The organism is Gluconobacter cadivus, from assembly GCF_015244745.1.
GTDB lineage: Bacteria > Pseudomonadota > Alphaproteobacteria > Acetobacterales > Acetobacteraceae > Gluconobacter > Gluconobacter cadivus.
Genome location: NZ_JABCQI010000012.1, coordinates 1 through 57671, shown reverse-complemented (window position 1 = coordinate 57671; position 57671 = coordinate 1). Strand labels below are relative to the sequence as shown.

Annotated in this window: 50 protein-coding genes and 5 pseudogenes (1 of these 55 running past the window's edge); 41 read left to right on the top strand and 14 right to left on the bottom strand. The window is 54.3% G+C overall.

The annotated features are described in order from the left end of the window. Positions 1-485 carry the 3' portion of a LysR substrate-binding domain-containing protein gene (locus HKD28_RS14650; protein ID WP_194263406.1) on the top strand. The gene continues 394 nt to the left of window position 1, outside the view, so 485 of the gene's 879 nt are visible here — the last part of the coding sequence; its start codon lies off the left edge, out of view; it ends in the stop codon at positions 483-485. Between the two features lie 22 nt (positions 486-507). Here HKD28_RS14650 and HKD28_RS14645 read toward each other — a convergent pair whose 3' ends face one another. Together HKD28_RS14645 and HKD28_RS14640 are read right to left on the bottom strand one after the other, a co-directional pair. After that, positions 508-1836 (bottom strand): CapA family protein, encoded by a 1329-nt coding sequence (locus HKD28_RS14645; protein ID WP_099287359.1) that lies wholly within the window; start codon positions 1834-1836, stop codon positions 508-510. A 181-nt stretch (positions 1837-2017) separates the two neighbouring features. After that, complete coding sequence (locus HKD28_RS14640; RefSeq protein ID WP_194268961.1) at positions 2018-2893, bottom strand: LysR family transcriptional regulator; 876 nt, start codon at positions 2891-2893, stop codon at positions 2018-2020. 153 nt (positions 2894-3046) lie between these two features. Between HKD28_RS14640 and HKD28_RS14635 the strand changes: the two genes are divergently transcribed. The 3 genes and pseudogenes from HKD28_RS14635 to HKD28_RS15835 form a co-directional block, all read left to right on the top strand. Beyond that, entirely contained in the window at positions 3047-3475 is a 429-nt protein-coding gene (locus HKD28_RS14635) for a VOC family protein (RefSeq protein WP_194268960.1), read from the top strand. Between the two features lie 42 nt (positions 3476-3517). Then, positions 3518-4786, top strand: a complete 1269-nt coding sequence (locus HKD28_RS14630; protein WP_235993532.1) for a Zn-dependent hydrolase — start codon at positions 3518-3520, stop codon at positions 4784-4786. Positions 4787-4823: 37 nt separating this feature from the next. Continuing rightward, positions 4824-5217, top strand: a pseudogene (locus tag HKD28_RS15835) (IS5/IS1182 family transposase); the annotation flags it as partial. On the opposite strand, the pseudogene HKD28_RS15830 reads toward HKD28_RS15835, so the two are convergent. Next, a pseudogene (locus HKD28_RS15830) lies at positions 5211-5742 on the bottom strand (IS5 family transposase); the annotation flags it as partial. The pseudogenes HKD28_RS15835 and HKD28_RS15830 overlap by 7 nt on opposite strands. Positions 5743-6377: 635 nt before the next feature. On the opposite strand from HKD28_RS15830, the gene HKD28_RS14615 reads away from it, so the two are divergent. Together HKD28_RS14615 and HKD28_RS14610 are read left to right on the top strand one after the other, a co-directional pair. Continuing rightward, positions 6378-6644 carry a glycosyltransferase gene (locus HKD28_RS14615; protein WP_194268957.1) on the top strand — a complete coding sequence of 89 codons (267 nt, stop codon included), beginning with the start codon at positions 6378-6380 and terminating at the stop codon, positions 6642-6644. Beyond that, positions 6626-7384 (top strand): glycosyltransferase family protein, encoded by a 759-nt coding sequence (locus HKD28_RS14610; RefSeq protein WP_194268956.1) that lies wholly within the window; start codon positions 6626-6628, stop codon positions 7382-7384. Before HKD28_RS14615 ends, HKD28_RS14610 begins: the two co-directional genes overlap by 19 nt. Before the next feature lie 541 nt (positions 7385-7925). On the opposite strand, the pseudogene HKD28_RS14605 reads toward HKD28_RS14610, so the two are convergent. Further along, positions 7926-8069 (bottom strand): annotated as a pseudogene (locus tag HKD28_RS14605) (IS5/IS1182 family transposase); the annotation flags it as partial. 333 nt (positions 8070-8402) lie between these two features. Here HKD28_RS14605 and HKD28_RS15965 point away from each other — a divergent pair. After that, positions 8403-8582, top strand: a pseudogene (locus HKD28_RS15965) (LysR family transcriptional regulator); the annotation flags it as partial. Between the two features lie 63 nt (positions 8583-8645). After that, positions 8646-9293: a LysR substrate-binding domain-containing protein gene (locus HKD28_RS14600; RefSeq protein ID WP_235993541.1), complete on the top strand. Its 648-nt coding sequence runs from the start codon at positions 8646-8648 to the stop codon at positions 9291-9293. 42 nt (positions 9294-9335) lie between these two features. Here the strand turns inward: HKD28_RS14600 and HKD28_RS14595 are convergent, their stop codons facing one another. Beyond that, complete coding sequence (locus HKD28_RS14595; protein ID WP_194268954.1) at positions 9336-10211, bottom strand: arginase family protein; 876 nt, start codon at positions 10209-10211, stop codon at positions 9336-9338. Between the two features lie 448 nt (positions 10212-10659). On the opposite strand from HKD28_RS14595, the gene HKD28_RS14590 reads away from it, so the two are divergent. The 3 genes from HKD28_RS14590 (at position 10660) to HKD28_RS14580 (ending at position 12902) form a co-directional block, all read left to right on the top strand. Continuing rightward, complete coding sequence (locus HKD28_RS14590) at positions 10660-11568, top strand: MFS transporter (RefSeq protein WP_194268953.1); 909 nt, start codon at positions 10660-10662, stop codon at positions 11566-11568. Positions 11569-11674: 106 nt separating this feature from the next. Continuing rightward, entirely contained in the window at positions 11675-11830 is a 156-nt protein-coding gene (locus HKD28_RS14585) for a hypothetical protein (protein ID WP_194268952.1), read from the top strand. A 373-nt stretch (positions 11831-12203) separates the two neighbouring features. Continuing rightward, positions 12204-12902, top strand: coding sequence for a quinone oxidoreductase family protein (locus HKD28_RS14580; protein WP_207729019.1), 699 nt, complete (start codon positions 12204-12206; stop codon positions 12900-12902). A 147-nt stretch (positions 12903-13049) separates the two neighbouring features. Here HKD28_RS14580 and hutC read toward each other — a convergent pair whose 3' ends face one another. Together hutC and hutI are read right to left on the bottom strand one after the other, a co-directional pair. Beyond that, entirely contained in the window at positions 13050-13790 is a 741-nt protein-coding gene (gene hutC, locus HKD28_RS14575; RefSeq protein ID WP_194263200.1) for a histidine utilization repressor, read from the bottom strand. Positions 13791-13888: 98 nt separating this feature from the next. Beyond that, the gene (gene hutI / locus HKD28_RS14570) at positions 13889-15127 is read right to left on the bottom strand and encodes an imidazolonepropionase (RefSeq protein ID WP_194268951.1); all 1239 of its coding nucleotides are present in this window, start codon (positions 15125-15127) and stop codon (positions 13889-13891) included. Positions 15128-15255: 128 nt separating this feature from the next. On the opposite strand from hutI, the gene HKD28_RS14565 reads away from it, so the two are divergent. From HKD28_RS14565 to HKD28_RS14545, 5 genes are all read left to right on the top strand, one after another. Next, positions 15256-16617, top strand: a complete 1362-nt coding sequence (locus tag HKD28_RS14565) for a formimidoylglutamate deiminase (protein WP_194268950.1) — start codon at positions 15256-15258, stop codon at positions 16615-16617. Between the two features lie 21 nt (positions 16618-16638). Beyond that, entirely contained in the window at positions 16639-17454 is an 816-nt protein-coding gene (gene hutG / locus HKD28_RS14560; RefSeq protein WP_194268949.1) for an N-formylglutamate deformylase, read from the top strand. Between the two features lie 86 nt (positions 17455-17540). Further along, complete coding sequence (hutU, locus tag HKD28_RS14555; RefSeq protein ID WP_194263204.1) at positions 17541-19226, top strand: urocanate hydratase; 1686 nt, start codon at positions 17541-17543, stop codon at positions 19224-19226. A gap of 7 nt (positions 19227-19233) precedes the next feature. Further along, a complete protein-coding gene (gene hutH, locus HKD28_RS14550; protein WP_194268948.1) occupies positions 19234-20781 on the top strand; it encodes a histidine ammonia-lyase in 1548 nt (515 codons plus the stop codon). Positions 20782-20803: 22 nt separating this feature from the next. Further along, positions 20804-21949 (top strand): alpha-hydroxy acid oxidase, encoded by a 1146-nt coding sequence (locus HKD28_RS14545; RefSeq protein WP_194268947.1) that lies wholly within the window; start codon positions 20804-20806, stop codon positions 21947-21949. Here HKD28_RS14545 and HKD28_RS14540 read toward each other — a convergent pair. The 3 genes from HKD28_RS14540 to HKD28_RS14530 are packed head-to-tail and all read right to left on the bottom strand — an operon-like array spanning position 21942 to position 25046. Next, positions 21942-22475 carry a HutD/Ves family protein gene (locus HKD28_RS14540; RefSeq protein ID WP_194268946.1) on the bottom strand — a complete coding sequence of 178 codons (534 nt, stop codon included), beginning with the start codon at positions 22473-22475 and terminating at the stop codon, positions 21942-21944. The genes HKD28_RS14545 and HKD28_RS14540 overlap by 8 nt on opposite strands. Then, positions 22472-23878: an FAD-binding oxidoreductase gene (locus HKD28_RS14535; protein ID WP_194268945.1), complete on the bottom strand. Its 1407-nt coding sequence runs from the start codon at positions 23876-23878 to the stop codon at positions 22472-22474. Before HKD28_RS14535 ends, HKD28_RS14540 begins: the two co-directional genes overlap by 4 nt. Before the next feature lie 13 nt (positions 23879-23891). Beyond that, positions 23892-25046, bottom strand: coding sequence for a histidinol-phosphate transaminase (locus HKD28_RS14530; protein ID WP_194268944.1), 1155 nt, complete (start codon positions 25044-25046; stop codon positions 23892-23894). 409 nt (positions 25047-25455) lie between these two features. Between HKD28_RS14530 and HKD28_RS14525 the strand changes: the two genes are divergently transcribed. The 6 genes from HKD28_RS14525 (at position 25456) to HKD28_RS14500 (ending at position 33902) form a co-directional block, all read left to right on the top strand. Next, positions 25456-27981, top strand: coding sequence for a TonB-dependent receptor domain-containing protein (locus tag HKD28_RS14525; RefSeq protein ID WP_194268943.1), 2526 nt, complete (start codon positions 25456-25458; stop codon positions 27979-27981). Then, complete coding sequence (locus HKD28_RS14520; RefSeq protein ID WP_194268942.1) at positions 27981-29384, top strand: purine-cytosine permease family protein; 1404 nt, start codon at positions 27981-27983, stop codon at positions 29382-29384. The genes HKD28_RS14525 and HKD28_RS14520 overlap by 1 nt, the downstream gene beginning before the upstream one ends. Then, positions 29326-29892 (top strand): RidA family protein, encoded by a 567-nt coding sequence (locus HKD28_RS14515; protein ID WP_207729018.1) that lies wholly within the window; start codon positions 29326-29328, stop codon positions 29890-29892. The genes HKD28_RS14520 and HKD28_RS14515 overlap by 59 nt, the downstream gene beginning before the upstream one ends. Before the next feature lie 77 nt (positions 29893-29969). Continuing rightward, positions 29970-31424, top strand: a complete 1455-nt coding sequence (locus HKD28_RS14510; RefSeq protein WP_194268941.1) for a M20/M25/M40 family metallo-hydrolase — start codon at positions 29970-29972, stop codon at positions 31422-31424. Between the two features lie 31 nt (positions 31425-31455). Further along, on the top strand, positions 31456-32946 hold the full coding sequence (locus HKD28_RS14505; protein ID WP_194268940.1) for an amidohydrolase family protein: 1491 nt from the start codon (positions 31456-31458) through the stop codon (positions 32944-32946). Further along, positions 32943-33902 carry a CobW family GTP-binding protein gene (locus HKD28_RS14500; protein ID WP_194268939.1) on the top strand — a complete coding sequence of 320 codons (960 nt, stop codon included), beginning with the start codon at positions 32943-32945 and terminating at the stop codon, positions 33900-33902. Before HKD28_RS14505 ends, HKD28_RS14500 begins: the two co-directional genes overlap by 4 nt. Positions 33903-33983: 81 nt before the next feature. On the opposite strand, the gene HKD28_RS14495 is transcribed toward HKD28_RS14500, so the two are convergent. Together HKD28_RS14495 and HKD28_RS14490 are read right to left on the bottom strand one after the other, a co-directional pair. Then, entirely contained in the window at positions 33984-34670 is a 687-nt protein-coding gene (locus HKD28_RS14495; protein ID WP_194268938.1) for a D-lyxose/D-mannose family sugar isomerase, read from the bottom strand. Between the two features lie 36 nt (positions 34671-34706). Continuing rightward, a complete protein-coding gene (locus tag HKD28_RS14490) occupies positions 34707-36035 on the bottom strand; it encodes an MFS transporter (protein WP_207729017.1) in 1329 nt (442 codons plus the stop codon). Positions 36036-36150: 115 nt separating this feature from the next. On the opposite strand from HKD28_RS14490, the gene HKD28_RS14485 reads away from it, so the two are divergent. The 16 genes from HKD28_RS14485 (at position 36151) to HKD28_RS14415 (ending at position 51374) form a co-directional block, all read left to right on the top strand. Beyond that, positions 36151-37077, top strand: a complete 927-nt coding sequence (locus tag HKD28_RS14485) for a LysR family transcriptional regulator (protein WP_194268937.1) — start codon at positions 36151-36153, stop codon at positions 37075-37077. Between the two features lie 94 nt (positions 37078-37171). Further along, entirely contained in the window at positions 37172-37975 is an 804-nt protein-coding gene (locus HKD28_RS14480) for an IclR family transcriptional regulator (RefSeq protein WP_194268936.1), read from the top strand. Further along, positions 37972-38949, top strand: a complete 978-nt coding sequence (locus HKD28_RS14475; protein ID WP_194268935.1) for a 2-dehydro-3-deoxygalactonokinase — start codon at positions 37972-37974, stop codon at positions 38947-38949. The genes HKD28_RS14480 and HKD28_RS14475 overlap by 4 nt, the downstream gene beginning before the upstream one ends. Next, positions 38946-39578: a 2-dehydro-3-deoxy-6-phosphogalactonate aldolase gene (locus HKD28_RS14470; RefSeq protein WP_207729016.1), complete on the top strand. Its 633-nt coding sequence runs from the start codon at positions 38946-38948 to the stop codon at positions 39576-39578. The genes HKD28_RS14475 and HKD28_RS14470 overlap by 4 nt, the downstream gene beginning before the upstream one ends. Positions 39579-39613: 35 nt before the next feature. Then, on the top strand, positions 39614-40762 hold the full coding sequence (gene dgoD, locus HKD28_RS14465) for a galactonate dehydratase (protein WP_194268934.1): 1149 nt from the start codon (positions 39614-39616) through the stop codon (positions 40760-40762). Positions 40763-40787: 25 nt separating this feature from the next. After that, positions 40788-41144, top strand: a complete 357-nt coding sequence (locus HKD28_RS15960; protein ID WP_328750730.1) for an SDR family NAD(P)-dependent oxidoreductase — start codon at positions 40788-40790, stop codon at positions 41142-41144. Continuing rightward, on the top strand, positions 41036-41560 hold the full coding sequence (locus HKD28_RS14460) for an SDR family NAD(P)-dependent oxidoreductase (RefSeq protein ID WP_328750728.1): 525 nt from the start codon (positions 41036-41038) through the stop codon (positions 41558-41560). Before HKD28_RS15960 ends, HKD28_RS14460 begins: the two co-directional genes overlap by 109 nt. A gap of 87 nt (positions 41561-41647) precedes the next feature. Next, on the top strand, positions 41648-42925 hold the full coding sequence (locus HKD28_RS14455; RefSeq protein ID WP_328750726.1) for an MFS transporter: 1278 nt from the start codon (positions 41648-41650) through the stop codon (positions 42923-42925). Further along, complete coding sequence (locus HKD28_RS14450) at positions 42922-43896, top strand: SMP-30/gluconolactonase/LRE family protein (RefSeq protein WP_194268932.1); 975 nt, start codon at positions 42922-42924, stop codon at positions 43894-43896. Before HKD28_RS14455 ends, HKD28_RS14450 begins: the two co-directional genes overlap by 4 nt. A 317-nt stretch (positions 43897-44213) precedes the next feature. Then, positions 44214-45251, top strand: a complete 1038-nt coding sequence (locus HKD28_RS14445) for an NAD(P)-dependent alcohol dehydrogenase (RefSeq protein WP_194268931.1) — start codon at positions 44214-44216, stop codon at positions 45249-45251. A gap of 149 nt (positions 45252-45400) precedes the next feature. Next, entirely contained in the window at positions 45401-46279 is an 879-nt protein-coding gene (locus tag HKD28_RS14440) for a helix-turn-helix domain-containing protein (RefSeq protein WP_235993530.1), read from the top strand. A gap of 20 nt (positions 46280-46299) precedes the next feature. Next, on the top strand, positions 46300-47070 hold the full coding sequence (locus HKD28_RS14435; RefSeq protein ID WP_194268929.1) for an SDR family NAD(P)-dependent oxidoreductase: 771 nt from the start codon (positions 46300-46302) through the stop codon (positions 47068-47070). Between the two features lie 99 nt (positions 47071-47169). Beyond that, positions 47170-48090 carry a substrate-binding domain-containing protein gene (locus HKD28_RS14430; RefSeq protein ID WP_194268928.1) on the top strand — a complete coding sequence of 307 codons (921 nt, stop codon included), beginning with the start codon at positions 47170-47172 and terminating at the stop codon, positions 48088-48090. Between the two features lie 35 nt (positions 48091-48125). After that, on the top strand, positions 48126-49673 hold the full coding sequence (locus HKD28_RS14425) for a sugar ABC transporter ATP-binding protein (RefSeq protein ID WP_194268927.1): 1548 nt from the start codon (positions 48126-48128) through the stop codon (positions 49671-49673). Further along, positions 49657-50622 carry an ABC transporter permease gene (locus HKD28_RS14420; RefSeq protein ID WP_194268926.1) on the top strand — a complete coding sequence of 322 codons (966 nt, stop codon included), beginning with the start codon at positions 49657-49659 and terminating at the stop codon, positions 50620-50622. The genes HKD28_RS14425 and HKD28_RS14420 overlap by 17 nt, the downstream gene beginning before the upstream one ends. A gap of 23 nt (positions 50623-50645) precedes the next feature. After that, positions 50646-51374, top strand: coding sequence for an SDR family oxidoreductase (locus HKD28_RS14415; protein ID WP_194268925.1), 729 nt, complete (start codon positions 50646-50648; stop codon positions 51372-51374). 146 nt (positions 51375-51520) lie between these two features. Here HKD28_RS14415 and HKD28_RS14410 read toward each other — a convergent pair whose 3' ends face one another. Together HKD28_RS14410 and HKD28_RS14405 are read right to left on the bottom strand one after the other, a co-directional pair. Next, on the bottom strand, positions 51521-52357 hold the full coding sequence (locus tag HKD28_RS14410) for a MetQ/NlpA family ABC transporter substrate-binding protein (protein ID WP_194268924.1): 837 nt from the start codon (positions 52355-52357) through the stop codon (positions 51521-51523). Beyond that, the gene (locus tag HKD28_RS14405) at positions 52350-53393 is read right to left on the bottom strand and encodes an isopenicillin N synthase family dioxygenase (RefSeq protein WP_194268923.1); all 1044 of its coding nucleotides are present in this window, start codon (positions 53391-53393) and stop codon (positions 52350-52352) included. The genes HKD28_RS14410 and HKD28_RS14405 overlap by 8 nt, the downstream gene beginning before the upstream one ends. Positions 53394-53758: 365 nt before the next feature. On the opposite strand from HKD28_RS14405, the gene HKD28_RS14400 reads away from it, so the two are divergent. The 3 genes and pseudogenes from HKD28_RS14400 (at position 53759) to HKD28_RS14390 (ending at position 57505) form a co-directional block, all read left to right on the top strand. Then, the gene (locus tag HKD28_RS14400; protein WP_328750718.1) at positions 53759-56050 is read left to right on the top strand and encodes a TonB-dependent receptor plug domain-containing protein; all 2292 of its coding nucleotides are present in this window, start codon (positions 53759-53761) and stop codon (positions 56048-56050) included. Positions 56051-56094: 44 nt separating this feature from the next. Next, positions 56095-56742, top strand: a pseudogene (locus HKD28_RS14395) (methionine ABC transporter ATP-binding protein); the annotation flags it as partial. Positions 56743-56845: 103 nt separating this feature from the next. Then, positions 56846-57505 carry a methionine ABC transporter permease gene (locus tag HKD28_RS14390; protein ID WP_194268921.1) on the top strand — a complete coding sequence of 220 codons (660 nt, stop codon included), beginning with the start codon at positions 56846-56848 and terminating at the stop codon, positions 57503-57505. Positions 57506-57671: the final 166 nt, after the last annotated feature.

The window sequence follows — 57671 nt, the reverse complement described above, 5'->3', positions numbered from 1 at the left end:
GTCTGGATGCGGGAGAGCTGGATGCTGCGCTGATCGTCCGGCCACCTTTTGGGTTGATGCCATACATGCAGTGGCATCCTGTCGTGCAACAGGACTATGTCATGGTCGTCCCTGCTCATGTCGAAGGCGCAGACTGGCGACAGATCCTCGAAGGCCAGCCTTTTATTCGCTATGACAGCCGTTCTTTTGGGGGGCGTACGCTGGATCGATTTCTCAGGACGCAGGGGCTTTCTCCCCATGAGGTCATCGAGACTGAAGATCTTCATACAATTCTGCAGATGGTCGCCAATAATATGGGGTGTTCGATTGTTCCCTATATCTTTGCGGTTAGTGTTGTGCCGAATATCCGTATATTGCCTCTGGGAGACCAGAAGATCGTGCGGGATGTCGGTGTGATGACCTTACGCGGCCGAATGACGGAGGGCTGCAAGGCTCTGATCCGGTATCTGGAAGAGGCATCCCGCAGCAATATGCCTCCTCAGTAGTTTCGGATGTTATGAAGAGCCTTCAGGCTGTTGCACGCCATAGAAGGATCGGCGCATTATCGGTTCCTGCTTGTTGGAAGTCGGTTCCGAAAGACCTAGACAAAGTGGCAAATGTTTCCAGAATATTTCGCCCTTCCTCGCCGTGGGCCAGGGAGGGCACTCCGCGTCTGTGGGCAGCCAGGCCCAGGCCGAGTGTGATCGGATGGATTTCGAGACTTTCGAGCTTTCCGTTCTGATAAGTGCAGATCGGCATGATGGTTTCCCAGAAACGTTTTTCGGCGGGGAAACCTTTCGCATCGTTGTTGCTGCGAGCTTTATAAAGCTGATGAGGTGTTAGCTCCGGACTTACGCGGTTCGCCATATAGGATTCGATCGGGAGGCGCTCCACGAGTTCATTCTGGCCTATAAAATTACCCAGACTGTAAAAGATCGGTTTGCCGTTATGAATTTCGAGGCCCCGCAACAGATGTGGTCCGTGACAAGCAACGATATCCGCACCGGCGTCGATTGCCTGACGGGCTGCGGTTACGAGAAAATCGGCCGGAATTTCTACGTCCAGTTCTCCGTTGGCGTTATATCCGCTTTCATGCGCGTGAATGCTCAGAATGACCGTATCGGAAACCATCCGTGCTTCTGTGATCCAGCGATGCAGGGCCTGTGTGTCCGTCGGGTTCGGGGTGGTGCTGACTTTCGTTTCCTGACCGACCTGAAAATTCAGGTTTTCGAAGGCGAGAACCCCCTCGGGGGCGGGAAAGGCGAAACCAAGCTGGATTTTGTCGTCCTTGACCCTCTGTAATCCGAGCTTCCGGTAGATCTCCCTCAGGGATGTCATGTCATCGGCAGAGACGTGGTGCATCGTGTTGTAGCGTAGCGGATTGATGCCGGGGCGTCCCTGCATCGCGCTCGTCTGCATGGCTGCTTCCTGCCCTCTGGCAAAGGTGGAGGTGCAGGACAGCATGGAGACCGTACCTGCAGGATGCGTAAAATAGGCGGGGCGTCTGGCATCTTCCAGATGAAGGCCGATCCCGGCATGATGCAGATTTCGGCGGTTGAGCTCGTCCAACGTCTTGCGCAGGCCGGAGATGCTGTAATCCAGCGAGTGGTTAGTTGCCGCTGCAAAAAGGTCGAAACCGGCCTCTTTCAGGTCATCCAGAACCCGGGATGAGGCGCCAAAATGCGTGCCGCCCATATCAAGGGCTGGATCACCCACGAAATCGTTCGGTACCAGTTCGAGATTGGTGAACGAAACATCGCAGGCGCGGATCATGTCGAAAAGGGGCGACAGTCCGGGGTCAGTGCGGCTGTTGAGTTGCCGAAAGAGAATACTGTCACCCGTCAGGCAAATCTTCATCAGGCGGTCCGGAACATCAGTTGAAAAATTGATGCTTTGGAAAAAGCATTTCTGTTCCGGTATGGTTATCGAAGATGCATGAGGTGTCCAGTTTCAGGACGCTCTTTACGGTGATGGTTTTCCTATCTTCACGATATGGGAAAACCGGGCTTCTCACGGAGCCGGGCAGCTCTGGCGGCTCTTACGACGTGGTCAGAGGTTTCTGAAGGATTTCGAGGAGGCGGTTGAACAGGCTGAGACGCGGTGAGTTCCGCTGGACCAGAAAGCCCAGATTTCGGCAGGGAGCCGGGGCCGGGAGCGGGATTTTTTTTAGATGGACGCCTGCGGGCCAGGGACGGGCCCAGTCAGGGACCAGCGACACGCCCGTTCCCTGACTGACAATAATGGCAATGGCGTCCAATGAGTCGAGTTCAAGACGTTCATGGGGCCATATCCCTGATTTTCGGAGATATTCGTCAGCAAGGCGGCCACCCCACTGCATCCGGTCATAGCGGATCAGGGGATGATTCCGGAGAATTTCGTGGGGGTCTGTTTCCTGAAGAGCTTCCGGGGCCAGGACGACCAGAGGCTCGGACCGCAGGGTCTGCCAGACTAGTGTTTTTGGAATTTCAAAAGGGGGCTCCACGATGAAGGCAGCGTCGATATTTCCTTCCAGAACCGCGTTATGCAGCCCGGATGAAGAGCCTGGAGTAATATGCAGCTCGATTTCGGGGAAACATTCGAAAAAACGTTTCAGATAAGGGGGGAGGAGGCCATTCGCCGCACTTGATATCGCGCCGATCCTCAGGGTCCCGACAGGCTTGTCACTCGCAGCAATGGCGCAGAGATCCCGGACGCTCGTGACGATCGCCCGGCTCTGTTCGATGATGGCTAGCCCTTGTTCCGTAGGACGGACGTTCCGCCCATCACGCTGGACAATCGGACAGCCTATTTCGTCTTCGAGCGCGCGGATCCGTTGGGCAACGCTGGCAGGGGTAAGACGGAGCTGACGTGCTGCACCCGCAAGCGAACCCTGTTCGATAACGATCAGGAAACTTTCGAGGAAGCGTGTGTCCATGAGTAGGTCTCCGAAGGGTCTGTCAGGGTAGCGTAACGTAGCGAAAGAGATCAGACATCGGATTTACCTTCTTCTGAAGTCATATATTCGCACGATTGTTACCCCGACGAATATGATATCAGCGGATTTTTCCAGAAAAGTCATGGTGCAGTCATGGTTAATCCGTTTCATCTCGCATTCCCGGTCGACGACCTTGCAGCCGCCCGGATCTTTTACGGAACTGTTCTCGGGTGTGCAGAGGGACGGAGTACGGAAACCTGGATCGATTTCGATCTTTATGGACATCAAATCGTTACGCACCTGGTTCCTGATGCCTGTCACGGTGGTAGTGAAGGTGGAGGGGGAGCCGTGGACGGTCATAACGTGCCTATCCCGCATTTCGGCGTTGTTCTTGACATGGAGGACTGGAAGGTTCTGGCGGAGCGTGTTCGCGGTCATGGCATTTCTTTTGGAATGGAGCCACAGATCCGTTTTGCGGGACTGCCGGGCGAGCAGGCGACGATGTTTTTCTGCGATCCCGCAGGGAATGCGTTGGAATTCAAAGCTTTCGCCAATATGCAGCAACTTTTCGCCAAGCAGTAAGGGTTGTTTATGTTCTGTTCTGGTCAACCCGAGACAAACAGCATGACCGCGCCTGTGATGGATGTCGATCTCGGACATCATCTTTTCAGTCGTTTGTATGAGATCGGTTTTGACGGCCGTGGCATGACGCGGCCGTCTTATGGAAGGGAAGAAAATCTCGCCCATGCCCTGTTCATGGAGGTGGCAGGGCAATACGGATTAGAGGTGAGTCGTGATTGGGCTTCCAATCTTTACCTGACGCTTCCTGGCCGTGACCGGACCCTTCCAGTCGTCATGACGGGATCGCATCTCGATACTGTTCCATGTGGCGGAAATTTCGATGGAGCGGCGGGTGCAGTGGCTGGTCTTCTTGTGCTTTGTGCCTGGGTCAAAGCGGGTTTTCGGCCGGAACGGGACACGACACTGATCGTGACACGTGCAGAAGAAAGCGTCTGGTTTCCTTTGTCTTATCTGGGAAGCCGAACGGCTTTCGGACTGCTTGAACCTTCCGCGCTCGAAACTCCGCGAAGCGACGATGGTCTGAGCCTGCGGCATCATATGCAGGACTGTGGCGCCAGTCCCGAACTGTGCGGAAAAGCATCGGTTCTGGATGTCACGAAAATCGACTGTTTCGTCGAACTGCATATCGAACAGGGGCCTGTTCTACTGGAAGCGGATGTTCCGGTGGGGATCGTGACCGGAATTTGCGGGAGCACGCGGTATCGCTCGGCTGTTATTCATGGTCAATATGCTCATTCCGGGGCGACGCCGCGTCGTTTCCGTTCAGACGCCGTGATGGCTGGGGCCAGCATGATGACTGCTCTGCACGAGGCCTGGAAACAGGCGGAAGCTGACGGAGAAGAGATGACTCTGACGTTTGGCGTCTGCCGGACCGACGAGGCGCAAGCGAATTTTGCGGCGGTTCCCGGGAAGCTGGATCTCGTGATTGATATCCGTTCCCGGGATGAAGCGCTTCTTGAGCGGGTCAACGGGTTGGTTATCCAACAGGCGCGTCGTGTTGAACAGGACTATCATGTCCGTGTGGAGCTTGGGCCGAGGACCTGTAGTACACCTGCCGTCATGAATGCAGATTTGCAGGCGGACGCAAAAATCATTGCAACCTCGCTGAACATTCCCTTCGTTTCGATGTCAAGCGGTGCCGGGCATGATGCGGCGATATTTGCCTTGCAAAACGTCCCGACGGGAATGCTCTTTGTGCGCAATAGCAACGGAAGTCATAATCCAGACGAAAGCATGGAGATGGATGACTTCATGGAGGGGGTCCGTCTGCTGGAATGCCTTCTGCGCAGGCGGGCAGTATCTGTGTCCTGAATCCTTTGAGGGCCTGCATTCAGGATTGTATGGAGGTGCCAAAACGATTTGGCTGTTTCGCGAGTGTCTGATCCAGGCGGGTGCTATTGAAAGGCTGTGTGATCGTTTTGATAATACGCTGCGCGACGCGGGTTATCTGCGAATGTCCGGCCATATCTTGGATGTAGTACTGGTAACCGCTCCCAGGCCGCGCAATATGAACGCTGAAAAAGCAGATTTCCGGGTAAAACGTGTTCCCGAAGACTGGCAGGCCAAGCGCAAAGCTGTCTCATAAAGATCGCCATGCAAGCTGGACGCTGAAGTTTACCAAAGCGAAGCGGCAGGATGACGGGACTATCCCTACAACAGATCTCGTCATCCCGTTCTTTGGATACAAATTCCACGTCTCCATTGACCGGAAGTCCCGGTTCATCCGGAAATGGAAGACGACGGGTGTGATCTGCCGTTCTTCAAGCTTTTCAATGAGCGGATCAGCATCATACGCCTTGTCGGCGATAAAGGCTTTGGGATCGATTTCATCGAGGAGAGGTTCTGCTTCAGTGGTGTCGGCTCTCGCCTTTGTGTCAGCGAAAGAGCCATGGCCTTGCCCGCAGCATCGACAATGGCATGGATTTTCGTGGTTAGTCCGCCACGGGATCGTCCGATGATCTGATCGTCGCCCCTTTTTTATGGGCGCCCGCACTATGCTGGTGAGCCTGCACAATCGGGCTGTCAATCATCATGTATTCATTGGCTCGATCATCGGCGAGCAGATGGTGGAAAATCCTTTCAATCACGCTGCTTCCGCACCAGCGACGCAGTCGTTTGTGAACATTCTTCCAGTCCCCGAACTGCAATGGCAGGTCACGCCACGGAATGGCGGCGCGGTAACGATATAAAACTGCTTCCACAAACAGCCGGTTATCCGTAGATGTCCCGCCGACATGACCTTCCCGACCCGGGAGAAGATCCTTTATCTGCTCTCACTGATCATCGCTCAGACCATATCGGCACATCCACACATCTCCAAAAAACGGAGAAAAATATCAAAGATCAGATGAAAACAGGCCTTATGGCATCGTAAGCTAAATGACGATACGCCTTAAGAAACTGACGTAAACCTTGCACACGCCGTAGATGCAGAAATGCTCCGAGGAAACCGCAGAATTTCCGGCTTCAACGTAGCATTATGCTATTTCTGGACTGATCTTCGTCTTTGATCGCGCGTCGTCTGCGCAACTGCTCATAGTAGGCTGATAGGTTGATCTGCAGTCTTAGAAAAAACGCTGGCCCGCTTATCGCTCTCGACCTTCGCCTTCTTGACCCATTCGTTCAGCGTATGCCTCGAACAGCCAATCTTGCCAGCAATCGATACCATACTGTCCAATACGACGGATTCTCGCCTTCATGCTCCAGAAGCAGTCGAACTGTGGCGGGACGAACCTCAGGGGAAAATTTTTTCACAGAATGGCTCATCAAACTTTTTTCTTCGCTGAATAGATCTCCGCCAATTCCGGAGCGGCTCAGAGTGCTAATATTTCTGCATACTTCGTCTGGCTATAATTCTTTAGTATGTTATAGAAAAGATTAAGATTTTATAGAGGTTATGTAAATGCAGAATTATAAAACCATATCCATAGCTATGGCCACATATAACGGAGAAAAATATATACAAAAACAACTAGAGTCTTTGGAAAATCAAAAATACAAACCTATCGAAATTATTATATGCGATGATTATTCAAGTGATAGAACAATAGAAATCTGTGATAATTTCTCAAAAAAATCTAGTTTTATGGTGAAAATTATAAAAAATGATAAAAAATTAGGATTTATCGAAATTTTTTTAAGGCAGCCTCTTTGTGTAGCGGCGATTTAATTGCGTTTTGCGATCAGGATGATATCTGGGAGAATGACAAGCTAGAGCGTGCTCAAAAATCTTTTTTCGACTCTAAAATTGCGATCTTCGGACATGCTAGTAAATTAATTACAGAAAAAGGTAATATAATTGGCCACCACGGTCTTCCCCTTCAAAGTGGGACTTATAGCATTGCAGATCTTGATCCATGGGATTTGGTTTACGGCTTCAGTATAGTTATAAAAAGGAGCGTCTGGAATTCCGTGGATTCCAACGATCGTCCTACCGATCCGTTTTGTCGAACAGAAAAGCTCTCACACGATAGATGGGCATATTTTCTTGGGACAGCAGCCGGATCAATGGCGTATGATTCCCAACCATTAGCTCGTTATAGGCAACATGGGAACAATGTATTTGGGAGTAAAAAAAGTAGAAAGAACCGTATTTTAGAGAAATTTCATTTGATTTCCATAGATAGAGGGGAATACATTAATTTATTGCTGCAGGCTTGTTGTAGTATGTCAAAAATATCTGAGTCATTTTTAAATGAAGAATTGGATATTTATAAGAGACCATCTTTTATTTACTTAATTTTATCTAAAAAATACAAAAATAGACTCTCTATTTTTTCAAATAATAAACTTCATTCAGTTTTAAAATTTTTAAGATGCTTGCTTGATGGAAGTTATCAAGAAAAAAATATAAAAAATAAATATAAAGAAATTTTGTGTGATTTTATTTATATTTTTATTAAAAAATAGATATACCATTTCAAATTATTTTCTAACTTTTGTATTTCATGAAATCATGATTTCATGTTCGGAGAATAGAATTTTCGTTTATCAATATCTGGGGATTGTCGGTTCTGGATTTGGTCTGCTGTGGTAGAGACGAACTGTCTTCTCGTACCGGGTTGTGGTAAGCCTCCAGTGTTGCATCCTTGTCCAAAGGTTTTCGACGAAATACTGGTGTCTATAAGTTCATTCGGGGCGGGCGAGTTCTAGATCATTCTTCCGTGTCTGGTTGACAGGACGGGTTTCCGGCTCCGGAGATCTTTGCGGAATTTGCGTCAGTATCGTTGAGCAGAACATGGGTGCAAATCAGTTCATGCACCTGACTGGGCGAAAGCATGCAAGATAACGCCCTGTTACGAGCATCTGCTTCCACGCAGACCTTGTTGCCAAGTCCTTCCCTAGAAGTGGCCAAAAACTTCACAAGCTTTTCGGTGTTTTGTGTGCCTTCCTTTTTTGAAGACCCCTGCAGCCGTGTTCCCGGCTATATTGTGATGGGCACGGATCGTCGTGCTATCGGAAGGCTGTTCAGCAGAGCAGAGACCCAGTGTAATCACTGACCTGTCCGGCTGTCATGAAGAGGCTCAGCGGTCCTCCATTCTGATCGGTGACTGGCATGCAGCTTGGTATTCATATCGCCTTTGGTGTGACCGATCCGCGCTACTAGCAGCCTTGACAAAAAGCGTCGGAATAATCCACCGACCAAGCTTCATTTCAACAAAATTTTTACTTGGAAATAAGCGTCCGAGGTGAAGGCGGCAGCCGTTTCGCTGCTCCTGCATCATTGAACGGATAGGTGTATTGGGATGAAACGGAATCTCTCTTTCTGTACAAGGAATATAGAAAAGAGGGCTTCTAAGAAGCTAAAAGGATCCTGATTGATGAGTGAAAGCCAATCATCCAGAGTAAGATAAACTATGATCCCAAAGGCATTTCGCACTAAGATTATCGCTAATAACACGCGATAAAACAGGGTTCTGGTCAGCAAGTGTCACGAGAAAATTTTAGCGAACTGCTTTCTTTTCTGGCAGTTGCGCAAGAACGAAGCTTTACAAAGGCAGCGGCTCGCAGAGGCGTCACGCCCTCCGCAATCAGCCACACCATGCGTCTTCTGGAGGAACGACTGGGCGTTACCCTTCTGACGAGAACAACACGTCGTGTCGTTCCCACGCCTGCGGGAGATTATCTTCTGCAGAATATTCAGCCGCTTTTCGACGAAATCGAGAACCGGATGAGCAGCCTAGATGAATTTCGCAAATGTCCCAGAGGCAATCTGCGGATCACCGTGACAGATGAATCTCTGGGTTTCTTTCTTCGACCCCGAATCGCAGATTTTCTAAAGAGCTACCCCGAAATCTCCTTGGAGGTTTCAACGGATCTGCGCCTGATTGATATTGTGGATGAAGGCTTTGACGCAGGTGTGCGCCTTGGAGAACTGGTGACTCAGGGGATGATTTCAGTGCCTGTGTCCCCTGACATCCCATTTGCTGTTGTTGGGTCCTCGACCTATTTCAAAAGCCACGCCGTCCCAAAAACCCCGGCGAGCCTGCACGAACACAACTGTATCGGGGTCCGTCTACCAACCCATGGAAAGATTTATCCGTGGCGTTTCAGACAGAAGGGTAAAGACCTGAAGTTTCAGCCTGTCGGCCAGTTTGTATGCAATAATGTGTTCGGCGCACGGGATGCCTGCCTGGACGGTATTGGTCTCGCCTACATTCCCAAAATCGTCGTCGAAGAACACATCCAGAATGGCAAACTGATATCAGTTCTGGAGCCATTCTGTCCGACGCATCTCGGGTTTCATCTCTTCTACCCCCGACACCATCGCCATTCGATGCCTCTGTCGCTATTCGTCGAGGAAATGAAAGTAAAATGAGAAAGCCTGCGTATAAGGATACAGGCTCTCTCGGACGAAGGTTTAACCTCCGATAAGAGGAAGCTGTTTGAGCATTTCCTGCAAGTTTACCGCATCCCAAGGCATATGTTCGGCAATCGTCATACCGACCACTTCTTTTTCGGTTGTCACTTCCTGAATTAATTTCAGAACATCGGGAATATTGAGCTTGCCTTCGGCAACGTCTCCGAAATCATGCTTGCCACGACCCGGTTTTGCAAAAAGCAGAGACCGGAAGTTGTGCGGATCCAGCACATCCAGATCCAGATGGATGGCAAGGACTTCAATCTGGCTGTCTTCTAGCCACTCCATGACGGGCTGTGCACCATCACGCACCTGCTGGGGTGAACATGTCCGCAATCCATGATCCGCAATGAATTGGGCTTCGAACGGAAGTGGGTCATGGATGCCTGCAATCATCACATTCTTTGCAGGAAGCGGCTTCGTCACTGCCTTGGTCAAATCAGGATCGCCATGACCTAACAGAGCCCCCAGAACGTGTGCATGAGCGTTCGTATACTGCTTTGGGGTCTGAACGTCTGGATGGGTATCAATCCAGAGCACACCCAGCCTGTCGTCATAGCGCTCCGATAGCCACGAAAAAGGTACGAGCGAGACAAGACAGTCCCCGCCCAGCACCGCCAGTGACTTCGGCTGATGGCGTTCAATGATTTTCCGGGCGTCCTGAATCTGTTTCATCAGAACACTGCGTCCCCGCATTTCATCCTCGACTGGTAAAGGGACGTCCGTCGGAGCATCAACCGGAACCTCCTCAACAGGGCCTGCAGAAGGAGGAGCCAGCCAAGCCAGAAGTTTTGATCCCAGATAATAGGGCGGATTATCGCCGCCCTGCCACTGAGGGAAAATAAGTCTTAACGTTTTGGAACGCTGATCCGCCATGGAAGACCTCCTGTCAGGTAAGTGCATGCGGTCTGCCTCGGTACCCATCAGATAACTCGCCATCTCGGTCAGATGTGAAGGCGCTTATCTTTCGTCTCTCGTAAAAGATACGAGATTTCCCGGACCGCTTCATACAACAGAGCATTTCATGAGCAGTGTATAATTGATAGATATTTATTGCTGAAATTTTCTCATAAACCTTTTGATGAAAAACTCTATAGTCGTGCGGAAAATTCGATTTTAAGACAGGAAAATCTCCAAGGAAGGTCAAGGCTGCATCCTCCTCGTGTGGATTGATCCCATCCCAATTCATATGGAAATTGGTCCCGCAGATGAATATAAGTACATCAGTAACAGAAAATAATAATTTTATTATTCTTTATCTTATTAGTGATGTATCTCGGAATTCATCTTTCCGATCTAAAATTTCAGAAAATATGCTTCCATTATGCAGAATTTGATTTCTCGGGAGATTTCTCCTACCCGCCAGAAGCTGGCTATTCTGTCTCTGGCGTTGGGTTCATTTGCATCAGTCACCACCGAATTTCTTCCTGTCGGTATCCTGCCTGATATTTCGAGAACATTTTCTGTAAGTCCGGGAACGGCGGGGCTTACCATGACAGTTCCTGGAATGATGGCAGCACTTTCTGCTCCTGGAGTTATGCTGTTTTCCGGACGCACAGATCGTCGCAGGATTATTTTATGGCTCTCCCTTATTCTGCTCGCAGGTTGCCTGATTGCCACCATGGCACCGACATTTGCCGTGATGCTGCTCAGTCGCGCACTGGTCGGGATCAGTCTGGGCGCATTCTGGGCCATGGGCCTCTCTGTTGCAGTAGAACTCGTTGCCAAAGACAAAGCGCATAAGGCAGCCGCGGCTGTTTTCGCAGGGGTTACGGCAGCCATGATCCTTGGGGTTCCCATGGGATCTCTGGTCGCCGAGTACTCATCCTGGCGCGGTGCATTCGTGGCTGCCGCAATCATCGCCATCGCCGCTTTACTCATGCAGTGGAGAATGCTTCCAGTTGTTCCAGCGGAAAGCCATGTGCGGCTTACGGACTTCAAAGCATTCGTCAGGCTGCCTGAAGCACGGAAAAGTATCGTTATGATTGCTGCCGTTTTTGCGGCCCATTTTGCAGCGTATACTTACTTGGCCCCTCTTATCCATGAAACAGGTATTCCTTCAGCGGCGGTGACGCTCCTGTTATTGGCTTATGGTGCTATCGGGTTTGCTTCCAACCTCGTGGCCAGCCGCTTTTTGGAAAAAAAATCTCAAGGCAACGCTTTTTGCCTCAAAAATATCGCTGGCAATACCCTTTCTGCTCCTGCCGCTGCTGCTGATCTTTCCAAAATTTGAAACGGTACTCATTCTTCTCTGGGCCGTCGCGTGGGGAGCACTGCCCCTGTGTCTCAATACCTGGCATCGCAGTATCGAGACTGACCATTCAGAAGCTGCGGCCGCCATGTTCACCTTTACCGCGCAGGTTGCCATTGCAGTCGGTTCAAGTCTTGGGGGCGCAATAGTCGATCATTTCGGATTGAGAGCCAATTTCTGGATGAGCGCTTTGATTGTCATTCTGAGCGCCTTCTATCTGGCGGCCCATAGAAAAGCAGAGTGATTTTGTAAGAGGAGGCGGTCCAAAGATTACGAAACCGATCAACAGAAATCCGCCGGTCACCATCGAACGTTTTCAGCATGAGGGAAGCATCATGAAGTCTCTGGTTTGCACGTCTTTTGGAACAGCCCCCTCAATGGCTATTGAGGAACGCCCTAAACCTTTGCCTCGGTCAGGTTATACTTTGATCAAAATGCATGCCGCGACGGTCAATCAACTTTCGGGGTAAATTCGTCGAGGTCTTTTCAATAAATCCAAGGCCCCTCTGGTTCTGAGCAATGACGGCGCAGGTACAGTAGAGGGTAGTGACCTCTTTCAACCTGGAACGCGTGTTGCAATTTACGGCGGTGGCCAATTAGGGATCACGGAAGACGGTTTGCAACAGGAATATGTATCCGTCAAAAACAATCATGTTTTCGAATTGCCTGACACGATCAGTTTGGACGAAGGCGCGGCGCTCCCTATCAATTATTTAACTGCATACCAGGCCTTAACACGCGTTGGACACATTGAACCGGGGCAGACGCTTCTGATTTCAGGAGCAGCCGGAGCAGCCGGAGCAGTCGGTCACGCCTTGATCCAGCTTTCGCGAGTTTTGGGGGCGAGGCCTGTTGCAGTCGTTTCCAGTCCCTTGAAGGCAGAAGCTGCCCGCAAGAGTGGGGCGGCGGCGGTTGTAGATCTCTCAACTGAGATCCTGTCAGATGTTGTATTTTCCATTACGGCGGGCCAGGGAGCCGACCTCGCATTCGATCCAGTTGGCGGCTCGCTGCTGAAGGAACTGATAAAATCATTGCGTGAGCGGGGTTCAGTTGTGTCCATTGGATTTGCTGGCAGCGCTGAAGCCTGTCTGGATCTGGCTGAAGTCGTCATTCATGAAAAACGCCTTCTCGGATACGATGCTTGGCTGGAAACGGACGATGCCGTGCCCAATGCCTTCAGCGCTATTCGGGCTTTCATTGAGAAGGGAGTTGTTCGACCGGTCATCGATAGCGCATGTAAACTGGAGGAACACGAGGAAGCTTACAAGCGTCTCGCATCCCGGCAAGCTATCGGAATTATTCTTCTCAAAGCATAAGGATAGAATTTTCTTACTTCTGAAGATTTTTATCTGTCTAAATTAAAGAAAAAAATAATTTTAAATGATTTATGATCTCCCAACACTTTCATAACTTGACACTTACTGACAGCCTGATTGATCAAGCATCCACTGCTAATCGGGAGTCTAAAAATCGTCTGAGGAAGATTTGCGTCGGCCGCCCAAGCTGTATCGGCTCCCTGGATAGGTGAAGATGCCTTTCATGACGACGCGGCCTTTGACCCATGTGCGCCGTACAAGCTGGAGGCAGGGGGCGTGGGGGGGGATGTCCAGCAGGGACTGCAATTCCTGAGTGGGGGCGACAGCGAAGACAATGTGCTCAATCTCGTCAGGGCCGGAAATATGATAAAGATGTCGGTGAGGGTGGGTAAGGGTGAAATCCTGCTGAAGGTATTCAGGTGCGAATGCAGGAGAGACGAAACGCTCTTCTACCTGCAGCGGGATATCATCTTCGAAATGGACGATCACCGAGTGAAACAGTTTGCTCCCTGGCCGCATATCGAAGGAAAATGCGAGGTCGATGTCAGCACGGATGGCTTCCAGTGTGATGACCTGGGCAGTGTGGACATGGCCTGAACTCAGAATGTCATCGGCAATATCGTGAAGTTCCAACAGATCGGCTTTTGGCGCAGGGCGTGAGACAAATGTTCCCACACCCTGCGCGCGGACCACGATTCCTTCGGTCATGAGTTCGCGAAGTGCCCGATGGACCGTCATGCGGGAGACGCCGAGGAGTTCGACCAGTTCGCTCTCGGAAGGAAGCTTTTGACCCTCTTTCCACTCTCCGTCCTGAATACGCTCGGTAATATAAATTTTGACCTGCTCGTAACGGGCAGGAGATCGTTCCCGGGAGACGTCTATCTTCATGTCGCGGGCTGTCCTTCAGCTAGAGAGCGGCAATCCCAAAAACATCCTGGCGAAACTGTAATTAAGACAAGAGGTTGTATGGATAAGGTTATGTAATTTTATATCACAGGGTCCAGTTTACCGTCAAAAATTCGATGAAGCGGTCTTCTGCCTCCGATCCAGTATGAAAGTTCGTGTGGCCCAGCGATATCCCATAGAAGCATATCCGCCGCCTTTCCTGTTGTGAGCGTGCCGGTGATGTTCTGAAGGCCGAGCGCCTGGCTGCCGATCCGGGTCACGGCGGACAACGCCTCTTCCGGGGTCATGCGGAAGAGGGTGCAGGCCATGTTCATGATACCGGTGAGACTGACGCTTGGAGAGGTTCCGGGATTGCAATCCGTAGCAAGTCCCATCGGAACATTGTGTTTTCGGAACAGGTCCACGGGGGGTATGCGCGTCTCCCGGATGAAGTAGAAAGCTCCGGGGAGCAGCATGGCGACCGTGCTGGCTTTGGCGAGTTCCATGACATCGTCTTCCACGACATATTCCAGATGGTCGGTCGAAAGAGCGCCGTAGCGGGCAGCCAGCCTTGTTCCCCCACTGTTCGAGAGCTGTTCGGAATGGAGACGGACGGGAATTCCCAGCTCATGTGCCGCCATGAAGAGGCGTTCGATCTGATCGGTGGTGAAAGCAATATTTTCACAAAAACCGTCAATGCTGTCGATCAGCTTTTCTTTCACGGCCTGAGGGAGAATGTCCGTGATGAGATGGGAGACATAATCGTCCTGACGGTCCCTGAATTCCGGTGGCAGGGCATGTGCGCCGAGGAAGGTTGCATGAACGCGTATAGGCAGGGCGTTCCCGATGGCACGGGCAACGCGGAGCTGTTTAAGTTCGTCTTCCAAGGTAAGGCCGTAGCCAGACTTCATTTCGACGGTCGTCGTGCCTTCGGTAATCATGCGGCGTACGCGGCGGGCCGTTACGTCGAAGAGTTCGTTTTCAGACACGCTGCGGGTTGCATTGACCGTCGAGAGAATACCGCCGCCCTTGCGCGCGATTTCTGCGTATGAGACGCCATTGAGACGTTCCGCAAATTCCAGACTGCGATCGCCAGCGTAAATGACATGGGTGTGGGCATCCACAAGGCCGGGCGTCATCCAGAGGCCATGTCCCGAACGGATATCATGTGCCAGAGCCTGTGGAGCTTCAGGAAGGTCGCGGGCGGCCCCGACCCAGCAGATCCGTCCGTTTTCAATACCGATGGCCGCGTTGTGGATGCAGCCATAACCGTCCTTTTCCGACATCAGTGCCGGATCGGCAGTTGCGACATGAATGTCTGTCCAGAGCGTATCCCACATTCGCTTTCTTCCTTGCGGCATCAAATCCGCTGTGGTGGTATATACAAGTCTTATAATTCCATTATCATCATGCAACCAATGGAAAAAGCAAAGACTTTCCGTGTGCTGAGGGAAGGAATGTTGAGGTTATGGAACTGTTTGCTGAGCAGGCGCTTCTGCCGGACGGCTGGCGTAGAAATGTAAGGATTTCTGTTTCTTCTGCCGGACGGTTTGACGCAATCGTCCCGGACGCCGATGTGCCTGACGGGGCTGTACGCAAAGCGATTGTTGTTTCGTCACAACTGAGCCTCCATTCTCATGCGTTTCAACGGGGCATGGCAGGGTTGGCGGAAAGCCGTCAGAATCCGGCAGATACGTTCTGGACCTGGCGTCGGCTGATGTATCAGCTTGCCCATCGCATTTCGCCCGAGCAGATGCAGGATATTGCAAGCTACCTGTATATGGAAATGCTGACGGCTGGATATACGCAGGTCGCGGAGTTTCACTATCTGCATCATGCGCAGGGTGGCGGATCCTATGGGCAGGTGGCGGAAATGTCTCTGCGGTTAGGGGGGGCGGCGCATGCGGTTGGGATTGGCCTGACGCTTTTGCCGACGCTTTATGAGCGCGGCGGCTTTGATGGTCGTCCTTTGCAGGAGGCGCAGGAGCGTTTCGCGACGACGCCTGAACTCATTGAGAAGATCATCAGCGAGACCCGGTCGGCTTGGTCGGAAACGCCGCTACTCTCTGTAGGGCTGGGACTGCATTCGCTGCGTGCGGTCAATCTGAAGACGGTTGCAGATCTTCTGTCTGCGCAGACAGGGCCGGTGCATATCCATGTGGCCGAGCAGCAGAAGGAAGTGGAGGAGTGCATTGCCTCCGTCGGCGCGCGGCCTGTGGAATATCTTTTGTCTCAGGCGGATGTGGGTGAGCGGTGGTGTCTGGTTCATGCGACCCATTTGTCATCTTCCGAAGTTGTGGATATGGCGCGTTCCGGAGCTGTGGCGGGGCTCTGTCCGATTACGGAAGCCAATCTGGGAGACGGTCTGTTCCCGCTGGCATCTTATATGAATGCGGGAGGCCGTTTCGGAATCGGGAGCGACAGCAATGTGCTGATCAGCCCCTGGGAAGAGTTACGGACTCTGGAATACGGTCAGAGACTTTTTACGCAGACGCGATGCGCGGCTCTCCCGGCCGAGGCGCTGGGATCTACGGGGGGATGGCTATATCGGCAGGCGCTGGATGGCGGACGTCGTGCCTGTGGGTTGGAGTCCTGGGGGCTGGTTGTCGGAGCGCGGGCTGATCTCTGCGTGCTGGATGAGGACCTGTTGCCGCTGCCGTATCTTCAGGACGATGCCGTTCTTGATGCTGCTGTTTTTGGATCACGCCAGCCTCCCGTGAAAGATGTGCTGTGTGGTGGTCAGTGGTGCGTGCGCGATGGACGACACCTGAACCATGACGCCGTAACGGCGGCGTTCCGACGTACCGTGCGGGTTCTTCTCGATCTCTGATTCCATAAGGAAATCCTGACCATGACGGATATTTTTTCCTTTGTTCGCGGGGCCATGCCGGTGCTCGTGACCTTCCCTCATTCCGGCTCTCATCTGGCCCCTGGCATGGAGCGGCGTATGACAGAGCGCGGGCGTCAGTTGCCCGATACCGACTGGTATATGGAGCATCTTTATGCAGGCGCCTTGTCGAAGGGCCTGGGCGTGTTGAAGGCCAATCATTCCCGTTATGTGGTGGATCTGAACCGGGGCGCGGATGATGCGGCACTTTATCCGGGACGTCCAAGCACGGGGCTTGTGCCAGCGCTGACATTTGACGGGCAGCCCATTTATCGGGCCGGGCAGGAGCCTGATGAAAGCGAGATCGCCGAGCGCCGGGAAACGTACTGGCGCCCCTACCATGATGCTGTTGCGCAAGAGCTTGAAAGATTGCGCCAGAAATGGGGATGGGCGGTTCTGTGGGACGGGCATTCCATCAAATCCACGATTCCCCGGTTGTTTGAGGGTGCGCTTCCGGATCTGAATCTGGGGACCAATAGCGGGCAGTCCTGTGGCGGGGAACTCCAGACGCTTCTGGAAAAACGGTTGGCTGCGAATGTGGGGTACAGCCACGTCGTCAATGGCCGTTTCAAGGGCGGATACACGACGCGACATTATGGGCGGCCCGAGCATGGAATCCATGCGGTCCAGCTCGAAATTGCGCAGTCCACCTATTTGCGGAGCGAAGAGGCGCCGTGGCCGATTGATCTGGAGAAAGCGGTGCGCCTGTCCCGGATGATCGACAGTCTGCTTGAAACTGCGTTGTGCTGGAGGCCGGAGACGGCACATTCGGGAAAATAAATCCCGATGTCATTTCATAAATGGATTGACAATTCCGCAGAGCGATTTGAGTATTGGTATATACAAGTTCATACAGGATGAAGCCCATGAGTGATCCCGGCAACCGCCTTTCGAATGATCGTGTCATCCGCGCCCCGATTGGCCCTGAGCGTTCGGCAAAAAGCTGGCAAACAGAGGCGGCCCTCAGAATGCTGATGAACAATCTGGATCCCGAGGTCGCGGAAAAGCCATCCGAACTCGTTGTTTATGGCGGCATCGGTCGGGCTGCCCGAAACTGGGACTGCTACGACAGGATTGTCGAGGCGCTGCGCGATCTGGAAGATGACCAGACGCTTCTGGTGCAGTCCGGTAAGCCGGTTGGTGTGTTCCGGACGCATGCGGATGCCCCGCGTGTGCTGATCGCGAACTCCAATCTCGTGCCGCACTGGGCCACCTGGGAGAAGTTCAACGAACTCGATCGGGCCGGGCTCATGATGTATGGGCAGATGACGGCAGGGTCGTGGATCTATATCGGCTCGCAGGGCATCGTTCAGGGGACATACGAGACCTTCGTGGAAATGGGACGCCAGTATTATGGCGGCAGCCTGAAAGGGCGTTGGATCCTGACGGGCGGTCTGGGCGGCATGAGTGGCGCGCAGCCTCTGGCGGCTGTCATGGCCGGTGCGTCCATGCTGGCGGTTGAATGTGAACCGTCCCGTATCCGCAAGCGTCTGGAGACGGGATATCTGGATCGTCAGGTCGATACGCTTGATGAGGCTCTGGCCATCATTCAGGATGCCTGTGCGAAAGGTGAGGCGGTTTCCGTGGGGCTTCTCGGAAATGCCGCGGAAGTCTTCCCTGAACTGGTGCGGCGCGGCATTCGTCCGGATGGCGTGACGGATCAGACCTCTGCGCATGATCCGCTGAATGGCTATCTGCCGGCAGGGTGGTCGCTGGAGCAGGCTGAAAAGATGCGGATTACTAATCCGGCGGCAGTCGAGAAAGCCGCGCGGGAGTCCATGCGGCTTCAGGTTGAAGCCATGGTGGCATTCCACCGTCAGGGTATTCCGACCTTCGATTACGGCAACAACATCCGCCAGATGGCTTTTGATGAGGGTCTGGAAGACGCCTTTGCCTTTCCGGGCTTCGTGCCGGCCTATATCCGACCGCTGTTCTGTCGGGGTATCGGTCCGTTCCGCTGGGCTGCGCTTTCGGGAGATCCGGAAGACATCTTCAAGACGGACCAGAAGGTCAAAGAGCTGCTGCCAGACGATAAGCATCTTCACAACTGGCTCGATATGGCACGGGAAAAGATCCACTTTCAGGGACTGCCCTCGCGTATCTGCTGGGTTGGTCTGGGGGACCGTCACCGCCTCGGGCTGGCGTTCAACGAAATGGTTGCCAGTGGCGAACTCAAGGGCCCGATCGTGATCGGTCGTGATCATCTGGACAGTGGTTCGGTCGCCAGTCCGAACCGTGAAACCGAGAGTATGCGGGACGGATCGGATGCCGTGTCCGACTGGCCGCTGCTGAATGCACTTCTGAACACGGCATCGGGCGCGACCTGGGTGTCGCTGCACCATGGTGGCGGCGTCGGCATGGGCTTCTCCCAGCATTCCGGTATGGTGATCGTAGCGGACGGTACGCCCGATGCGGCGCGGCGTCTGGAACGGGTGTTGTGGAACGACCCGGCTACGGGGGTCATGCGACATGCGGATGCCGGTTACGATATTGCAACAGATTGCGCCCGCGAGAAGGGCCTCGACCTTCCCATGATCACGCGCGGAGCCTGAGACCATCATGACGACCAGCATTTTTACACTCACGCCTGGCAAGATCACGCTTAGCGATCTGCGGGGCTTCTATTTCGGGCAGATGGATGTTCGCCTTGACGATGCGACCTTCGAGGTTCTGCAACGTGCAGCAGAATCCGTGGAGCGTATCGTCGGGCGTGGCGAGCCGGTTTATGGGGTGAATACGGGTTTCGGAAAACTCGCGAAGACCCGTATTCCCGATGATCGCCTGCGGGATCTTCAGCGCAATCTGGTGCTGAGCCATGCTGCGGGGATCGGCCAGCCGATGCCGGAGCGTGTGGTCCGGCTCATCCTGCTGCTCAAGGCCAATGGACTGGCGCGCGGCTATTCGGGTGTGCGTCCGCAGATCGTGCAGCTTCTGCTGGACATGCTGAACCGGGGGGTTGTGCCCGTCATTCCGGAAAAGGGATCGGTCGGGGCTTCGGGCGATCTGGCTCCGCTGGCGCATATGTCGGCCGTGGTGATCGGCGAAGGTGAGGCATTTTATGAGGGGCAGCGCCTGAAGGGTGACGAGGCTCTGAAAGCTGCCGGACTTGAACCTCTGGTTCTGGGAGCCAAGGAAGGTCTGGCTCTTCTGAATGGCACGCAGGCCTCTACGGCGCTGGCGATTGCAGCGCTTCTGGATGCCGAGCGTCTGTTTCACGCGGCTCTCATTACAGGCGGCCTGACGCTTGATGCGGCACGCGGCACGGATGCGCCATTCGATCCGCGTTTGCATGAACTGCGCGGACAGAGGGGACAGATCGAGTGCGCCGCGGTTTATCGTTCGCTGATGCAAGGCTCTGCCATCCGCGCGTCGCATCTTGAAGATGACGAGCGCGTTCAGGACCCATACTGCCTGCGGTGTCAGCCTCAGGTCATGGGAGCGTGTCTGGACAATCTGCGTCAGGCGGCGCGGGTTCTGGTGATCGAGGCGAATGCGGTTTCGGACAACCCGATCCATTTCCCGGATACGGACGAAATGATTTCGGGTGGTAATTTCCATGCCGAGCCTGTGGCCATTGTTGCGGATCTCATGGCGATTGCCGTGTCCGAAGTGGGCGCGATTGCAGAGCGGCGTCTGGCGCTGCTGGTCGATGCGCAGATGAGTGGCCTTCCGCCATTTCTGGTGCAGGACAGCGGGTTGAATTCGGGCTTCATGATCGCACAGGTCACGGCTGCGGCCCTGGCGTCCGAAAACAAGACTCTGGCCCATCCGGCGAGCGTGGACAGTCTGCCGACGTCGGCCAATCAGGAGGATCACGTCTCCATGGCGACGTTTGCCGCGCGTCGTGTCGGCGATATCGTGGATAATGTCCGGACGATCATTGCGGTTGAATATCTGGCGGCCGTACAGGGGCTTGATTTCCTGGCCCCCCTTGAAACATCTTCGCCACTGCTTGCCGTCGCGAAGACATTGCGGAAAACTGTGCCTTTCTTTGCGCAGGACCGCCTGTTTACGCCGGATATGGAAGCGGCCCGTACGCTCATCATTGACGGCGCTCTGAAAGACTGTGTGGGGTCGGGTGTCCCCCTGCCTGTTTTTGAAGACTGATCAGATCGGGAGAATAACGGGGATGAACTATCACGGCATCGCGGCGCTGCATCGTCGGGCTGATAAAGTTCTTCCCCGTATTTTTCGTGATTATGTAAATGGCGGTTCTCACTCGGAGCGTACCGTCCGCGCCAATCGTCTGGCCTTTGACCGCTGGGCGGTTGTTCCGAAATGTCTGGTTGATGTTTCAGCCTGCGATCTGTCCGCGCCTTTTCTGGGAAGCACGCACCGGCTTCCCTTCATGTTCGCACCGCTGGGGTTTGGCGGCCTCATGTGTCCGGACGGCGAACTCCGGGCTGCGCGGGTCGCGGCTTCGGCGGGTTTGCCGATGGCGGTGTCTACATTCGCCATCCAGTCGCTGGAGACGCTCTCCCGGGTGCCGGGGGTAACGCTCGCGGCACAGATTTATGTCTTTCGCGACCGGGGGATTACTCGCGACATGCTGCGTCGGGCGGAGGACTGCGGCATCCGGACCATCATCCTGACGGTTGATACGCCGATCACGCCGCTCCGGCTGCGCGACGTCCGCAATGGTTTTCGCAATCTGACGCGTCCGTCCCTGCGGCATATCCTGTCCATGGCCACGCATCCGCGCTGGACGGCGGGGATGCTGAGGAACGGGATGCCGAAAATCGGCAATCTGGCGCCCTACGGCATGGGGAGCACGCTGATGGAACAGGCAAGAAATGCGGCGTCCCAGATTGATCCAACCCTGACCTGGAAGGATCTGGAGTGGCTGCGCTCTGTCTGGCCGGGGCATCTTGCTGTCAAGGGAATCATGGATGCGGGCGATGCGCTGGCCTGTCAGAAAGCGGGCGCGCAGACGGTCATCATCTCCAATCATGGGGGACGGCAGATGGACCCGGCCCCGTCATCGCTTTCCGTCCTGCCGGATATTGCCGAAGCCCTGAAGGGTGAGACGGAGATCATTCTGGACGGAGGTGTCCGCTGGGGTGGGGATGTTGTCACCGCTTTGGCGCTGGGTGCTCAGGCCGTAGGGATCGGGCGCCCCTGGGCCTGGGCGCTTGCCGCGGGGGGCGAGAGAGGGGGTCGCAGTCTGGTGAACGGGCTGGGCGACGAGATCCGCGATGTCCTGCGTCTGGGCGGGATGGTCGATCTTGTGTCGCTTCGCTCTCAAGGCAGGGCGATGCTTCGGTCTGTCAGCTGATACCGTAGGCGATCTGACCCGGTTTCAGGATGGTCAGTTCAAACGGAGTTTCGCTAAGAAAAATGTCGCCAGGAGCGAGTGTGTCGTGCTGCTGGTGCGTCAGGACGTTCCACTCTCCCGTGACGGGGATAAAACCCCGCAGGCTCCCCGCCGGGGGATTTTCTGGTGTGATCGTGATCAGGTTCGGACCGTTTCTGTCCGCAGGACGCATGAGGTTCAGAACCTCGACCGGACCGTCAAGAGGTGTACCCGTCAGCGGCAGGGTTCCGTCAAACTGGATGAGGTCACCGGGTTGGCCTAAAACAAGAGGCGGTGCGTCGGACGCGGGAAGAAGACGAACGCCATTTCCCGCCAGAAGTCCCATTTGTCTGAACAGACCCGGGAAGCTGGAGAATGGCGCAGCCCGGCTTATGGTGGCGACGCTCAGTCGCCATTCAGGCCGTTCAATCAGCAGTCGGGTTGTGCCAGCGCCGTTCTTCCAAAGGGTGCCGGGGAGGCTGTTCAGACGGATGTGGCGCAAGGTCATGGGGCGTCTGCGGGAACGAGTTTTCCGGGGTTGAGAATATTCTTCGGGTCCAGAGCGGTTTTAATGGCGCGCATGACGGAGAGGGCTGCGGGGTCGTGCTCTTCTGTCATGAAGAGCTGCTTTGCGAGACCGATCCCGTGTTCGCCACTAGCGGAACCGCCGAGTGAGAGGGCGCGGCGGATGATTTTATGGTCCAGTTCGAGGGCACGTTTTTCGGCATCCGCGTCATTGGGCGGGATCAGAATGACAGTGTGGAAATTGCCGTCACCGACATGGCCGACAATGGGGGCTAGCAGGCCGGAAGCGTCAATATCGGATCTGGCGCCTGTCATGAGTTCCGTCAGGGCAGCAATGGGGACAATGGCGTCGGTTGTGATGCCTTTGTAACCGGGGCGATACGCCATACAGGCCCAGAAAGCATCATGGCGTGCTTTCCAGAGACTGTTACGTTCTTCAGTAGCGGTGGCCCAGCGGAAAGACTGTCCGCCCTGACCTTCCACAAGATCTCGCAGCACGGCTTCCTGTTCCGCAACACTGGCGGGTGAACCTGTCAGTTCGAAGAACATGGTGGGGAGGGCCTCATAGCCCTCAAGATGGGAATACTGAATGCAGGCATCCATCTGGACGTCGTCGAGCAGTTCCATCCGTCCGACAGTCAGACCGCACTGGATGACAAGAACGGCCGTTTCCACGGCGCTGGCCAGTGTTGGAAACTGGCAGACCGCAGCGCCTACGGCTTCGGGGATGGGATGGAGTTGCGCCTGCACTTCCGTAATCACGGCCAGCGTACCTTCCGAGCCGATGAGCAGGCCGGTCAAATCATAGCCCGTGGCAGCCTTGCGGACGGCACCGCCTGTATGAAGGATGCGCCCATCGGCCAGAACGGCCGTCAGGCCCAGGACATTCGCCCGCATGGTGCCATAACGCATGGCACCGGTTCCGGAGGCCCGGGTGGCGCACATTCCACCAAAGGTTGCCTCTCCGCCGGGATCGACCGGGAAGAAGAGGCCCTGTGTCCGTAAATGGAGGTTCAGATCCTGCCGTGTCACACCAGCCTGAACGCGACATGTCAGGTTTTCGGTCGAGACATCGAGGATGTCCGTCATCATGGAAAGATCGAGACTGATGCACTCCGGAACAGGTGTGAGCTGTCCTTCAAGAGAGGTTCCGCCGCCGAAGGGAATGACGGGAACGTTTTCCTCATGACAGATTTTCAAGGCGTCCGACACGTCCTGCGTGGTGCGGGCGAACAGAACATAAGCCGGCAGGAGGGTCTGATCCGGGTGACGCCACCCTTCTCCATGAGCGTGATGCTCCCGGACCGTCGCGTTGGCCGTCAGGCGATCTCCGAAAAGAGGGGTGAGACGCCGGGCGGCGCGTTCGGCGGCGGAAGAACCGATCATGGCGCTTTCCTTTTCAGGCTGCAGAAGAATGTAAGGGTTTGCGGACATGGTCGAAGGCCTGCAGAAAGGCATGACTGTCTTCAGAGCGCGCAATGCTGACCCGGATCCAGTTCTCGTAGCCTGTTTCCTTCCAGGGTTTGACGATAATCCCGTGTTCGAGAAGACGCCCTGCAAGATTTGAAGCAGATTCGCGTGCGTCGAAGAACAGGAAGTTAGCGAAAGACTGTGCGACGAAATAGCCGCGCTTTTCCAGAGCCGATTTCAGGGCACGACCTTCGGTGAGGGTTGAATCCACCGTCCTGAGCATGTGGTCCTGATCGAGCAGGCTCAACCGGGCCATTTCCAGCGCTGCGCTATTGCTGTTGAACGGATCGCGGACCCGCGTCATGACGGCCGTAAGTCCGGGATCAGACGTCAGCGCGTAACCAACGCGCAGTCCGGCCAGACCGTAAGCCTTCGAGAAGGTTCTCAGAACCATCCATGGGCGGGACTGTTTTTCGAGAATGGACAGACTATCGGCATAATCCTGGCTGGAGCGCGCATATTCCCAGTACGCTTCATCAATGACAATCAGCGTGTCCGCCGGGCAGGCATCGATCAGTCCCTGCATGGCATCGCCTGTCATCATGCAGCCGACGGGATTGGAGGGGTTTGAGAACATCAGGACTTTGAGGGGGGCAGATGTCACGGCCTGATGCAGGGCAGGAAGATCGAAACGGGCCTCCGGCGTCATTGGAATCGCCTCTGCCCGGGCTCCCATCATTTGCGGCCAGATCAGATGCAGCCCGAAGGAGGGTAGAACCGTGACGAGGCGATCTGCGGGGGACAGGAAGGCTTCGCAGATCATACGGATAATCTGTTCGGACCCGTTTCCGATAACAATCCGGTTTGTGTCGATTCCGGTCTGTCGTGACAGCTCTTCCCGCAGTCCCTCCGCGGAAGCATCCGGATAGCGGAACAGGCTGGATGCAATTTCGGCCCAGTGGCCCAGAGCAGCAGGTGACGGCCCATAAGGGTTTTCGTTGCTCCCCAGCTTGGTAATCCGGGAAACCCCGTATTTTGCCCTGACGGCCTCTTCCGATAGGCCGGCATTATAGACTGGGAGGTGACGGACTTCAGTCCGGGCCAGGGAGAGGGAAGATGTCTGGCAGTCAGAAGCGGCAGTCATGCGATGGCTCCACGGGAAGAAAGGAGGGTATTGTCTATCTTGTAAAGACAACCATAGATTCTTTGGGATATCCAGAGCTGGAAAGGATCATAAGGCTGTTTTTCTGATCTTTTGTATAGCTTTTTCAGAGGGGGGAGGGAGCGCTGCTTCTGAAGAGGTGGAGGAGGATTAAAATATTGATTTAATGCGATTTAACTGGATCTTCCAGAGGGTGGTCTGGGGCGTCTGAATGGTGTCGGCTACAGTATGGGGAGTAAAAAATCGGTTCGATACCAGAATAGACATAGACAACCCTTTTTTGGAATGACATGGTCTAATCTGAAAAGGCGACATGCCTCTCAGTTCTCTTTGTGGCCTGTCAGCGGCTGATCGTGTCTCCTCAACGACTGCTTTGGGAAAGTACGGGAAGATGATGTCTAAAAATAACATTCCATTACCGGACCATGAAACCTGTTGTTTTCCCGTTTCAGGAGTGAGACTCCAGTCGGACAAGGCACGAAAAGGAGCGTCTTCATTTCTTGTCTGGGTGCTCGCGACGACTGCATTTTCCTGTTGTTCAGCTCAGGCCGCCGTTTCCAAGACGCAGGCCCATACTGCGACCCATCATAATGCAGGCAAGACACCGCAGGCGGTTCCTGCTCGCCCGAAGACGGCACGGGCCCGGCGCGTCACCGCGCGTGAGGCACTGGAAAGCGAGAATATGCAGGTGACGGCCCGGCATGTTCCTCATGGTGCCGTTACAACGGTATCAGCGGCAGCATTGGCAGATGCTGTGCCTGGCACCAACCCACTCAAGATTCTGGCACGTCAGCCGGGTATAATGTTCCAGTCTGACGATCCGCAGGGTGTGGATACCTGGTCTACCCAGTTTTATATGCACGGTTTTCTGCAAAATCAGATCGGCATGACGCTGGATGGCATGCCGCTGGGCGATCAGGAGTTCCATACGTTTAATGGTCTCAATGCCGTCAATGCCATTTCGGCTGAGAATGTTGGACGTCTGGATGTTTCCATGGGGGCCGGGGCTGAATCTGTCGCCAGCACAAGCAATCTGGGTGGTTCTGTCGAATATATTTCCTCCGATCCTAAGCGCAAAGCGGGTGGCCTTGCATCACAGACATTTGGTTCAAATAACGGTTTTCATACGTTCCTGAGAATGGATAGCGGCGATCTGAACAAGAGCGGAACGCGATTTTACGTCTCTTACATGCGGAACGCGCAGGACAAATGGAAAGGGGGCGGCGACCAGTTTGGACAGCAGGTTAATGCAAAATTCGTTCAACCTATTGGTGAACGGAGCAGTATTTCGTCTTTCTTCGATTACAACCTGACGCAGAGTTACCTGTATCAGGATATGTCCTTCGATATGCTGAAGAACGGCGGATACAGGATCGATAATTTCTACGGAACTCCCAATGCTTACAGGAAAGCGTATTTGTCCGCGCTTTCGGCAAATGGTCTGCCGGGAGGGGCATTGCCACCGGGTTATTCAAAGATGTCCGATCCGTGGGATGCCTCATATTACGATGGCGCACTGGTCGAACGTGATTATCTTGGGGGCCTGAAGGCCAATCTGGCTCTGACGGACCGTCTGAGGTGGGAAAGTGTCGTATATGGGCATGGTCAGTATTTGCGTGGAACATGGGCGAACCCGTATGTTTCTTCCCCGAATGGCGCGCCGCTAATTGATCAGGCGACCGTAACCCACTCTCAGCGTTTTGGTTTTACCTCTGCGCTTCATTATGAAATTGCACATAATGATATCAGTGGCGGCGTCTGGTACGAAAACTTTCATACTGATGTCGGGCGTTTCGCTTACGAGGAGCCATTGCTTTCGGATGTGGAATCCGGAAAGGCCAAACCTGTTAATTCGGTGGGAGAACTTCCCGATCCATATGCCACGCTATGGGGGCAGAACTTTAATTCGAACAGCTTTACGGCTTTTGTGCAGGACACTTACCATGTCCTTCCCAATCTTTCCCTGCATTTTGGTTTCAAGTCACTTCTGCAGACCGTGAGAGGCGGACAATACGCCAATGACGAGAGTTATACGGGCGTTGGACAGATTGCCGGTGGCAGCATCACGACCGCCCGGGCGTTTCTGCCGCATTTCAGCGGGGACTGGCATTTCCTGAAGCATCACGAGCTGTTTTTCGATATTGCCGAAAATGTAAAATCCTATCCTGTTCAGGCGTTCAAGGAAGGAGCGTCGCCCTTTTCCGTCTCGCAGTCTGCCTATAACCAGCTGTTGCAGCATGGGGGACTGAAGCCTGAAACCGACTGGAATTTTGCCGTCGGGTATCGCTTCACGCACAAATATGCACTGGCGTCGGTATATGCCTATAGAACGAATTTTCACAATCGTTTGCAGCAGGTGACGTCGGGTTCGATCGTCAATCCCGTTTCCACGGTTGCAAACGTCGGCGGCGTGACCATGAACGGTGTGGATGCCGGGCTCACAGTGATGCCCGTCAAAGGACTCTCACTGTATAACAGTATCAGTTACAATCATGCGACCTATGACAATAACGTTACGGAAACCGGAACGACCTATCACATCAAAGGCCAGCAGATCGTTGCCTATCCGCGCTTCATGTATAAAGCCAGCCTGGCTTACGAGTGGCAGAATTTTTCCGCACATCTCGATACCCAGTTCCTCGGTACGCGCAATTATAGCTATACAGGGGATATGAAAATTCCTTCTTACTGGATCGAAACGCTGGGTGCCCGGTATCGCTTCGGCAATCTTGGAAAATATTCCAAAAGCCTGAATTTTGTGCAGAACCTGACGTTCGAGTTCAACGTCTATAACCTGACGAATACGAAATATATTTCTACGATGGGAGAGACAGGAATTCCGATGTCCGGTGACTATCAGTCGTTTCTCGTTGGCGCGCCGCGCCAGTATTATGGCACGCTCAAGGCTGAATTCTGATGATGACACAGGGTCGCAGGGCTGAGTTCAACCCGTCCGTCGAAGTCCATACGATCTACCGGATTCCGACGGAACACCGGCATGGACGTGTCCGCGACCTGTTTACGGTCTGGTTCAGTACGAACATGACGCTCCTGACCATCGTGACAGGGGCGTTAGGGCCAAAGATTTTCGATCTGTCCCTGATCTGGGCGATTGTGGCGGTTATAGCGGGTAATCTGGTCGGCGCGGTTTTCATGGCGCTTCATGCCGCGCAGGGGCCAGTGCTCGGTGTGCCGCAGATGGTGCAGAGCCGGGGGCAGTTTGGTGTCTGGGGGGCAGTGCCCATTATCGTTCTAGTCGTGCTGATGTATATCGGCTTTGCGGCCTCGAACTGTGTCGTTGGCGGCGAAGCGCTGGACGACGCACTCCCTCTGCTCGGGCGCATTCCCGCAGTTCTTCTGCTGGCGTTTATCAGTCTTGTCCCGTGTATTTTGGGGTATGGTGCCATCCATGCCTGTTCGAAGGTCGTGACGTGGCTGTCCGGAATTGCGGTCATGTACTGTCTGATCGTGGGGTTCTGGCATATGCCGATCACACTTCTGACGGAAATGCACGGCTCGATTGCTGGTTTCTTCGGCATGTTTTCGATCTCGGCGCTCTGGCAGATCGCCTATGCGCCTTATGTTTCAGACTCTTCACGGTATCTGCCTGAGGATAGCCTGTCCGTCAGGAACACATTCTGGGCGAGTTACGGGGGCACCGTCCTGGGGACGATTTTGCCGATGGTTCTGGGGGCCTTTCTGGTTCTGCAGTGGCCCGGGGAGAGCGTTGTGCAGTCCTTGGGGCATCTGTCGGGGGCGTGGGGAGCTCCGGTTCTGGTCGTTCTGTCCGTATCGATCGCTCTGGCCAATGCGATGAGTGTCTATTGCGGGGCGCTATCAAGTATCACGATCATTCAGACTTTTCTGCCCGAATGGCGCGCCGCATTAAAAAGCCGGGTGATACTGACATGCGCGCTGCTCGGACTGTCTCTTTTCTTCGCACTGGGAATGGCGGACAGCTTCATGAAGTCCTATGCCGCTTTTCTGGATATACTCATGGCCGTCATGGTGCCGTGGACTGCGATCAATCTATATGATTACTATATCCTGCGTCATGGAGATTATGATGTTGAGTCGTTCTTTCAGAAAGACGGCGGCATCTATGGTTATGTAAACTGGGCCGCTGTTGGAAGTTATGTTCTGGGTGTTCTGGTTGAAATCCCTTTTCTGAAGAATGAATTCTTTACAGGGTTTTTGGTCCCCTATGTTCATAAGGTAGACGTTTCCTGGCTGGTCAGCCTGATTGTAACCACTCTGTTTTATGCATTCGTATCTCGAAGGAGCAGCGTCGGTGATATCTCCCGCACGTCTTCCTGCTGATATATCACGAGGCGGCTGGTGCCGATGGTGTCAGTTCGGTCTGCTTGTTGCCGGGGTCACTGCGTGCGGACAGGACGCGTCTGGGCAGTCCGTTCAGCGTTATTCTGATCCGAAAGATGATTTTCCGATTTCGACGGCTGTTCAGGTCCCGGCCGGATCAGCAACGGTTTATGTCTCAGGGTTGGGTCCTGCGGCGGACAGGATATCTGGCACCACAACCGCTGAGCAGATGCAAAGTGCATTGGATCAGATCTCGGCGGCCCTGAAACATTACGGGATGACGCTTCAGGATATCGTGCAGATGCATGTCTATCTGGTCGCTGATCCACGGCTGGGACATATGGATTTCGACGGCATGATGCAGGCCTATCGGGCCCGGTTCCGAAGCGCTTTTCCTGCACGGACCGTCATTGAGGTTCCGCATCTGAGTAATCCTCACTGGCTTGTCGAGGTGGACGTGATTGCATCCAGAAGCGATGCAAAAGATAAAAAAATTCCTACGGAATGATGTTCTGGTGCGGTTTTAAAATGGCGCCGGATCGTGGTTTTGACTTTGAATTTTCAGGCAATCAACAGGAGTAGAGCATGAACGTAATCAAACGGACGCAGCTTTCCCGAAAGCGGATTGGCAAGGCCGTGCTGAAAAGCGGCTTTCTGCTGCTGGCTGGCGATCTGATGCTCGAGCAGGCGCTGGGTGCACCTGAAAATCATACCACCATCCATCAGGCCGCAGCCGATCAGGCTCTGGATCTGGCTGAAAAATCCATTGCTTTGCGCTCAGTGGCAGGGCCGGGCAACCAGACGCCGGACGTGGCCGCATTGTTCCGTGATGCGCTGATCAAGGGCGGCTTTGCGCCATCGGACATTACCATCACCCCTTACAAGGATACGGCCTATCTGATCGCCCGCTGGCCCGGTCAGGACCCGTCCCTCAAGCCGCTGGTGATTTCGGGACATATGGATGTCGTCGAAGCCAAGGCCTCAGATTGGACGCATGATCCGTTCAAGCCACAGATTGAAAACGGCTATCTTCTGGGCCGGGGCTCAACGGACATGAAGCTGGATGACACGCTGGCCATTGCTGCGCTTCTGGAACTCAAACGCGAAGGTTACAAGCCGCGACGGGATATCATCCTTGAGTTTTCCGGGGATGAGGAAACGACGATGGCGACGGGCGCCATCATTGCGGACAAGCTCTCCAATGCCGAGCTGGTTCTGAACATGGATGGCGCAAACGGGACACTCAGTGAGAAAACGGGCAAGCCGGATTATTTCACCTGGGAAGGAGCGGAAAAGAATTATGCAGATTTCCGCCTGACCGTGACCAATCCAGGGGGTCATTCCTCTGAACCGCGACCGGTCAATGCGATTGACGAACTTGCGGTAGACCTTCTGCGCATTCAGCAATATCGTTTCAAACCAGAGGTGAACGAGCTGAGCCGTAGCTATTTCCAGAATGCCGCCCGCTGGCAGAAGCCTGAAATGGCTGCGGCCATGAAAGCTTTTGCGAAGAATCCTGTGGATGAAAAGGCCATCCTTACCCTTTCTTCGGATCCGTCTTACATTGGCCGGATCGGGACGACCTGCGTTGTGACCATGATCGATGGCGGTCATGCGCTCAATGCTTTGCCACAGAAAGTGACGGCGAATATCAACTGCCGGATTTTCCCGGGCCATCCGCGCGCTGCCATTATGGAAGAACTGCGCAAGGCCGCGCAGGACCCGTCCATGAAGATTGAGGACGCAACGGAGGGATCGGTCCAGACTGCGGCCTCTCCTATGCGTCCGGATGTGGTCAAAGCCATCGAGCACGGGATGCAGGTTGCCTACCCGGGAGTAGCCGTCTTCCCGGCGCTGTCGTCCGGCGCGAGTGACAGCATGTGGTTCCGCTCTCACGGTGTGCCCAGCTACGGGATCAGCCCGATTTTCATCAAGAACTCGGATTCCTTCATGCATGGTCTGAATGAACGTACACCGGTGGCCAGCATTGCGCCCGCTCTGGAAGATCTTCTGGTCATAATTCCGGACCTGTCTCACTGAGAGGGGCCGGATCGTGTGAGAGGTTGAGTATTTGTTCGATCTCGTGATCCGTAACGGTCTGCTGGTTGATCCTGAAACAGGTCTGGAGCAGATCGGGGATGTAGCGGTGCGGGACGGCGTTATTCACCGTGTTGGTGCTGTTTCCGGCATGGCTAAGCGTGAAATCGATGCGACAGGGCTCGTGGTGGCCCCTGGCTTCATCGATCTTCACGCCCATGGGCAATGTATTGCGTCCGATCGCATGCAGGCGTTTGACGGAGTGACAACCTCTCTGGAGCTGGAGGTCGGTATTCTGCCGGTTTCTGACTGGTATGCCCGCCAGCAGGAGCGTGGCCGGGTTCTGAATTATGGCGCGTCGGTCGCGTGGGCCTTCGCGCGGATTAGCGCAATGATCGGTCGGCCAGTAGAGCCGTCTCTTTCGTTCATGGGGAAATGTTATGACGACCCCCGATGGAGCGAGAATACGGCGAGCGTTGCGGAACTGAGGACTATTCTGTCGCTCGTCGAACAGGGGCTGGAGCAAGGCGGTCTGGGCATCGGGATCCCGCATGCCTATGTGCCCGGAGGTGGTGCAAAAGAGCTTGTGGAGCTGTGTTCGCTCGCAAAGCGGCATGAGGCTCCGACCTATACCCATATTGCCTATTCTTCGAACATTGACCCGCGCAGTTCCATCGAGGCCTATACCCGTCTGATCGGATATGCGGGCGCGACAGGTGCGCATATGCATATCTGTCACTTTAACAGCACGAGTCTGCTGGATATCCGCCGAGCGGCCGAGCTTGTTTCCACTGCACAGAAGCAGGGACTGAACATCACGGTTGAGGCCTATCCCTATGGGACAGGCTCTACCGTCATAGGGTCGCCCCTGTTTGGAGAGGCCGCGTTCAGGGAGCGAACCGGCAGTGCATATACATCAATCCAGAAAGTTGATGACGGCCATCGGTTTAAAAGTCGGCAGGAAATTCTGGACGTGCAGCGGGAGCGGCCCGATACGCTTGTGCTCTGGCATTTTCTTGACGTGCAGAGCAACCCGTCGGCGCAGGACCTGCTGGATGTATCCGTTCTCTATCCGGGAGGCGTGATCGCATCCGATGCCATGCCCTGGACGCTCCCGGATGGCTCCGTTTACGAGGGTAAAAGCTGGCCTCTTCCGGAGGAGGCCGTGTCTCATCCCCGTTCGTCAGGGACTTTTTCCCGCTTTTTGCGAGAGTATCTGCGGGAGCGCCACAAGGTTTCACTCTGTGAAGCCATGCGTCGCTGTTCGCTAGGGCCAGCAAGGATTCTGGAGACGGTCTGCCCGCAAATGGCGCGGAAGGGGCGTTTACAGGAAGGATGTGATGCCGATATTGTCGTTTTTGACCTCAGGAAGATAACGGATCGTGCAGATTTCGCAGCCATGAATCGCCCTTCGGAAGGCGTACATCATCTGCTGGTCAATGGTCAGAGCGTGATTTCGGAGGGCGAACTCAACCGGGACGCTTTTCCGGGGCAGCCGGTTCGTAAGCACGTCGGGGTACTATGAGGCAGGGCTCTGGTCTGGAACAGGCTGCGGCAGTCCCGGTATATGTGGTCGGAGGTTTTCTGGGTGCGGGGAAAACCACTCTGCTCAATCGGCTGCTCAAAACGCAGAAACGTCGTCGTCTGGCCATTCTGGTCAATGATTTTGGGGCGATTGATATTGACGGATTACTGGTGGAGCGGCGGGATAGCGATGTTCTGACGCTGAAGAACGGCTGCATCTGCTGCTCTATGCAGTCGGATCTGTTCTCCACGCTGAAGATGCTTCTGTCTCGCAGTCCCGTGCCTGAGGCGATTTTTATCGAATGCAGTGGGGTTTCGAAGCTTCAGGAAATGCGCAGGGCGCTGGCAGATCCTATTTTGTGGCAGTATGCGGCTCTGGAAGGCGTGATCTGTGTCGTCAATGTACTTGATGTGATTGCGCAAAGCGGGATCACAAGAGATCTTTTGTGGAAAGAGCAGATCCTTTTTTCGGACATGACCGTCCTGTCCCATACGGAAAACCTTGGGAAGGATGCTATTCAGGAAGCAGAAGCAAAACTTCAGGCGCTTCATGGCGGGGCACCCGTTCTGTCTTGTGCGGACAGTTTCCTGACCTATGAGGCTCTTTTTCGTCTTCTCGAAGGGAAAACGGAAAAATCTTTTTTCCGGGCTGAGGATGACGTGAATGACGACTTCATCAGTCTTGCATGGCGGCGGAACTCGCCGGTGGACCTAACAGGCTTCCGCACTGTAATTGACCGCCATGCTGCGGTTTTGCTTCGGGCGAAAGGGATCCTGTATCTCGCTACAGCTCCGCAGCGTGCGTTGCTTTTGCAGATGACGGGAGCGCGAATTACCATTGGATTAGCGCCTGAGAAAGCTCTGTCTGATCCAGATACCCGGCTTGTCTTTATCGGTCGGCAAGGAAGATTGGACCCACAAGCGCTGAAAGACGATCTTGATGCCATTTCCGCCTGAGTACAGGCGTTGGGCCAAACGCTGCATCGTCAATCTTGAAGAACAGGAGAAAAGAAATCTTCGTTTCTCCTGTGATATATTTCAGGAAATGTCAGGATATTCGTTGCAGAGAAAGTAACGCCGTTCCTCGTCTTCATCTATTTCTGGAAAACGCGCCGAGGGCTCAAGAAAGAAATTGTCTTCATGGTCGTCACAGAGAGACGAAACCTCACCGCTGACCGTGAGACCACTTCCATCTTCGCCCCAGAACTGATGGATTGTGCGGGGAGGAATACAGACACTCTGTCCCGGCTTGAGCCGGACGAGGTCACCCGGATTGAGCTGACGGACAATACCGTCAACATGGATGGGGAAACTTTCCTGCGCAGGCTTGTTGTCTGCGCCTGCTTTTGTGAGCTGCACTAAAATAACGCCGCCTGCACGATTGATGATGTCTTCCATTTTCGTGCGATGAAAATGTGCGGGCGAGCGTTGTCCTTCTGGGTCGAGAATCAGTTTTTCAGCATAGCTCTTCGTATAACCCGGACGGCGAAGCGAACCATTTCTAAGAGTGAACAGGGTACGGCCGATCCGTGTAAAATCACCCTGTCCAAAATCCGTTACATCCCATCCCAGCATGCAGTCACGGATCTCATTCGCTTCATGGCCCTTTGTGGCCCAGTCCTTTGCAGACCAGTAGGCAAAGTCAGGGAGGCTGATGCTATGTTTGCGAAAGGTATCGATTGCCAGATCGATGCTCGAATTAATCTGTGAGCGTTTGAGCAGCATTGTCTTTTCCTTACAAAGAGGACGAAATAATCAGATTCAGGTAGCGGAAACACCCGGATGCGCTCCGGAGAGCTCGGGAGACCGTTGATTTTTCTGGGTAGGATGGCTTTTGAAAAAAGCCATCAGAATGGCTGCCGTCAGAATGAATGCCGACATGAAAGCGAAGCTGAGGCTGACGCTATGGGTTCGCGCCTGAATGTATCCAATGATCCAGGAACCGAGAAAGCCGCCCAACGCACCTGCGCTGTTGATGACGCCCATCGCAATCCCGGCGGCTTCACGGGGGAGAATATCCGGAGCGATGGCAAAAAACGGCCCAAGTGGCGCCTGCATCGTGGCGCATCCAAGAACCATGCAGAGATAGGCGAGGGTGAAACTGTATTCGGCCAGCCAATAGCTGCCGAAGAAGCACAGCGCCGAAACAACCAGAAGCGGCCAGACAATATTTTTGCGGATCTGATAGTGGTCTGAAATATACGAGACGACGATCATCAGAACTACGGAGGCTGCATAGGGTCCGGCTGCCAGCAGTCCGGTATTTCCCATACTTGAGCCGCCACTATGGATAATATCGGGCAACCACATGATGAAACCATAAGCAGTCACGCTCCATAAAAGAAGTTGAGCGCTCAAGTTAAGCGCACGTCCGTCTGTGAGGACCGACCATATGCTTGCGTGACGCTCCGGAATTTCGCGCTGTTCAATGGCGAGTTGTTGAGCAAGAGCTTCGCGCTCTTCGACTGTTAGCCATTTTGCCTGAGAGGGATGGTCAGACATTGTCAGGATCCAGACAAATGCCCACAGAACGGAGGGAATTCCTTCAATAATGAAGACGTTCCTCCACCCATATTGAGAAATGAGATATCCGGTAATTGCTGACATCCACAGTACGGTGACCGGATTACCAAGTATGAGATAAGTGTTCGCACGAGAGCGTTCACTGCGGGTAAACCATTCCGTCAGCAGGATCAGCATGGCCGGAATGATCAGACTTTCCATACTGCCGAGGAGAAAGCGATCCAGAGCCAACAACCAGAAATTATTGATTAATCCGGTAAGAGACGCCAGAACGCCCCAACCCAGAATGCAGAAAAAGATCATTCTCGTTGGGCTATGCCGACGCGCATAAGCGGCAGCAGGGACCTGAAACGAAAAATATCCCAGAAAGAAAAGCGATGCGAGCCAGGCCGCACGGTTGGGCGAAATCTGCAAAGCCTCGTTAAGGCCTGCTGCCGCCCCGAAACCGTAATTTGTGCGATCAAGGTAAGCAAGGCTGTAGGTTACGAACACGATCGGCATGATGCGCAACCAGCGACCGGACGGACGTGTTCTGGAAAGATCAATGGGCATGAGAGACCTCGTCACACGTTTTCCTGCTCCATCGAGCGGGTGATCACGAAGTTCTTTCCGGTTCCGAGGCAAACTTCCAATTCTATTTCACGATGAAACTGATCACAGGGCATGATCAGGAACCCATATCATGGAACTCAAACATCTCCGTTCATTCTCGACACTCGGCGAAACGCTGCATTTTGGCCGTGCTGCGGCAAGGTTGAACATTGTCCAGCCCGCTTTGAGTGGTCATATCAAACATCTGGAAGAAGAAATCGGTGTCCAGCTTGTAGATCGGTCACGGAATCACGTTTTTATGACTCTCGCCGGGCAGAATTTTTTGACAGAGGCCCGGCGTATTCTCTCGATCCTTGATGAAGCACAGAAATCAACCAAACATATTTCTGCCGGGACTGTTGGGAGTATCCGTCTTGGTTTTGTCTCCTCCATTATTCCCATGTTTGGTGGAACGCTTTTCCGACATTTTGCGGAGCGGTACCCCTTTATCCAGTTTGATCTGATGGAAATGAATTCGGTCCGTCAGGTTGAGGCGATTGCAGAACATCGACTGGATATTGGGTTTGTACGTCTGCCTCTTCAGCATCTGGAGGTTGATATTTGCTCCATTGGGAAAGAGCAGTTTTTTGCTGTTTTGCCTGCTTACCATCCCTTGGCAAAGCGTGCCTCGTTGATTGCGTCCGACCTGAGTTCGGAAACGCTTCTGATGCTGGAGCGCGAAAATGCACCGGGTTTTCATGACGCTTTGCTCAGCAGTTTTTATCAGAACGGTCTGGTTCCGCTTGAAATCAAATATTTTCATGAGTTCACAACAGCCATTCATCTGGCATCTCTGGCAGGGCTCGGCGTTGCGATTGTTCCTGCCAATGCCACTTACACCGCGCCGTCTGAAATTGTTCGAATTCCATTGGATTTGGGAGAGACGTTTTCGGAAATCGGGATGGCCAGTCATGGGAAGAAAACCCCTCTGGCGCGCAATGTCTGCCTTCTTATTGAGCGTTTTGTGTCTGAGGCCTCGCCGTGCGGACAAGGTGGCAAGATATCACTTGGGATGTAGTGTCGTTACACAATCATCTAATATCACATAAAAATGTTTCGAATCGTCCGATATATGGTTTCAATCCCATATTATGGGATGTATATGCGAAAGTATGACCAGATCCGATAGCAACAGCAGCAGAGTGGATATGTCTCCTGACGGAGCGTCAGAGTGGCCTGAAGGTACTCAGGCCTTGGGCCGGGGCCTGTCCCTGCTACGCGCTGTCGGTGAAGGATGCGATACGCTGAATGCGCTGGTTGATCGCCTGGGGTGTACGCGCAGCACGACACATCGGCTGGCGTCAGCGCTCGTTCAGATGCACTGGCTTTCTCAGGATCATTCGGGCGCTTATCAGCTTGGACCTAAAGTGGCTGAACTGGGCGCACTGGCCCGGCAGGAACATCCAGTTCTGGTTCTGGCGCGTCCCGTTCTTCAATCTCTCGGAGCTGCAACACAGGATACGGTCCATCTCGGGATCAGAATGGGAGAGCGTGTTCTGTATCTTGACAAGGTTGACGGACAGAGAGGGTTGGAAATGCGCTCCCGCGTCGGGCAGAGCATGCCTTTGGCGCTCACGGGAGTAGGGCGCGCCCTTATCATGGATGATGATGAGGCATCGTGGAGGCATTTGTACGATGTTTCCGGCGCTGATCCGCTTCAGTTCAAAAGCTGGCTGGATCGGATGCGGCATTACCGTGCGAACCGCTGTGTCTTTGACCTTGAGGATAATGAACTGGGCATCAACTGTGTTGCTGTGCCTGTTCGTGATGTCACAGGGGATATCGTCGCGGCCATCAGTGTGGCCAGTGCAACGCCCTATCTTCCCCTCAAACGGATGGCGGAGCTGGTTCCGGTGGTGCAAAAAGCTGCCGAGACGGTTTCTCGTCATCTTGGCTGGAAGGGTGGCGTCATATGAGTGGGCCTTTCGCCGGACTTCCGGCTCTCCTTGCGCTGGACTGGGGGACGTCTTCTCTGCGGGCCTGGCTGATGACGGAGAGCGGTCAGATCCTGCAGGAGTATCAAAGCAAACACGGAATTCTGAATCTGCCGGAAGGCGGATTTTCCGCGGTTCTTCAAACCCTTCTGGGTTTATGGAGTCTTCCCGTTCTGCCCCCGGCAATCGCCTGCGGGATGGTTGGCAGTGCGAATGGATGGGCGGAAGCGCCCTATCTTTCCTGTCCTGTTGCTCCTGATGCACTGGCGACGTCCCTCAAGCCGGTTCAGACAGGGCAGGGGGGGCTTTCGATCATTCCGGGTATTCGGGATGATGGGGTAGTTCCCGACGTCATGCGCGGCGAGGAAACGCAGATTCTGGGTGTTCTCGCCCTTCGTCCTGATCTGGCTGAGGACGTGACGATCGTTCTTCCCGGCACCCATTCGAAATGGGCACAGATCCATCAGGGGCGGATCGTCGGGTTTCGAACGTTCATGACGGGCGAACTCTACGCTGTGCTGAAGGCACACAGCATCCTCGGAAGGTTTAGCGCTCCAGAAAGGCCGTCTGATGCTGAATCCATCATGGCTTTCGAAGACGGTGTCCGAACCGGGGCGTCTGAAGACAGTGTTTCATCCCTGCTGTTTTCTGCACGGAGCCGCGTTCTGGCCGGGCGGCTCTCGCCTGCTGCCGTGCCCGATTATCTGTCGGGCCTGCTGATCGGGAACGAGGTTTATTCCGGCCCCCGTCTCAAGAGAGGGGCGTCGCACAGAACCGTTCTGGTTGGCGATGATGCTCTTTGCGCGCGATATCTCAGGGCTTTTCGTCTGCTGGGTCAGCCTGAACCCGAGGTCCTCGGGAATACAGCGCCAGCGGGATTGATGAAAATTGCTCATCTGGCGGGACTGGTTCCGGATGGAGCCAGATCCCAGCCATTTTCAGGAGTAGGTGCATGAATATGTTCACTCATGCTTTGAAGCGCTGCCCCCTGATTGCCATCCTTCGCGGACTCCGTCCGGAAGAGGCGCTTGGGGCAGGGCAGGCTCTGGTGGATGCGGGCTTCACCATTATTGAAGTCCCGCTCAACTCGCCTGATCCTTTTCGCAGTATTGCCCTGCTTCAGGAGACATTTGGCGATCGGGCTTTGATTGGCGCCGGGACCGTCACATCTCCGGAAGCGGTGCGAGATGTGGCGCGTCATAATGGCAGGCTGATTGTCATGCCACATGCAGACGTCGCCGTTATTCGGGAAGCCAAGGCTCATGGCCTGATCTGCACGCCGGGAGTTTGTACGCCTACGGAGGGATTTGCGGCTCTGGCTGCCGGGGCGGATGCGCTAAAAATGTTTCCTGCCGAACAGCTTGGCCCTCATGTTCTGGCCGCATGGAAAAGCGTGTTTCCCGCGGGTACGGCCTTTATTCCCGTCGGTGGCATCCGGCCTGAGACGATGCAGGAATATTTCAGCGTCGGCGCAGCAGGATTTGGACTGGGGTCGGCTCTGTATCGCAAGGGCGACAGCGCGCACACAATCGCGGCCAATGCCCGAGCCTTCATCGATGCGCTTCCCGCATCGTCCAGCCACTGAATCCATCATTTCCGAATTCACGACAGGACATCATCATGAAGATTACGGCACTCAAGACCTATATGGTTCCGCCGCGCTGGCTGTTTCTGAAAATCGAGACGGATGAAGGCATTTTTGGCTGGGGCGAGCCCGTCGTCGAAGGTCGGGCCGCGACTGTGGCTGCCATGGTCGAGGAACTGTCCGATTACCTGATTGGCAAAGACCCGTTTCTGATCGAAGACCACTGGAATGTCATGTATCGTGCGGGCTTCTATCGTGGCGGTGCGATCCATATGAGCGCCATCGCCGGAATTGATCAGGCGCTCTGGGATCTGAAGGGGCGGGCGTTCAATGTGCCGGTCTGGCAGCTTCTGGGCGGAAAGTGTCGTGACCGTATCCGTGTCTATTCATGGATTGGTGGAGACCGTCCGGCTGATACGGCGCGTGCTGCCAAAGAAGTCGTGGATCGCGGTTTTACGGCTGTGAAAATGAATGGCACGGAAGAGCTCCAGTTCATCGACAGCCACAGGAAAGTGGATGAAGCGATTGCCCGGGTCGCGGCTATTCGTGAGGCGGTCGGGCCGTATGTCGGGATTGGTGTAGATTTCCACGGGCGCGTGCATAAGCCGATGGCCAAGGTTCTGGCGCGGGAACTTCAGCCCTTCGACCTGATGTTCATTGAAGAGCCCGTTCTGAGTGAGAATTTCGAGGCTCTGCCGGAAATTGCCGCCCAGACGTCCATCCCCATTGCGCTAGGTGAGCGTCTGTTTTCGCGCTGGGATTTCAAGCGCATTCTGGAACAGGGCTGCGTCGATATCATCCAGCCTGATCCCTCTCATTCCGGGGGCATTACGGAAACGCGGAAAATCGCTGCCATGGCAGAGGCTTATGACGTCGCTGTCGCTCTGCATTGTCCGCTCGGGCCGATCGCTCTGGCGGCCAATCTTCAACTGGATGCCATCAGCTATAACGCGTTCATTCAGGAACAGAGCCTCGGTATTCATTACAACAAGAGCAATGACCTGCTGGATTACATCGTCGATCCTTCGGTGTTCTCTTATGTGGATGGACATGTCGCCATTCCTGATGGCCCCGGTCTGGGGATTGAAATCAACGAGGAGTATGTGAAGGCCAAAGCTGCTGAAGGACATCGCTGGAGAAATCCTGTCTGGCGCCATGCCGACGGCTCTGTGGCAGAGTGGTAAAATCATGATGCAGGATGCGGCTGCCATGATATTCACAGACAATCTGGCGATCTATCCCAGTCTGCGCGATCGTGCCGTCCTGATTACGGGCGGTGCGACCGGGATCGGAGCGGCCATGGTCAGGGCGTTTGCCCGGCAGGGCGCAAAGGTCGCTTTTTTGGATATTGATGACACCGCTGGTGAAGCGCTGGCTGCGGAACTGGCAGGTGCGCCGTTTCCTCCAGTTTTGTGCCATGCGATGTTACCAATGTTGAACGGTCAAGATCGGCTTTCGTGGAAGCGCAGGAGCGTGTTGGAACGGTCGATGTTTTGGTTGCCAATGCTGCGAACGACCGTCGGCACACGCTGGAAGAAGCGGACGAAGCCCTGTGGCAGCGCCTGACGGACATCAACATCAAGTCGCAGTTCTTTGCGGCCCAGGCAGTTGCTCCTGTCATGGTGCAGAAGGGCCGGGGATCAATCATCTGCCTCGGTTCAACAGGCTGGATGCAGAAGAACGCCGGCTATCCCATCTATGCAACCTGCAAGGCTGCTGTGCATGGGTTGGTCAATGCGCTGGCGCGTGAACTGGGGCCGTCGCGTATCCGCGTCAATGCTCTGGTGCCGGGATGGGTCATGACGGACAAGCAGAAGGCGCTCTGGCTGGATGCCGGAGGGGAAGCGGCGATTGACCGCAACCAGTGCATTTCTGACCGGATACAGCCAGAGGATATTGCCAGTCTGGCGCTGTTTCTGGCCGCCGATGACAGCCGGATGTGCACGGGCCAGAAATTTGTCGTGGATGGCGGCTGGACCTGAGCCTGTTCGCATCTGCGTTTTTCGTTTTTTTGAACACACAGAATGTGCGGCCGACAGGCCGGCATGTTTCGAAAGAGGACCAATATCGTGTCTCATGAGCACATTCTGTCCCAGCCCGTTTCGGCGTCCGATCAGAACGTGAGTGCGTTCCAGCTACTGCGTCCATACTGGCGGGTCACGCTGGCGGCGTTTCTGGGCTGGTTTCTTGATGCCTTCGATCAGGTGGCGCTTCTGCTCTGCCTGCCGGATATCGGAAAGGATCTGGGTGTCAGCCTGACGGCTATGGGAATTATCATTACAGCCCAGAGTGTCGGGCGTGTGGTGGGCAATACCGGCTGGGGCTGGCTGTCGGACCGGTATGGTCGCAAGCTGACCTTTATGATCGGTGTGATCTGGTTTGCGGTCTTTTCCGGCGCAACGGCCATGACATGGACGTATCTGGCCATGCTGGTGGTTCAGTTCATGTTCGGGATCGGCTTTGGAGGCGAATGGACTGCTTCTGCAGCCCTTCTCATGGAAAGTGTGCCGCCGCGTGCGCGTTCTCTGGCGTCGTCGCTGATGATGTCGGGATATGAATGCGGCTTTTTCGCTGCTGCAGCGGCGCAGGCCATCATTCTCCCGATCTGGGGATGGAGGGCGCTGTTTCTGATCGGGGTCATACCCGCACTTCTGGCGATTTTCATTCGTCGGGGCGTGCCGGAAAGCCCGGTCTGGCTCAAGCTCCAGTCCATGCCGAAGCAACAGGTCCAGCGGCGGAAGTTTGGTTTCCGTCTTGATGGAGCAGCGCTTCAGGCTCTGATTTTCATGGCCTTTGTTCAGTTCCAGAATGCTGCGATGTACAGCTTTTATCCGACATTCCTGCGCTCAGACCGTCATATGTCTCCGGCTGATGTTTTTCCGTTCATCGCGGCGTACTGCATCGGCTCCCTGCTGGGGAAACCGCTGTGCGGAGTTCTGGCATCCCGCTTGGGAGACCGAATGGTGTTCATGCTGTATTTCGCTCTGACGGCACTTGGGATCTGGCCGTTTATTTCGGCACATAACATGACGGTCATGCTGGCTGGAGCGTTTGGCGTCGGCATGTTTGGAAACAGCATTTTCGCTCTTGTCCCGCATTATCTGTCACAGCGCTTCCCTTCCGAGACGCGGTCGCTCGGGATGGGCACAAGCTACGCAGTCGCGGCTTTGGGGCAGGGTGTGGCAGGCTTTCTGGTGCCAATGCTGGGGGTGATCTACGGGTTGCCTGCCGCCATTATCGGAAGTGTTCTGGTTGGTACGGTTCTGGTGGCGAGTATTGTGGCCTATCGGCCTGCGGTTCTTCCTGGCGCAAAGATGGAAGGCGAAGAGGAGCATGTGGTCGGATGAATACGTCACTGTTTCCGGGAGTGGTTCCCGCTCAGAAAGACTATCTCGCGCGCGTGGACTATGCGCCTGTTCTGTACGATCCGACGTTCGATTGCTTTTTGCCGAACTCTGATACGGAACGTCTTGCAACAGGAATGGCATGGGGGGAAGGGCCTGTCTGGTTTGGAGACGGGCGCTTCCTGCTATGGAGTGATATTCCCAACAATCGCATCCTGCGCTGGACGGAAGAGACCGGGCAGGTTTCGGTGTTTCGCGGCCCCTCTGGCTTTGCCAATGGCAATACCCGCGACCTTGTAGGGCGACTGATCACCTGCGAGCATGAGTCCCGACGCGTTACGCGGACAGAGCCTGACGGCACGATGACCGTCATTGCTGATAGATTCAGCGGGTGCCAGCTTAATTCTCCGAATGATGTGGTGGTTGCCGCAGATGGTGCCATCTGGTTCACCGACCCGGATTATGGGCTCAAATCCGCCTATGAAGGGGGAGGGCGGGGAGAGCAGGAACTGCCGACATCCCTTTACCGGGTCGGGGTAAGGGGAGGGCTTGAGTGCATTGACGATGGATTTCTCAACCCCAACGGACTGGCATTTTCACCCGATGGCAGCATTCTCTATGTGATCGATACTGGAGCCTCCCCAAATCTGATCTGGGCGTGTCAGTTGAATGAGAGCAGGGATCGGGTAACTGAACGCCATATTCTGATCGATGCTGAGCAGGGGCTGGGTGATGGCCTGCGCTGTGATGACGCTGGAAATCTCTGGTGTGGGTGGGGCGGATCTGATGGAAATGGCGTCAAGGTCTTTGGAAAGAACGGCGAAGCCCGGGCTTTTCTTCCGCTGCCCGAGCGGTGTGCCAATCTGTGTTTTGGCGGCCAGCGCCGTAACCGCCTTTTTATGGCTGCGTCACACAGTCTTTATGCCGTGTATGTGAATATCGGGTCATTTATAAAATGCTCAATGCGGCACTGAACGAGCCACTGATTGAGCCTTTTATCGGAAGCTTTTGGAGCATCCCAGACCTCATATTTCTGTTACCTATAACATGAAAAATTCCAATCTACAGAGAGGCATATCCGCTGATTTCTATATAAAATTTTCAATAAAATATAATTATATCAATATCTTATAAAATATTTTGGTGATGGGGGATCTAACCTTCGTAATTATCCCAATCAAAAAAGTATCACTTTTTAGGAAAAAATACCCTATACGTTGTTATATATAACATATAATTCCTGCTCTTAATCACATTTGATGTTGGAATGTGTGGCAGGAGACGGTTGGGTATGGCTCAGGCACTGGTGCTCGAAAAGAAAGGTGAACTCTCCCTGCGCGAGATTCACCTTCCATCGGAACTTGGCGCAAATGACGTCCGGATTGCCATTCATACGGTCGGTATCTGCGGCAGCGATGTGCATTACTATACACATGGCGCCATCGGACCCTTCGTTGTTCGTGAACCCATGGTGCTGGGACATGAGGCTTCTGGGACGATAACGGAAGTCGGAAGCCATGTCAGATCGCTGAAAGTTGGTGACCGGGTATGCATGGAGCCCGGCATTCCAGACCCACAGTCCCGCGCAACGCTGATGGGCCAGTACAACGTAGATCCCGCCGTCCGCTTCTGGGCGACGCCGCCCGTTCACGGCTGTCTGACGCATTCCGTCGTTCATCCAGCCGCCTTCACCTTCAAACTGCCGGACAATGTGAGTTTCGCTGAAGGTGCGATGATCGAACCGCTTGCAGTTGGCGTACAGGCTTCGGTCAAGGCTGCCATCAAGCCTGGTGATATCTGTCTTGTGACCGGGTGTGGCCCTATCGGGATCATGACCGCATTGGCCGCACTTGCCTCCGGGGCGGGGCAGGTTTTCGTCACGGATCTGGCACCCGCCAAGCTTGCTATTGCCGGACAGTATGACGGTATCAGGCCCATCAACGTTCGTGACGAAAAGCCGCGTGATGTTGTGGATGCCATCTGTGGATCTGACTGGGGCGTGGATGTTGTTTTCGAAGCGAGCGGGTTTGCCGGCGCTTATGACGATGCTCTGGCATGTGTGCGGCCTGGCGGAAGCATTGTCTTCGTCGGTATGCCTCTGCAGAAGGTTCCGTTTGACATCGTAGCGGCGCAGGCCAAGGAAATCCGTATGGAAACGGTGTTCCGCTACGCGAATGTTTATGAGCGTGCCATTCGGCTCATCAGTGCGGGAAAGATCAATCTCAAACCGCTTGTGTCGGAAACATTCCCTTTCGATCAGGGGATTGCCGCGTTTGAGCGGGCTGCCGAGGCTCGACCAAGCGACGTCAAACTCCAGATTGCTCTCTGAGAAGCGGTGCCATCATGTCCGTAACACAGAAATTATCCAGACAGAGGTCGTTTGCTCCGATTTCCAGCCGTGTATCAGCGCTTGGAACGATCAGTTCCCTGACAATAAAACCGCCTGTCAGTGAAGGAAATACGCGTCCTGTTTACGAGATGATCCATGCGGACCCTAACACCAGTTTTCGCTGGCATCAGCATGACTATCCCGGCCCGCTGGCCCGTTGGAACCATCATCCGGAATACGAACTGCACCTGATCACACAGAGCGAAGGTCGTGCGATCATCGGAGACCATATCGGGAGTTTTGGACCACGCCAGCTTGTTCTGGTCGGGCCGGATCTGCCGCATGGGTGGTTCAGTCCTTTAAAGCCGGGTGAAGTGCTCACAGGACGCGATATCGTCCTTCAGTTTAGCGCTAAATGGATTGACTGTCTGATAACGCTTTGCCCGGAACTGGGTGGACTGAGAAATCTGCTTCAGGCATCCGCTCTTGGTGTCGAGTTCACCGGCCCAGAAGCACTTGGTCTGGGAGAGAAGCTTGAGGCGATTGGCACTTTCCAAGGTTCTGGGAGGTTGACTGCCTGTCTGGATCTTCTTGCCACATTGACGTCTGCACCTTTCAGAACACTGTCGCTCAAAGGTGAGAGCAAGGGGCTCGATAGTCCGGAAATGCAGCGCATGAGCGGCGTCATCACATCCCTCATGGCCATGGACCCGTCCGAAATTCGCCACGACCATCTGGCACAGAATCTGGGACTTTGTGCCTCAACATTCTCGCGCCAGTTCCGGGCCGCAACAGGAGATACGTTTATGTCTTTCCTGCATCGGTTGCGGGTGTGTCATGCGTGCCATCTGCTGGCCAGTTCCAGGCTTTCAATCACCGAAATCGGTGCGGCTTCCGGCTTTAACAACCTTTCCAATTTCAACCGTATTTTCCTGCGTCTGCGGGGCTGCACTCCACGCGAATACCGGCGTCAGGCCCGCGAAATGACGGCCTTTTCGCCGACAGGCGCCGCAGATTTTTTGAACTGATCGACAGGGGAAAACAGACCATGCCAACACTTCCACAACGATTTTCCCTCGATGGTCGCAAAGCGCTTGTCACCGGTGCGTCCCGCGGGCTTGGCGTCACGATCTGCGAGGTTCTGAGTGCTGCCGGGGCCGATATTATCGCCGTTGCACGCTCTGAAGCTGATATGGCTCAAACACGCCGGATCGTGGAAGGGCATGGTCGTCGCTGCCTTACGGTTGTTGCGGATCTTAGGGATCCGATTGCCCCTGATACCGTAGTCCAGATGGTGAGGGCTGCGTGGGGTGGTGTGGATATTGTCGTCAACAATGCTGGCGTCAGTTTCCCCCGCCCTCTGGTGGAACAGACCGTCGAGGAGTGGGACACCGTGCAGGCCATCAATCTGCGTGCACCCTGGCTTCTCGCCCGTGCGTTTGCGCCAGGCATGATCGAACGCAAACGTGGGAAGATCATCAACATCAGTTCCCAGGCCAGTTCTGTCGCGCTGATCGACCATGGTGCTTACGTCGCCTCAAAAGCCGGTTTGAATGGTCTTACCAAGGTCATGACGGCGGAGTGGGCCGCTCACAACATCCAGGCCAATGCCATCTGCCCCACAGTCGTCTGGACGCCTATGGGTGAACGCGTCTGGAGCGTCGGCAACAAGCTGGAAAAGCTGCTGGAAAAAATCCCCGCTGGTCGTGTCGCAACACCGGAAGATGTCGCGGATACAGTTCTGTATCTCGCCTCCGATGCGTCGAACATGGTCAACGGACAGGAAATATTTGTCGATGGCGGATATACGGCCCTTTAGGTCGCCGCGTTCTCAAGTAGAGACAGGTAATTTTACGGCTTTGACAAGGCCTCGTGCAGGAAATGACCTGCACAATTCACGCAGATCAACAGGTGTAACATGAAGATCAAGACGCTTCCGCTGACCATTCTGTCTCTCGCTCTTGGCGGGACGGCCCTGTCACAGCCGGCTGCCGCTGCTGGGACACCGCTAAAAATTGGTGTTTCTTTTCAGGAAATGAACAACCCGTACTTCGTCACCATGAAAGACGCCTTGCAGGAAGCCGCTGCAACGATCGGGGCCAATGTCATCATCAGTGATGCGCATCATGATGTTTCCAAGCAGGTGAGTGACATTGAGGACATGATCCAACAGGGCGCACAGATCATCATCATTAACCCGACCGATACCGTGGGCGTTACGTCCGTCGTAAAGACCGTTCATGACAAGAATATCCCGATTGTCTCGGTGGATGCTCAGGCTGGCGGTCCGCTGGATGCCTTTGTCGGTTCCAAGAATTACGATGCTGGCTTCAAGGCCTGCGAGTATCTCGCCATGACGATCAAGACCGGCAATATCGGCATTATTGACGGCATTCCGGTCGTGCCAATTCTGGAGCGTGTCAAAGGCTGCAGGGACGCTATTGCCAAGCATTCTGACATCAAGATTATCAGTGTCCAGAACGGCAAGCAGGAGCGTGATCAGGCCCTGACGGTAGCGGAGAACATGCTTCAGGCCAACCCGGATCTGAAGGGAATTTTCAGCGTCAATGACAATGGGTCCCTCGGCGTGCTGTCAGCCATCGAATCCAATGGAGCGGACGTGAAGCTGGTTAGCGTTGATGGCAATCCGGAAGCCATGAAGGCCATCAGCAAGCCCGGGTCCCATTTCATTGCCACGGCGGCGCAGTTCCCCCGGCAGGAAATCCGTCTGGCACTCGCGCTCGCGCTCGCAAAGAAATGGGGTGCGGAAGTGCCGAAGGTTCTGCCAGTCGATGTCGAACTGATCGACGCGACGAAAGCCAAAACGTTCAGCTGGTAAATTCCAGTGGCGCGCTGGATTTCGGAGAGAACATCATGACACAGACCAGTCAGATAGCGTCAGAGCCTCTTCTGGCCCTTGAAGGGATCTCCAAGAGCTTTCCGGGAGTCCGGGCATTGCGGAATGTCAGCCTCAGTCTTGAGCAGGGAGAAATCCATGCTCTTCTGGGGGAGAACGGTGCTGGAAAGTCCACGATCATCAAGATCATGGGCGGGATTCAGTCTCAGGATGAAGGGCAAATCTTTCTCAACGGAAAAGAATGCCATTTCTCAAGCTACAAGGATGCCATCAGCGCAGGCATCGGGATTGTTTTTCAGGAATTCAGCCTGATTCCTGAACTTGATGCCGTGGATAATATTTTCCTCGGACGCGAAATGCGGAACGCTCTCGGATTTTCCCGCAAAAACGAAATGACGCGCATCGCGCAGGGAATTTTCGAACGGCTCGGGGTCAGAACACGGTTTGACGTTCCCGTCGCGCGTCTCAGCGTGGCTGAACAGCAGTTTGTGGAAATCGCGAAAGCTCTGTCACTGGATGTACAGGTTCTCATCCTCGACGAACCAACCGCGACCCTGACGCCGACAGAAGCCGAGCTGCTCTTCAACGTCATGCGGCAGCTTCGGGATCAGGGCATCGGCATTTTCTTCGTGTCGCATCATCTCGAAGAGATTTTTGAAATCTGTGACCGCATTACGGTGCTGCGCGATGGTGCGCGTGTGGGAGTTCTGAAAACGTCCGAGTGCACGATGGACCATCTGGTTGAGCGGATGGTCGGTCGGAAAATTGAAAATACGTTTCCGCCCAAGCCAGCACTGAATATTGCCGAGCGAATTCTGGAAGCTGAAAATATCCGCTTCGTCAGTAACGGACACCCCAACAGTTTCTATCTGCGAGAAGGTGAAATTCTCGGTTTTGCCGGGCTTGTCGGTTCGGGCCGAACGGAGACGGCTCTGGCGTTGATCGGCGCACTGCCATGTCCCGGAAAAACGGTGCGGATTGAGGGCAGGGAAGTGTCCATGGGGAATCCTGCACAGGCTCTGCGTCACGGCATCGGAATTCTGCCCGAAAGCCGAAAAACCGAGGGTCTGATCCTCGGCTTCAGCATCCGGGACAACATCTCTATCAACAACCTGGCGCAATATACCCGCCCGATCGGCACGATCGACACTGCGCGGGAGAAGCGCAAGACACAGGAACTGATGTCTGCCGTCCGCATCAAAGCGCCTTCGGACGAGACGACTGTGGTGAGCCTTAGTGGTGGCAACCAGCAGAAGGTTGTAATCGCGCGCTGGCTGAACCGCCGGAGCAGGATCCTGATCTTCGATGAACCCACACGTGGGATCGATGTCGGGGCCAGGGCGGAAATCTATACACTCATGCGGAACCTCACGGCAGAGGGATACGCCATCATCATGATCTCATCCGAGCTTCCGGAGATCGTCGGCATGTGTGACCGCGTGGCCGTTTTCAGCCATGGCGTCATTACGACGGTTCTGGAGGGGGATGCCATCAGTTCGGAAGAGGTAATGCGTCATGCAACAGCAAGCGTTAAAAAGTTCGCAGTCGATGCACTCTCTGCTTGAGCGCTACAGAGCATCGAAATTCGCACGGTCAACGGCGTTTCTCCCGGCGGTTGGGCTGTTCGTGGTCGTGGCCTGCATGATCGCGCTCAACAGCCGCTTCCTGTCCTTCGGCAATCTCGAAAACGTTGCCAGACAGGTCTCGATCAACGCCATCATTTCTGTGGGCATGACTTTTGCCATTCTCACAGGCGGCATTGACCTCTCCGTAGGAGCGGTCATGGCGCTGGCGGGAACCATCACGGCTGGCCTGTTGGTTTCTGGCCTGAACGCCGGGCTGGCCATTCTCGCCGGGCTGGGTGTGGGGGCGCTTTTCGGGGCAGGAAACGGAGTCTGCATCGCCCGTCTTGGAATGCCGCCGATCATCGTCACTCTGGCATCAATGAGCATCGCCCGTGGTTTGGGGCTGATCTACACTAACGGCTATCCCATCTCGGGCCTTCCGGACTGGTTTGCATTTATCGGGCGCGGGAAGGTTTTGGGAATCCAGACGCCCATTCTCATCATGTTCGTGGTTTATGCGCTGGCCTATCTGTTGCTCCAGCGCATGCCGACCGGTCGCTATATTTATGCCATAGGCGGCAATGAAGAGGCTGTGCGCCTCTCAGGCATTGATTCCCGTAAATATAAAATCATCGTTTATCTGATCGGAGGCTTCACCGCTGCTCTGGCTGGTGTTGTTCTCTCCTCCCGTCTCATGAGCGGTCAGCCGAACGCAGGCGTCGGCTTTGAACTCGATGCCATCGCAGCCGTGGTGCTGGGTGGCACCTCAATTTCCGGCGGCCGTGGTTCCATCATCGGAACCCTGATTGGCGCCATGTTGCTGGGTGTTCTGAACAACGGGCTGAACCTGCTTGAAGTCTCCCCTTACGTTCAGAACGTCATCAAAGGCGCCATCATCCTCCTCGCAATTTTCATCAGTCGTCAGCGCGGCACAGCGTCCGCACACTGAGACAGCATCACAGGATAGGGCATATGACACAGTCTCTTCAGGGTAAAATTGCCGCCATCACCGGCGCAGCTTCGGGCATTGGTTTCGAATGTGCCCGCTATCTCATCGAAGCGGGGGCAGTGGTCTATCTTCTGGACCGTGACGCCACAGCACTCGAAGATAAAACGGCAGAACTCGGCAGCCAGGCTCGTGCAATTATCGTCGATCTCTTTGACTACAAAACCGTAGATGCTGCGATTGCACAGATCGTTCAGGAGCAGGGCAGGATTGATATTTTCCACGCCAATGCTGGCGCTTATGTGGGCGGCAATGTCTGGGAAGGCGATCCTGACAGCTGGGACCCCATGCTCCACCTGAACATTAATGCAGCCTTCCGCTCGGTCCGCGCCGTTCTGCCGCAGATGATGAAGCAGGAAAGTGGCGATATCGTCATGACCAGTTCGATTGCGGGCATAATCCCTATTATGGCTGAACCCATCTACACCGCCTCGAAACATGCTGTGCAGGCCTTTGTTCACACAGTGCGCCGTCAGGTTGCGAAGTATGGGATTCGTGTAGGAGCCATCCAACCTGGCCCGGTTGTCACGCCTTTGCTGAAAGACTGGGATCAGGTGCGGCTTGAAGCCAACATCAAGGCTGGTGCCTTAATGGAAGCCAAGGAAGTTGCCGAAGCGCTGATTTTTATTCTGACCCGTTCAAAGGGTGTCATGGTGCGGGATCTGGTCGTCCTGCCACATAACTTTGATGCCTGAAATAGAGGAGGGGTGAGTGAAGAAACCGTTGATCAGAGCTGTTTGTACGACAGCTCTGATCAACGGTTCTCTATCGCCAGTCAGATGAAGGGGCAGGTCGGCCAGCGTGTGCATCTAAAGTCAGGACGGGATGAAGGACATTACGTCTACGCAGGAATGATGGCCCCATGATAGGCTTCAAGCAGCTTGGCGCGGACATTGGGTTTTTGAAAAGCGCTCACCAGTGGCTGAACCCAGGTGGCATGGGCGTCGGGCGCGTTTACGGCGATAAAATTGATGTAGGGATTGTTGTCCATACTCTCACGCGCCAGACGCTCCGATTTGAGGTCGATCCCGGCTTTGTAGGCCCATTCCGTAATCACGACGCCAGCATCAAGGTCTGGCAGAGACCGTGCCAGAACAGGATCATCCAGTTCCTTAATCGTCAGGTTTTTCGGATTATCGGAGATATCGAGTGCGGTTGGCATTTCGCCCGCGTCAGGTGAAATCTTCAGTAACCCAAGAGATTGCAGGAGTTTAAGTGCACGTCCTTCATTCGTAGGGTCGGCGGGAACACCGATCGTTGCCCCGTCAGGGATTGTGGAGAGTGTTTTCCATTTTTTCGAATAAAAGCCGATCGGTGCGAAGTAGGTGTTTCCAACAGGCACGATATGAGAGCCCAGTGCAGTATTCTGAGCCTGAAGGTAAGGACCGTGTTGAAATGCGTTGGCGTCCAGATCTCCTGCCGCAAGGGCCGCGTTGATCGGATTGCCTTCAGAAAAAGTGACGACTTCGATGGTCAGGCCCGTCGCGCGGGCATTTTCCTGAACAATACGCCAGATATCCTCGTCTTCTCCGGACAGGATGCCGACCCGTACAGGCTTCGACTGCGCTTTTGCGGATGCTCCAATGAGAGATGTGGCAGCGAGGAGCGTGAGCAGTCTGCGACGCCCCAGAGAAATACCGGATATGGGCTGTGTCTGGCTGATAGGGCGATTACGCATGGTGCAGGACTTTCGAGGGAACGGCAGAGAAAAGATCACTGTGATGTCGGGCTGCAACATCGGGATGAGAGCGCAGCCGCCCTTTGAGTGTGTTCTGTCCGATCTGAGAAAAGAGGGGGTTGTCGGGATCCTGCGTGATCCCGGCGCTGGAGTTTGCCAAGACGTCCGGCAGCGGGAGGACTGGCATCGTAGCGTCGAGTTGTGCGCCGAGGAAAAAGGCTGCGGACAACCTGTCCCGTCCTGAGTTCGGGCTGACGACACGATGGATCGCAGCTTTGAAATATCCGCTTGTGGCGACTTCCAGCAATTCGCCGATGTTGACGATGAACGTCTCCGGCTGGGGTGGGGCCTGAAGCCACTCACCGTTTGCCAGTTCCACTTCGAGCCCGCCTTCATTGTCCTGAAGGATGAGCGAGAGGAGGTCGCTATCTTTATGAGCGCCTACGCCCTGCCTTTCTCCGCTGCCATGCTGGCCGGGATAATGGATGAGTTTCAAAAGCTGGTAAGGCGTTTTGCTGACGACGGGATGAAAGGCATTTGCCGCCTGCCCCAGAGAGAGCGCAAGCGCTTCGAGCAGGCGCCTGAGAACATCCAGAACCTGCTCCTGCCATGACAGAACAGTCGTTTTGAGCTGTGGAAGTGTTGCTGGCCACTGGTTGGGGCCCTGTAGGCGCAGATAAGCCGGTTTGCCCCGCAGATCTTCCACAATGCCTCTTTCAGGACCGATATCGAGTTGCTCGCGCCAGTCTGCCTTGCCGCGTGTGATTTCTCTGCCGGCGTGATTATACCCTCTGAAATGTGGAGAATTCACCATGGAAATTTGTTCTTTCTGCTCCATCGGCAGAGAGAAAAATTCCTGTGCCTGCGCCATGAGAGCAGCATTCAGATCCGCCGGAATCCCATGCCCTTTCAGGTAGAAGAAACCGTATTCGTGGGCAGCGTTGCGCAGAGATTCAAGGAAAAACTCGTCTGGCGTCTGATGGTCCTGCCATAGGGACAGGTCGATGGTCGGAAGAGAAAGAGTGTTCTGCGTCATACACGTAACCACTTTCGGCTCTGAATTTTTGCCTCTGGGACCTGTTTTGCGACAGGTTTCAGGAGCATGTGTCCTCATATAGTCCTCCATAAAACGCGATATATATTAAATCCACATCAATATGTTGTTTGACTCAAAAAACACTATGAAATAATCAACAAAAGACAAATTTCCTTGAAAGAACGTTTATGCGTAGTGGTTATGTCCTGGCGCCACTTCTTGTTGGCCTTTCGTTTTCCGGGACCTTTTCGGGGGCCGTTGCGGCCGAAAACACATCGGCTCAGGATAGTTCCGGCGTGAAAAAACAGTCCAGAAAAGAGACTGTTGTCAAAAAAACAGCGCCTGTCGTCAGGACAGAACAGGCTGTGGCTGATGAGCCGGAGCAGGTCATCGTGACAGGCACCCGAGACCCCTCTCAGACGGCGGCCCGCAGCATCAGCCCCATTACGATCATCGGGGGCAACCAGCTTCGGGCAACGGGGATGACGGACATTCGGGAGGCGCTGGTCCAGCTTTCTCCTTCCATCAGCCGTGAGGTCAACGGTTCGGATCAGGGATCGGTCATTGATGCGCTAAGTCTGCGGGGATTGAATGCCGATCAGACTCTGGTGCTGGTGAATGGCAAAAGACGGCATACGACAGCCGCCATCGCGGTAGATGCCTCGTCACAGCAGGGAACGACCCCTGTCGATCTGGATATGATCCCGATTTCTGCCGTCGATCATATCGAGATCCTGCAGGATGGTGCGGCTGCGCAGTATGGATCGGATGCCATCGCAGGCGTAATCAACGTCATTCTGAAATCCAACAATCACGGTATCCATCTTCAGGCTGTCAATGGCGGCTATGCTGCGGGAGATGGTTTTACGACTGGTGAAAACCTGAATGCAGGCTTCAAGCTGGGCAATCGGGGTTTCCTGAACCTCAGTGCGGAATTCAAGCATCAGGATCGCACACAGAGAACTGGAATTGACCCCCGGACGGGCAAAAACAACGATCTGGCAACGGGCCAGCCTCAGGCAACGCGTGAGTCCATCGAAACGAATTTCGGATATCATTTAACGGATGCCATAGAGCTTTATGGCTTTGGAACATTCACGCACCGCGATGCCGAGCGATGGGCTTTTCTGCGTGCTCCGAGTACCACCGCGGCTGACGGGCTTTTGGGGATGTATCCGAACGGGTTTGAACCCGTCGAAACAATGCCAGAAAATGATTATGGCTTCACGCTCGGTTTTCGAGGAAAACGACTTTACGGTTTTGACTGGGATCTGAGTTCCACGATCGGTGGAGATCACGATACATTGGGGGATTATAATTCTGCAAACGCGGACGCTTATAAAGAGACAGGATATTCCCCGTCGCGTTTCTATCTTGGCAGTTATTCCAACCAGCAATGGACGAGCAACCTCGATATTCGGCGTGGCGTAGATCTTCCGTTTCTGTACAGCCCCTTGAATATTGCGTTTGGTGGTGAATATCGCCGTGATACCTATTCCATCGGCTCAGGAGAGCCGCTGTCGTATTATCTGAGCGGTGCGCAGGGATATCAGGGCGAAACGCCTCAGGATGCCGTTAACGCAGCCAGACACGTCGCAGCCGCCTATGTTGATTTCTCGACGCAGATCGTCAAACGCTGGCGGGTGGATCTTGCGGGACGGTTTGAGCACTATGATGACGTCGGAAATGCGCGGACGGGAAAAATCTCCACGCGATATGATATCAACCGCTTCATCGGCTTTCGCGGCACCGCCAGCACCGGCTTTCGCGCTCCGACCCTAGCGGAACAGAATTTTGCGGCTTTCATCTCCAGCCCGAACTATGCAACCGGACAGATTGCGGCCAATTCACCCGCTGCTCGCGCTTTGGGTTCGCCTGGCCTCAGACCGGAAACATCCACCAACTTCAGTGCGGGTATGATCCTGAACCCGCTGCCCCGTCTTCATATCAATGTTGACGGCTATACAATTTATATCAAGCATCGGATCGTTGACGGAGGCTATGCTTCAGGTGCCCGGGCTGTAGAAGCCTATGCCGCAGCAGGTGTGGATACGTCCGGATTTTCTGGCGATGAGTCTGCAGTCAGTACAAACTACTTTACGAATGGTGCCAGTACCCGGACAACCGGACTTGATATTACGGCACGCTATTCTTCGGACTTCGGGCGTTATGGAAAAGTGGACTGGGATGCAGCCGTCAATTTCAATCATACCAATGTCAAAAACATTGCGCGGACCGGGGAAGGCGCTCCGGTTCTGAACGCCCAGCAGATCAGTTTGATGTCAACGGAAAACCCGTCCAACAAGCTGATTTTTGGAGGGATCTGGCGTCAGGGAAAATGGACGGTCGCCGTTCACGAAATCCGTTATGGGCATACGACGTCTGACCTGACATTCGTTTCGGGAAGCAATGCTTTTTCGACAACGAATTTTTATCATCAGATCAACCGTCCGCGCTTTGTGACCAATCTTGAAGTCGGTTATCAGGTTCTTCCTCAACTTCATCTGGCGCTGGGCGGCAACAATGTCGGAAACGCCCACCCCAGCCGTGTGCCGTCCTTTACGGCGGATTATAACAACAATCTCTACGACACACTCAGTCAGCAGTTGTCCGAAGAGGGTGGTTTTTACTATCTTCGGGCTGATCTTTCTCTTTGAATATGATGGTAATGCAGAATACAGGCGTGGCTGAAGCGAATGAGATGTTGAAAGTTGAAGGTCTGTCCAAGATCTTCAACGGCCATTATGCGCTGGAAAATATCGGCTTTTCCGTTCATCGCGGTGAAATTGTAGGACTCATTGGGCGCTCGGGAGCAGGGAAAACGACCTTGCTTCGTTGCCTGAATGGCGCAGAAACTCTGGATTCAGGCCACGTTCTCGTTGAAGGAAAAAATCTTAGCGTTCTTAAAGAACGTGAGCTGCTTGCTCTTCGACAACGGATCGGTCTTGTTTTTCAGGGGTTCAATCTTCTCCAGTCCCGGACTGTGGCGGGCAATATTTCTCTTGGTCTGGAGATTTTGGGAGTTCCCAAAAAAGAACGGCAACATCGTATTCAGGAGCTGATCCATCTGGTCGGCCTTGAAGGACATGAGGCAAAATACCCCTCGCAGCTTTCCGGAGGGCAAAAACAGAGGGTGGGAATCGCAAGGGCGCTGGCGGGTCATCCAGCTCTTTTGTTGTGTGACGAAGCAACGTCCGCGCTGGACCCTGAAGCGACGACGTCAATTCTCGCTCTTCTTGAAACCATTAATAAAGAGCTTGGCGTTACGATCATTCTCATTACGCACGAAATGGATGTTATCCGCCGGTTGGCTCATCGAGTGCTTGTTCTCGATCAGGGGCGTATTGTTGAAGATATTTCAAATGAATTACTGAACAGGGGGGAGGCGAAACACGCCCTAACGCGGTCCTTCATCAGTCGTGAAAATACAGAGGACATGGAGGCCGCCGGATATGCATCATCAGGTTTTTGATCTGTTTTTCAAAGCCACGCTGGCGACACTCGAAATGGTTTTTGCGTCTGCTGCAATTGCCGTTCTCTTCGGATTGCCTCTTGCTGTTCTGCTCACCATCACGAGGCCGGGGGGACTATGGCCTATTCGCCCCATCGGTCGGCTTCTTGGAATTGTGGTTGATCTGACAAGAGCCGTGCCGTTCATTATTCTTCTTGTTGTCCTGATCCCTTTTACGCGCTTTGTCATGGGAACGGCTCTTGGGACGGCTGCGGCCATTGTGCCACTGTCCATTACCGCGATCCCCTATTTCGCGCGGATTGCGGAAGTTTCATTGAGAGAGGTGTCTCCGGAACTGATTGACGCGGTGCGCGCCATGGGTGCGACACGGGCGAAAGTCGTGCGCTCGGTTCTCATTCCCGAGGCTCTCCCAGGACTGGTCTCTGGTCTGACTGTCACGCTGGTCACACTCATCAGCGCCTCTGCCATGGCGGGCGTCGTGGGCGCGGGCGGACTGGGTGATCTTGCAATTCGCTATGGATATCAACGATTTAATACAGTCATGATGTTATGGGTGGTGAGTATTCTTGTTGTGCTGACAATTCTTGTTCAGATTGTTGGGAATGCGATTTCCGCCCGGCTGAGGAAGAATTTTATATAGAATGACCCACAGGTTCTGAAACGCACCCGCAATCTTCGCCCGGATGATGGATAATCTAGTTGTTTAGTCCCGGGATTTGATGGGGTATTATTTTCACGAGAGTGGAAGGAAGCCTTATGGGCCAGATACGTCATGGGAGCGCCACGACCACGCACGCCGTGCGAGC

Excerpts from the sequence above, each read along its gene's own strand:
- HKD28_RS14645 (WP_099287359.1), bottom strand. The coding sequence starts at position 1,836 with ATGAAGATTTGCCTGACGGGTGACAGTATTCTCTTTCGGCAACTCAAC.
- HKD28_RS14640 (WP_194268961.1), bottom strand. The coding sequence starts at position 2,893 with ATGGACACACGCTTCCTCGAAAGTTTCCTGATCGTTATCGAACAGGGT.
- HKD28_RS14635 (WP_194268960.1), top strand. The coding sequence starts at position 3,047 with ATGGTTAATCCGTTTCATCTCGCATTCCCGGTCGACGACCTTGCAGCC.
- HKD28_RS14630 (WP_235993532.1), top strand. The coding sequence starts at position 3,518 with ATGACCGCGCCTGTGATGGATGTCGATCTCGGACATCATCTTTTCAGT.
- HKD28_RS14615 (WP_194268957.1), top strand. The coding sequence starts at position 6,378 with ATGCAGAATTATAAAACCATATCCATAGCTATGGCCACATATAACGGA.
- HKD28_RS14600 (WP_235993541.1), top strand. The coding sequence starts at position 8,646 with ATGAGCAGCCTAGATGAATTTCGCAAATGTCCCAGAGGCAATCTGCGG.
- HKD28_RS14595 (WP_194268954.1), bottom strand. The coding sequence starts at position 10,211 with ATGGCGGATCAGCGTTCCAAAACGTTAAGACTTATTTTCCCTCAGTGG.
- HKD28_RS14590 (WP_194268953.1), top strand. The coding sequence starts at position 10,660 with ATGCAGAATTTGATTTCTCGGGAGATTTCTCCTACCCGCCAGAAGCTG.
- HKD28_RS14585 (WP_194268952.1), top strand. The coding sequence starts at position 11,675 with ATGTTCACCTTTACCGCGCAGGTTGCCATTGCAGTCGGTTCAAGTCTT.
- hutC (WP_194263200.1), bottom strand. The coding sequence starts at position 13,790 with ATGAAGATAGACGTCTCCCGGGAACGATCTCCTGCCCGTTACGAGCAG.
- hutI (WP_194268951.1), bottom strand. The coding sequence starts at position 15,127 with ATGTGGGATACGCTCTGGACAGACATTCATGTCGCAACTGCCGATCCG.
- HKD28_RS14565 (WP_194268950.1), top strand. The coding sequence starts at position 15,256 with ATGGAACTGTTTGCTGAGCAGGCGCTTCTGCCGGACGGCTGGCGTAGA.
- hutG (WP_194268949.1), top strand. The coding sequence starts at position 16,639 with ATGACGGATATTTTTTCCTTTGTTCGCGGGGCCATGCCGGTGCTCGTG.
- hutU (WP_194263204.1), top strand. The coding sequence starts at position 17,541 with ATGAGTGATCCCGGCAACCGCCTTTCGAATGATCGTGTCATCCGCGCC.
- hutH (WP_194268948.1), top strand. The coding sequence starts at position 19,234 with ATGACGACCAGCATTTTTACACTCACGCCTGGCAAGATCACGCTTAGC.
- HKD28_RS14545 (WP_194268947.1), top strand. The coding sequence starts at position 20,804 with ATGAACTATCACGGCATCGCGGCGCTGCATCGTCGGGCTGATAAAGTT.
- HKD28_RS14540 (WP_194268946.1), bottom strand. The coding sequence starts at position 22,475 with ATGACCTTGCGCCACATCCGTCTGAACAGCCTCCCCGGCACCCTTTGG.
- HKD28_RS14535 (WP_194268945.1), bottom strand. The coding sequence starts at position 23,878 with ATGATCGGTTCTTCCGCCGCCGAACGCGCCGCCCGGCGTCTCACCCCT.
- HKD28_RS14530 (WP_194268944.1), bottom strand. The coding sequence starts at position 25,046 with ATGACTGCCGCTTCTGACTGCCAGACATCTTCCCTCTCCCTGGCCCGG.
- HKD28_RS14525 (WP_194268943.1), top strand. The coding sequence starts at position 25,456 with ATGATGTCTAAAAATAACATTCCATTACCGGACCATGAAACCTGTTGT.
- HKD28_RS14520 (WP_194268942.1), top strand. The coding sequence starts at position 27,981 with ATGATGACACAGGGTCGCAGGGCTGAGTTCAACCCGTCCGTCGAAGTC.
- HKD28_RS14515 (WP_207729018.1), top strand. The coding sequence starts at position 29,326 with ATGCATTCGTATCTCGAAGGAGCAGCGTCGGTGATATCTCCCGCACGT.
- HKD28_RS14510 (WP_194268941.1), top strand. The coding sequence starts at position 29,970 with ATGAACGTAATCAAACGGACGCAGCTTTCCCGAAAGCGGATTGGCAAG.
- HKD28_RS14500 (WP_194268939.1), top strand. The coding sequence starts at position 32,943 with ATGAGGCAGGGCTCTGGTCTGGAACAGGCTGCGGCAGTCCCGGTATAT.
- HKD28_RS14495 (WP_194268938.1), bottom strand. The coding sequence starts at position 34,670 with ATGCTGCTCAAACGCTCACAGATTAATTCGAGCATCGATCTGGCAATC.
- HKD28_RS14485 (WP_194268937.1), top strand. The coding sequence starts at position 36,151 with ATGGAACTCAAACATCTCCGTTCATTCTCGACACTCGGCGAAACGCTG.
- HKD28_RS14480 (WP_194268936.1), top strand. The coding sequence starts at position 37,172 with ATGACCAGATCCGATAGCAACAGCAGCAGAGTGGATATGTCTCCTGAC.
- HKD28_RS14475 (WP_194268935.1), top strand. The coding sequence starts at position 37,972 with ATGAGTGGGCCTTTCGCCGGACTTCCGGCTCTCCTTGCGCTGGACTGG.
- HKD28_RS14470 (WP_207729016.1), top strand. The coding sequence starts at position 38,946 with ATGAATATGTTCACTCATGCTTTGAAGCGCTGCCCCCTGATTGCCATC.
- dgoD (WP_194268934.1), top strand. The coding sequence starts at position 39,614 with ATGAAGATTACGGCACTCAAGACCTATATGGTTCCGCCGCGCTGGCTG.
- HKD28_RS15960 (WP_328750730.1), top strand. The coding sequence starts at position 40,788 with ATGATATTCACAGACAATCTGGCGATCTATCCCAGTCTGCGCGATCGT.
- HKD28_RS14450 (WP_194268932.1), top strand. The coding sequence starts at position 42,922 with ATGAATACGTCACTGTTTCCGGGAGTGGTTCCCGCTCAGAAAGACTAT.
- HKD28_RS14445 (WP_194268931.1), top strand. The coding sequence starts at position 44,214 with ATGGCTCAGGCACTGGTGCTCGAAAAGAAAGGTGAACTCTCCCTGCGC.
- HKD28_RS14440 (WP_235993530.1), top strand. The coding sequence starts at position 45,401 with ATGATCCATGCGGACCCTAACACCAGTTTTCGCTGGCATCAGCATGAC.
- HKD28_RS14435 (WP_194268929.1), top strand. The coding sequence starts at position 46,300 with ATGCCAACACTTCCACAACGATTTTCCCTCGATGGTCGCAAAGCGCTT.
- HKD28_RS14430 (WP_194268928.1), top strand. The coding sequence starts at position 47,170 with ATGAAGATCAAGACGCTTCCGCTGACCATTCTGTCTCTCGCTCTTGGC.
- HKD28_RS14425 (WP_194268927.1), top strand. The coding sequence starts at position 48,126 with ATGACACAGACCAGTCAGATAGCGTCAGAGCCTCTTCTGGCCCTTGAA.
- HKD28_RS14420 (WP_194268926.1), top strand. The coding sequence starts at position 49,657 with ATGCACTCTCTGCTTGAGCGCTACAGAGCATCGAAATTCGCACGGTCA.
- HKD28_RS14415 (WP_194268925.1), top strand. The coding sequence starts at position 50,646 with ATGACACAGTCTCTTCAGGGTAAAATTGCCGCCATCACCGGCGCAGCT.
- HKD28_RS14410 (WP_194268924.1), bottom strand. The coding sequence starts at position 52,357 with ATGCGTAATCGCCCTATCAGCCAGACACAGCCCATATCCGGTATTTCT.
- HKD28_RS14405 (WP_194268923.1), bottom strand. The coding sequence starts at position 53,393 with ATGACGCAGAACACTCTTTCTCTTCCGACCATCGACCTGTCCCTATGG.
- HKD28_RS14390 (WP_194268921.1), top strand. The coding sequence starts at position 56,846 with ATGCATCATCAGGTTTTTGATCTGTTTTTCAAAGCCACGCTGGCGACA.